The 57671-nt window shown below is 42.0% G+C and carries 46 protein-coding genes, 1 tRNA gene and 1 pseudogene; 20 read left to right on the top strand and 28 right to left on the bottom strand.

The window, feature by feature from the left end; all coding sequences use genetic code 11:
• Nucleotides 1-163: 163 nt before the first annotated feature.
• Nucleotides 164-3649 carry a transcription-repair coupling factor gene (gene mfd / locus ACM5QX_RS02985; RefSeq protein WP_414752323.1) on the bottom strand — a complete coding sequence of 1162 codons (3486 nt, stop codon included), beginning with the start codon at nucleotides 3647-3649 and terminating at the stop codon, nucleotides 164-166.
• A 320-nt stretch (nucleotides 3650-3969) separates the two neighbouring features.
• Between mfd and ACM5QX_RS02990 the strand changes: the two genes are divergently transcribed.
• Together ACM5QX_RS02990 and hemJ are read left to right on the top strand one after the other, a co-directional pair.
• On the top strand, nucleotides 3970-5298 hold the full coding sequence (locus tag ACM5QX_RS02990) for a hemolysin family protein (protein ID WP_414752324.1): 1329 nt from the start codon (nucleotides 3970-3972) through the stop codon (nucleotides 5296-5298).
• A 316-nt stretch (nucleotides 5299-5614) separates the two neighbouring features.
• Nucleotides 5615-6199: a protoporphyrinogen oxidase HemJ gene (gene hemJ / locus ACM5QX_RS02995; RefSeq protein ID WP_011319519.1), complete on the top strand. Its 585-nt coding sequence runs from the start codon at nucleotides 5615-5617 to the stop codon at nucleotides 6197-6199.
• Nucleotides 6200-6442: 243 nt separating this feature from the next.
• On the opposite strand, the gene ACM5QX_RS03000 is transcribed toward hemJ, so the two are convergent.
• From ACM5QX_RS03000 to gcvT, 5 genes are all read right to left on the bottom strand, one after another.
• On the bottom strand, nucleotides 6443-7783 hold the full coding sequence (locus tag ACM5QX_RS03000) for a TldD/PmbA family protein (RefSeq protein ID WP_414752325.1): 1341 nt from the start codon (nucleotides 7781-7783) through the stop codon (nucleotides 6443-6445).
• Nucleotides 7784-8099: 316 nt separating this feature from the next.
• Nucleotides 8100-9572 carry a TldD/PmbA family protein gene (locus tag ACM5QX_RS03005; protein WP_011319517.1) on the bottom strand — a complete coding sequence of 491 codons (1473 nt, stop codon included), beginning with the start codon at nucleotides 9570-9572 and terminating at the stop codon, nucleotides 8100-8102.
• A 508-nt stretch (nucleotides 9573-10080) separates the two neighbouring features.
• Nucleotides 10081-13005, bottom strand: a complete 2925-nt coding sequence (gcvP, locus tag ACM5QX_RS03010; RefSeq protein ID WP_414752326.1) for an aminomethyl-transferring glycine dehydrogenase — start codon at nucleotides 13003-13005, stop codon at nucleotides 10081-10083.
• A gap of 186 nt (nucleotides 13006-13191) precedes the next feature.
• Nucleotides 13192-13584, bottom strand: a complete 393-nt coding sequence (gene gcvH, locus ACM5QX_RS03015) for a glycine cleavage system protein GcvH (RefSeq protein WP_414752327.1) — start codon at nucleotides 13582-13584, stop codon at nucleotides 13192-13194.
• Between the two features lie 188 nt (nucleotides 13585-13772).
• Nucleotides 13773-14903 carry a glycine cleavage system aminomethyltransferase GcvT gene (gcvT, locus tag ACM5QX_RS03020; RefSeq protein ID WP_414752328.1) on the bottom strand — a complete coding sequence of 377 codons (1131 nt, stop codon included), beginning with the start codon at nucleotides 14901-14903 and terminating at the stop codon, nucleotides 13773-13775.
• A 167-nt stretch (nucleotides 14904-15070) separates the two neighbouring features.
• Between gcvT and ACM5QX_RS03025 the strand changes: the two genes are divergently transcribed.
• A complete protein-coding gene (locus ACM5QX_RS03025) occupies nucleotides 15071-15565 on the top strand; it encodes a pentapeptide repeat-containing protein (RefSeq protein ID WP_011319513.1) in 495 nt (164 codons plus the stop codon).
• Between the two features lie 277 nt (nucleotides 15566-15842).
• Nucleotides 15843-16637, top strand: a complete 795-nt coding sequence (locus ACM5QX_RS03030) for a DUF2993 domain-containing protein (RefSeq protein ID WP_414752329.1) — start codon at nucleotides 15843-15845, stop codon at nucleotides 16635-16637.
• 207 nt (nucleotides 16638-16844) lie between these two features.
• Here the strand turns inward: ACM5QX_RS03030 and ilvB are convergent, their stop codons facing one another.
• From ilvB to ACM5QX_RS03045, 3 genes are all read right to left on the bottom strand, one after another.
• The gene (gene ilvB, locus ACM5QX_RS03035; RefSeq protein WP_414752330.1) at nucleotides 16845-18743 is read right to left on the bottom strand and encodes a biosynthetic-type acetolactate synthase large subunit; all 1899 of its coding nucleotides are present in this window, start codon (nucleotides 18741-18743) and stop codon (nucleotides 16845-16847) included.
• A gap of 161 nt (nucleotides 18744-18904) precedes the next feature.
• A complete protein-coding gene (locus ACM5QX_RS03040; protein WP_414752331.1) occupies nucleotides 18905-20167 on the bottom strand; it encodes an MFS transporter in 1263 nt (420 codons plus the stop codon).
• Nucleotides 20168-20432: 265 nt separating this feature from the next.
• A complete protein-coding gene (locus tag ACM5QX_RS03045) occupies nucleotides 20433-21005 on the bottom strand; it encodes a hypothetical protein (RefSeq protein WP_414752332.1) in 573 nt (190 codons plus the stop codon).
• 262 nt (nucleotides 21006-21267) lie between these two features.
• Here ACM5QX_RS03045 and ACM5QX_RS03050 point away from each other — a divergent pair, with 262 nt between their 5' ends.
• Nucleotides 21268-22383, top strand: a complete 1116-nt coding sequence (locus ACM5QX_RS03050) for a ferrochelatase (protein WP_011319508.1) — start codon at nucleotides 21268-21270, stop codon at nucleotides 22381-22383.
• A 178-nt stretch (nucleotides 22384-22561) separates the two neighbouring features.
• Here the strand turns inward: ACM5QX_RS03050 and ACM5QX_RS03055 are convergent.
• The 4 genes and pseudogenes from ACM5QX_RS03055 to ACM5QX_RS03070 all read right to left on the bottom strand — a co-directional run.
• Nucleotides 22562-22711: pseudogene (locus ACM5QX_RS03055) on the bottom strand (transposase); the annotation flags it as partial.
• The gene (locus ACM5QX_RS03060) at nucleotides 22697-22873 is read right to left on the bottom strand and encodes a hypothetical protein (RefSeq protein ID WP_414752439.1); all 177 of its coding nucleotides are present in this window, start codon (nucleotides 22871-22873) and stop codon (nucleotides 22697-22699) included. The gene ACM5QX_RS03060 and the pseudogene ACM5QX_RS03055, both read right to left, overlap by 15 nt.
• 208 nt (nucleotides 22874-23081) lie before the next feature.
• Nucleotides 23082-23801 (bottom strand): TVP38/TMEM64 family protein, encoded by a 720-nt coding sequence (locus ACM5QX_RS03065; protein ID WP_414752435.1) that lies wholly within the window; start codon nucleotides 23799-23801, stop codon nucleotides 23082-23084.
• Nucleotides 23802-23902: 101 nt separating this feature from the next.
• A complete protein-coding gene (locus ACM5QX_RS03070; protein ID WP_414752333.1) occupies nucleotides 23903-24358 on the bottom strand; it encodes a response regulator in 456 nt (151 codons plus the stop codon).
• 785 nt (nucleotides 24359-25143) lie between these two features.
• Between ACM5QX_RS03070 and ACM5QX_RS03075 the strand changes: the two genes are divergently transcribed.
• From ACM5QX_RS03075 to petJ, 6 genes are all read left to right on the top strand, one after another.
• A complete protein-coding gene (locus ACM5QX_RS03075; protein ID WP_414752334.1) occupies nucleotides 25144-26346 on the top strand; it encodes an AAA family ATPase in 1203 nt (400 codons plus the stop codon).
• Between the two features lie 104 nt (nucleotides 26347-26450).
• Nucleotides 26451-27440: a threo-3-hydroxy-L-aspartate ammonia-lyase gene (locus ACM5QX_RS03080; protein ID WP_414752335.1), complete on the top strand. Its 990-nt coding sequence runs from the start codon at nucleotides 26451-26453 to the stop codon at nucleotides 27438-27440.
• A gap of 86 nt (nucleotides 27441-27526) precedes the next feature.
• Complete coding sequence (locus ACM5QX_RS03085) at nucleotides 27527-28357, top strand: carbohydrate ABC transporter permease (protein ID WP_414752336.1); 831 nt, start codon at nucleotides 27527-27529, stop codon at nucleotides 28355-28357.
• A gap of 344 nt (nucleotides 28358-28701) precedes the next feature.
• On the top strand, nucleotides 28702-29193 hold the full coding sequence (gene psbV / locus ACM5QX_RS03090; RefSeq protein ID WP_011319500.1) for a photosystem II cytochrome c-550: 492 nt from the start codon (nucleotides 28702-28704) through the stop codon (nucleotides 29191-29193).
• 494 nt (nucleotides 29194-29687) lie between these two features.
• Nucleotides 29688-30107 carry a plastocyanin gene (petE, locus tag ACM5QX_RS03095; protein ID WP_414752337.1) on the top strand — a complete coding sequence of 140 codons (420 nt, stop codon included), beginning with the start codon at nucleotides 29688-29690 and terminating at the stop codon, nucleotides 30105-30107.
• 308 nt (nucleotides 30108-30415) lie between these two features.
• The gene (gene petJ / locus ACM5QX_RS03100; protein WP_011319498.1) at nucleotides 30416-30781 is read left to right on the top strand and encodes a cytochrome c6 PetJ; all 366 of its coding nucleotides are present in this window, start codon (nucleotides 30416-30418) and stop codon (nucleotides 30779-30781) included.
• A gap of 157 nt (nucleotides 30782-30938) precedes the next feature.
• Here the strand turns inward: petJ and ACM5QX_RS03105 are convergent, their stop codons facing one another.
• Nucleotides 30939-32414, bottom strand: coding sequence for a hypothetical protein (locus tag ACM5QX_RS03105; RefSeq protein WP_414752338.1), 1476 nt, complete (start codon nucleotides 32412-32414; stop codon nucleotides 30939-30941).
• 466 nt (nucleotides 32415-32880) lie between these two features.
• On the opposite strand from ACM5QX_RS03105, the gene ACM5QX_RS03110 reads away from it, so the two are divergent.
• Nucleotides 32881-33576 (top strand): esterase/lipase family protein, encoded by a 696-nt coding sequence (locus ACM5QX_RS03110; RefSeq protein WP_414752339.1) that lies wholly within the window; start codon nucleotides 32881-32883, stop codon nucleotides 33574-33576.
• A 160-nt stretch (nucleotides 33577-33736) separates the two neighbouring features.
• Here ACM5QX_RS03110 and ACM5QX_RS03115 read toward each other — a convergent pair whose 3' ends face one another.
• Nucleotides 33737-34564: an IS982 family transposase gene (locus ACM5QX_RS03115; RefSeq protein WP_414752340.1), complete on the bottom strand. Its 828-nt coding sequence runs from the start codon at nucleotides 34562-34564 to the stop codon at nucleotides 33737-33739.
• 257 nt (nucleotides 34565-34821) lie between these two features.
• Between ACM5QX_RS03115 and ACM5QX_RS03120 the strand changes: the two genes are divergently transcribed.
• A complete protein-coding gene (locus ACM5QX_RS03120) occupies nucleotides 34822-35460 on the top strand; it encodes a cytochrome b N-terminal domain-containing protein (RefSeq protein ID WP_414752341.1) in 639 nt (212 codons plus the stop codon).
• A 3-nt stretch (nucleotides 35461-35463) separates the two neighbouring features.
• Here ACM5QX_RS03120 and ACM5QX_RS03125 read toward each other — a convergent pair whose 3' ends face one another.
• On the bottom strand, nucleotides 35464-37353 hold the full coding sequence (locus tag ACM5QX_RS03125; protein ID WP_414752342.1) for a cation:proton antiporter: 1890 nt from the start codon (nucleotides 37351-37353) through the stop codon (nucleotides 35464-35466).
• 399 nt (nucleotides 37354-37752) lie between these two features.
• Between ACM5QX_RS03125 and ACM5QX_RS03130 the strand changes: the two genes are divergently transcribed.
• A complete protein-coding gene (locus tag ACM5QX_RS03130) occupies nucleotides 37753-38583 on the top strand; it encodes a metallophosphoesterase (protein WP_414752343.1) in 831 nt (276 codons plus the stop codon).
• Between the two features lie 240 nt (nucleotides 38584-38823).
• Nucleotides 38824-39651 (top strand): metallophosphoesterase, encoded by an 828-nt coding sequence (locus ACM5QX_RS03135; protein WP_414752344.1) that lies wholly within the window; start codon nucleotides 38824-38826, stop codon nucleotides 39649-39651.
• A gap of 776 nt (nucleotides 39652-40427) precedes the next feature.
• Here ACM5QX_RS03135 and ACM5QX_RS03140 read toward each other — a convergent pair.
• Both ACM5QX_RS03140 and ACM5QX_RS03145 read right to left on the bottom strand, forming a co-directional pair.
• Complete coding sequence (locus ACM5QX_RS03140) at nucleotides 40428-41084, bottom strand: hypothetical protein (RefSeq protein ID WP_414752345.1); 657 nt, start codon at nucleotides 41082-41084, stop codon at nucleotides 40428-40430.
• A gap of 358 nt (nucleotides 41085-41442) precedes the next feature.
• A complete protein-coding gene (locus ACM5QX_RS03145) occupies nucleotides 41443-42045 on the bottom strand; it encodes a J domain-containing protein (RefSeq protein WP_414752346.1) in 603 nt (200 codons plus the stop codon).
• 152 nt (nucleotides 42046-42197) lie between these two features.
• On the opposite strand from ACM5QX_RS03145, the gene ACM5QX_RS03150 reads away from it, so the two are divergent.
• From ACM5QX_RS03150 to ACM5QX_RS03160, 3 genes are all read left to right on the top strand, one after another.
• Nucleotides 42198-43274 (top strand): tocopherol cyclase family protein, encoded by a 1077-nt coding sequence (locus ACM5QX_RS03150; RefSeq protein ID WP_414752347.1) that lies wholly within the window; start codon nucleotides 42198-42200, stop codon nucleotides 43272-43274.
• A 33-nt stretch (nucleotides 43275-43307) separates the two neighbouring features.
• Nucleotides 43308-43381 (top strand) — tRNA-Arg (locus ACM5QX_RS03155).
• A 282-nt stretch (nucleotides 43382-43663) separates the two neighbouring features.
• A complete protein-coding gene (locus tag ACM5QX_RS03160; RefSeq protein ID WP_011319488.1) occupies nucleotides 43664-44167 on the top strand; it encodes a YdcF family protein in 504 nt (167 codons plus the stop codon).
• 66 nt (nucleotides 44168-44233) lie between these two features.
• On the opposite strand, the gene ACM5QX_RS03165 is transcribed toward ACM5QX_RS03160, so the two are convergent.
• From ACM5QX_RS03165 to ACM5QX_RS03210, 10 genes are all read right to left on the bottom strand, one after another.
• Nucleotides 44234-44527, bottom strand: coding sequence for a DUF2288 domain-containing protein (locus tag ACM5QX_RS03165; protein ID WP_011319487.1), 294 nt, complete (start codon nucleotides 44525-44527; stop codon nucleotides 44234-44236).
• Nucleotides 44528-44668: 141 nt separating this feature from the next.
• Complete coding sequence (locus ACM5QX_RS03170; protein ID WP_011319486.1) at nucleotides 44669-45706, bottom strand: AI-2E family transporter; 1038 nt, start codon at nucleotides 45704-45706, stop codon at nucleotides 44669-44671.
• Nucleotides 45707-45802: 96 nt separating this feature from the next.
• The gene (locus ACM5QX_RS03175; protein ID WP_041456809.1) at nucleotides 45803-46441 is read right to left on the bottom strand and encodes a lysophospholipid acyltransferase family protein; all 639 of its coding nucleotides are present in this window, start codon (nucleotides 46439-46441) and stop codon (nucleotides 45803-45805) included.
• Nucleotides 46442-46620: 179 nt separating this feature from the next.
• Nucleotides 46621-47499, bottom strand: a complete 879-nt coding sequence (gene fabD / locus ACM5QX_RS03180) for an ACP S-malonyltransferase (RefSeq protein WP_414752348.1) — start codon at nucleotides 47497-47499, stop codon at nucleotides 46621-46623.
• A gap of 127 nt (nucleotides 47500-47626) precedes the next feature.
• Nucleotides 47627-48619, bottom strand: coding sequence for a beta-ketoacyl-ACP synthase 3 (locus ACM5QX_RS03185; RefSeq protein WP_414752349.1), 993 nt, complete (start codon nucleotides 48617-48619; stop codon nucleotides 47627-47629).
• Between the two features lie 104 nt (nucleotides 48620-48723).
• Nucleotides 48724-49752, bottom strand: a complete 1029-nt coding sequence (plsX, locus tag ACM5QX_RS03190) for a phosphate acyltransferase PlsX (protein WP_414752350.1) — start codon at nucleotides 49750-49752, stop codon at nucleotides 48724-48726.
• Nucleotides 49753-49997: 245 nt separating this feature from the next.
• A complete protein-coding gene (locus ACM5QX_RS03195) occupies nucleotides 49998-51473 on the bottom strand; it encodes a leucyl aminopeptidase (protein ID WP_414752351.1) in 1476 nt (491 codons plus the stop codon).
• A 173-nt stretch (nucleotides 51474-51646) separates the two neighbouring features.
• Complete coding sequence (locus ACM5QX_RS03200; protein WP_414752352.1) at nucleotides 51647-52693, bottom strand: hypothetical protein; 1047 nt, start codon at nucleotides 52691-52693, stop codon at nucleotides 51647-51649.
• A 145-nt stretch (nucleotides 52694-52838) separates the two neighbouring features.
• Entirely contained in the window at nucleotides 52839-53669 is an 831-nt protein-coding gene (locus ACM5QX_RS03205; protein ID WP_414752353.1) for an alpha/beta fold hydrolase, read from the bottom strand.
• A gap of 437 nt (nucleotides 53670-54106) precedes the next feature.
• On the bottom strand, nucleotides 54107-54832 hold the full coding sequence (locus ACM5QX_RS03210; protein WP_414752354.1) for a lysophospholipid acyltransferase family protein: 726 nt from the start codon (nucleotides 54830-54832) through the stop codon (nucleotides 54107-54109).
• A 380-nt stretch (nucleotides 54833-55212) separates the two neighbouring features.
• On the opposite strand from ACM5QX_RS03210, the gene metG reads away from it, so the two are divergent.
• Together metG and ACM5QX_RS03220 are read left to right on the top strand one after the other, a co-directional pair.
• Nucleotides 55213-56805 carry a methionine--tRNA ligase gene (metG, locus tag ACM5QX_RS03215; RefSeq protein ID WP_414752355.1) on the top strand — a complete coding sequence of 531 codons (1593 nt, stop codon included), beginning with the start codon at nucleotides 55213-55215 and terminating at the stop codon, nucleotides 56803-56805.
• A 175-nt stretch (nucleotides 56806-56980) separates the two neighbouring features.
• The gene (locus ACM5QX_RS03220) at nucleotides 56981-57610 is read left to right on the top strand and encodes an NYN domain-containing protein (protein WP_010994409.1); all 630 of its coding nucleotides are present in this window, start codon (nucleotides 56981-56983) and stop codon (nucleotides 57608-57610) included.
• Nucleotides 57611-57671: the final 61 nt, after the last annotated feature.

Raw genomic sequence — 57671 nt, forward strand, 5'->3', positions numbered from 1 at the left:
GGTATTTTGAATTTTGAATTGATTCATATCTGGATTCAGCAAGGCCTAAAATTTGGCGCTCTACTAGCATGAAGCTTTACTCTGAATTGACCATGATATTTTGATGAAAATCCTCTAAGAATATCAGCCGTAATTATGGAAAAGTTCCTGAAAACTGGACTGTTTAAACAATAGCTGCTTCTGCGATCGCTCCCTGCATTCTCCCTAACGCATCAATCAAACTTTGTAATTGTTGGTCGGCTTTGAGGACTGCTAAACCCCTAACGGTGACTTTACCTGGAGAATAAACAAACCGGGTTTTGAGATGTTCTGGTAAGTTCGCCGCAAGTAAATTCCATGCAGGTTCTTCCATTGGGGTTTCTAGAACAACGTGCTGTTTACTTTCTGGTTTGATGCGGCTAAAACCTAACTTTTTCGCTAGTTGTTTGAGTTCCATTACCCGCAAGAGTTGATTGGCGCTGACTGGTAAAGTACCATAGCGATCGCTCCATTCGGCTGCAATCTGGGTTAATTCGTCTTTGGACTTAGCCGCCGCTACCGCACGATATGCGCTCATTTTCTGGTCAATGTCGGTAATGTAATCGGCGGGGATAAAGGCGGTGAGGTTGAGGTCAATTTGGGTATCGTCAACTTTGGGAATTTCTTGACCGCGAATTTCTCGGATTGATTCTTCCAACATTTCCATGTATAAATCAAAACCGATCGCTTCCATTTGACCTGATTGTTCTGCACCCAGTAAGTTACCCACACCCCGGATTTCCATGTCGCGCATGGCTAGTTGATAGCCGGAACCAAGTTGAGTAAATTCTTGAATGGCTCTTAACCGTTGCCGGGCGGCATCAGATAGTTCTCGTTGCTTGGGGTAAAATAGCCAGGCGTGGGCTTGAATTCCTGCTCGTCCTACCCTTCCCCGTAACTGGTAAAGTTGGGATAAGCCAAAGCGGTGAGCGTCTTCAATTAAGATGGTGTTGACGCGGGGAATATCTAACCCAGATTCAATAATTGTGGTACATACCAAAATATCTGCGTCACCATTGCTAAAGGTGAGCATGGTTGATTCTAACTCGCTCTCATCCATTTGCCCGTGAGCGATCGCAAATCTGGCTCCGGGAACCATCTCTCGCAGATTGGCGGTAATCTCTTCAATCCCATCAACCCGTGGAACTACGTAAAATACCTGTCCACCACGGTCAAGTTCTTGACGAATGGCACTGCGGACACTCTCTGGGTTTCTGGGGGAAAGATGGGTTTTAATTGGTCGTCTGGTAGGGGGTGGTGTGGTAATCAGACTCATTTCCCGAATCCCAGATAAGGACATATACAAGGTGCGGGGAATGGGGGTGGCGGAGAGGGTCAATACGTCAACTTGGGTTTTTAAGGACTTAATTTTCTCCTTCTGGTTCACCCCAAACCGTTGTTCCTCATCTATTACCAACAGTCCTAAATCTTTGAAACTGACACTTTTACCTAAAAGTTGGTGTGTCCCAACTACAATATCTAACTCACCAGTCGCCAGTCGCTTTTGAATGTTCCGCCGTTCTTCGGCTGTGCGGAAACGATTTAATAAGCCGACGTTCACAGGGTATGGGGCAAAGCGTTCTTTGATGGTGTGGTAATGTTGCTGGGTGAGGATGGTAGTTGGTGCAAGTAAGGCGACTTGTTTACCAGAGGTCACAGCTTTGAAGATAGCGCGAATCGCCACTTCCGTTTTCCCAAAACCCACATCACCACAAACTAAGCGATCCATTGGGCGATCGCTTTCCATATCCCGTTTCACATCTTGGACGGCTTTTAGCTGGTCGGTTGTGGCTTGGTAGGGGAAAGAATCTTCCATTTCCTCTTGCCAAGGCATATCTTGGGGATAGGCAAAACCTTGTTGTTGCGATCGCGCTGCATATAATTTCAGCAAGTCCACCGCTAATTTTTTAATCGCTTTGCGGACACGGTTTTTGGTATTGTCCCAAGCTTTCCCCGTCATCTTATGCAGTTCTGGCGGTCTATCTCCCGTAGCGCGGAACCGAGATAACGCACCCACTTGATCAGCCGCAACTCTTAAAAGACCGTCAGCATACTGAACAACGATATAATCACGGGTTTCATCGTTAATTGTCAGACTTTCCAGCTTGACAAACTTACCAATTCCATGACTTCTGTGAACTACATAATCCCCTGGACGCAGCTTATTGGGGTCAACTTGCTTAGAAGCCGCCTGACGACGCTTACGGATAAAACTCGGTGTGGCGAGGGAGTGTTGACCATAAAATTCCCGGTCGGTGATGACTACTAGGCGATAGGTGGGGAGAATAAAACCTTCCAGTTCCGCCAGTCCAGAATATTTCAAAGCTATGGGGGTATGATTGATTTGCAGCTTGTCAATCGCTTGATAATCACGGGGATTGGGGATAAACTGCGCCGGACAGTCGTGTTCTTGTAGTAGAGAAACAGAACGGGAAGGTTGAGCCGAGATTAACCAAATCGAGAAATTGCGATCGCGTTCTTGTCTTAAGGTATCTGCCAGTTTAGCAAATTGGTGGGGTGTCACCGGCACAGACCGACTAGCTAAATTCACCCCGCTATTTTCTTCCGATAATTCTGATAAATATAAGGTTTTAAATCGAGTCGCATCACCCAAACATTCCTCAAAAGACCGATGAATTTTGGGTAATTCATTCACAACTGACAACTGACCACTAACAACTGACAATTGCTCATCAGCATTTTCCACCCAGCGATCGCTATGAGCATGACACTGTTCTGGCTCATCAATCGCAATTAAAGTATTTTCCGATAAATAATCCAAAACAGATGCAGGTCGCTCAAAAGCCAAACCCAAAAAGCGCCGGCTACCTTCTATGAGTGCAGAATTAATTTCTGAATCAGCATTTAGGACTTGATACTCAGCACTATCTTCCAGATCTGTAGTGATAATAGGAGTAAAGCTTGTAGGCGTAAGCACAATCTCTGTTATCTTGTCAAGTGCCGAACGCTGAGTATTGGGATCAAATTCCCGAATTTGCTCGATTTCATCACCAAACCATTCCAACCGTACCGGCAACTCCGAAGAAACTGGAAAGACATCGACAATATCCCCCCGCCGACTCCATTGACCCTCTGTTTCCACCAAAGGAACACGCTCATAGCCCAAAATGGTAATCTTCTCACTGAAGGTCTCTAAATCAAATTCCAGCCCCCGCTTCAGAGTCAGGCAAAAAGGAATAAAAGCATCTGGTGGTGGTAAATGGGGTTGTAACGCCCCAACAGTAGCCACAACGGCTATTTTATGCTGTTGACCATTGACTATTGACTGTTGACTCTTCACCAAATCAGCCAACACCTGCATCTGACCCCAAGTCATTTCCGTTTCTGGGTCAAATGGTTCATAGGGAGAGGCTTCCGAAGTGGGGTAAAAATGTACTGTTTGCCATCCCATCGCCTCCAACTGTGCGTAAGCGCGTCCAGCTTCTTCTAAAGTGGCACAAACCACAAACAAATTATTGCCAGAATTTTGTGCCAAAGCCGAAGCCACCAAGCCCTTGGGTAGACGGGGAATGCCATTTAATCGCAAATCTTGCTGGCGATTGAGCTTAGAAAGTAACTCAGTGGTGAGTGGCGATCGCGCCAAGGCACGCACAATAGAAGAAAAAGCCATAAGTTAGGAAGTCGTTGCAGAACAGAAAATAGAGAGGTAGCCTATGTCAACTATTTTAAAAGTGTTAAACACTCCTCTTAATATTTCTGTGGAAGAATAATACTCATGTTTTTTACCAAGCAGTAAGTCATAACTCTCAGACTAACCCCTATACCCCTACACCCCCATACCCCTACACTGCTTCATCGAAAATACCTCCTCTATCTCCTTGAAAAAAAACCTACTACTTTATGTATAGTTAAAGAGTTTATGAGAAAACCTTTAATACTAGATACTAAGGATTGAGCTAAGTTCGCTCTATATAGCGGCAATTCATCATCATGTCTTCCATAACTGTTGAAATTTTAATTATTTTGGTACTAATTATTGCTAACGGCATTTTTTCCATGTCCGAGATGGCGATCGTCTCGGCACGGAAGGTAAGGCTACAGCAACTTGCGAATCAAGGAGATCCCAAGGCAAGAGCTGCACTGAAATTGGCAGAATCACCGAATAATTTCCTCTCTACCGTACAAATAGGTATTTCTCTCATTGGTATCCTGACAGGTGCTTTTGGAGGAGCGACAATTGCCAGCAGACTAGCAGTTTACGTCAGGCTCGTACCATTTTTATCACCTTATAGTGAGCCAGTTTCCTTCGGTATCGTAGTTTTGATTATTACTTACTTATCGCTGATTATTGGTGAACTAGTGCCAAAGCGTCTGGCCTTAAACAGTCCTGAACGTATTGCTGCCGTTGTCGCCATTCCTATGCGTGCTTTGGCAACTTTGGCTTCTCCGGCGGTGCATTTATTGAGTGCATCTACGGACATGGTACTGCGAACTATGGGAATTACACCTTCTCTAGAACCACAAGTCACGGAAGAAGAAATTAAAATCCTGATTGAACAAGGTACGGAAGCGGGAACCTTTGAGGAAGCAGAACAAGACATGGTAGAGCGAGTTTTTCGTCTAGGCGATCGCCCTGTCAGTTCCTTTATGACACCCCGTCCTGATATCGTCTGGTTAGATTTGGAAGACACAACCGAAGAAAATCGCCAAAAAATGAGCGAAAACGGTTACTCCCGTTATCCCGTATGTCAGGGAGGACTGGATAACGTCTTAGGAATCATTCCCGTCACCGACTTACTCGCCAGAAGTCTTAGAGGCGATTCCCTAGATTTAACAGTGGGATTGCGCCAGCCTGTGTTTGTACCCGAAAGCACCCGTGGCTTAAAAGTTTTAGAGTTATTTAAGCAAACCATCACCCACATGGCGCTAGTCGTCGATGAATACGGCGTAATTCAAGGATTAGTGACTCTTAACGACATCATGAGCGAAATTGTTGGCGATGTACCTTCTGCTGATGGGGAAGAAGAACCCCAAGCTGTGCAACGAGAGGATGGTTCCTGGCTACTGGATGGAATGTTAGCCGTGGAAGACTTTTTTGAGCTGTTTGATCTGGAGGAGTGGGACTTTGAAGAACGGGGTAGCTATCAAACCCTTGGTGGTTTCGTCATTACCCATCTTGGCCGCATTCCCGCCGCCGCCGATCATTTTGAGTGGCAAGGTATGCGAATTGAGGTCATGGACATGGATGGCAACCGCGTTGACAAAGTTCTAGTCGTGCCGACGACAAATAAGGTAGCAGATACGCAAAAGGCTGATTAGGAGGCAAGGAGCAGAGAATAAAATTTACCACTCCCCACTCCCCAGGAGTGTTTGAATTTTGAATTGACTAGGACTTACCCATGAAAACGAAAGATCAAGGGTTTGGAGAAGGGTATAGGGGTATAGGGGTAAATGTTGAAAACCCTTACACCCTTACACTAGGTCTCAACAAAATCTGGGTGCGTAAGTCCTATTGACTTCTCTCCATTCCTAAGTTCTTTATCTATCCAAGATGTCGGATGGAGTTTTGCCGTAACCTGATAATGAGGGTAATTGCAATCATTCAAGAACAGATAGATAAAGGCAGGTTGCATTCATGGCATATTCCTGGTTTAAAGCATTTCATATTATTGGGATTGTGGTTTGGTTTGCTGGGTTGTTCTACTTGGTAAGGTTATTCATCTATCATGTGGAGGCTAACCAGGAACCAGAACCAGCACGGACGATACTGAAAAATCAGTATCAAATTATGGAGAAGCGCCTCTACAACATTATCACTACACCAGGAATGTTGGTGACAGTAGCAATGGCGATCGGTTTAGTGAGTACGGAACCAGAAGTCTTAAAACAGGGTTGGTTACACTTTAAGCTGCTGTGTGTTGCTTTATTGCTTGGTTATCATCATTACTGCGGTCGGTTAATGAAGAAGTTAGCCGCCGATGAATGTCGCTGGAGTAGTCAGCAGTTACGGGCGCTGAATGAAGCACCAACAGTGATGTTAGTGGTTATCGTGATGCTGGCTGTGTTTAAGAATAATCTGCCTACGGATCTCACTGCTTGGCTAATTTTTGCCTTGATTATCTTTATGGCAGTCACAATTCAGCTTTACGCTAAAAAGCGCCGATTGGATAAAGAAAAACTCACAGCCCAAATCGGACAAATTCCTCAAGAACAGAGTTAGCCTTGCCATACCAGTAGTGGCGTGACAAGCCTAAAATGTAGAAAAAAATGTAGGTTGGGTGGAGGCTTTGCGTAACCCAACACCCTGATATGTGTTGGGTTGCGCTGCACTCCACCCAACCTACGTCTAATGTCCTATTTTATTAATTTGATTCCAGCAGGGTGCGCTACTTGCGAAAAAATCTAGCTGTACCAAGAAAATATTCATACTGACGCACCCTACCAACCGTCAATTTGGCATAATTTATTCACCAGTAATTGATAATTCCTCCACCCAAATTTTCGGAGCCACACCACCAGGTGTTAAAGCCACTTCTGGTTCTACGTAAATAATTGATTTCAAAAGTTCTAAGAAATCACCAGCAACAGTTGCTGATTCAATACTTGTTTTGACACCTTTGTTAATTAACCAACCATCAAAGGGCAGAGAAAAAGATCCTTGCAAAGATTTCACACCAGCGTGCAGAGCGTGTAAATCATCGATCAAAATCACATTTTCTGCTGTTTCTAAGCTAAATTTCTCCTCAGAATTCCCAGAAGCAAACACATGATAAAAGTTAGGACTAACACTAACTTTTGCACCTATACTAGCATTACCTGTAGGTTGAGTATTCAACCTTTTTGCCGTCCCAGCACTATGAAGAAATCCTGTTAAAATCCCATTTTCTATTAGTCTAATCTTACGAGTAGGTGTACCTTCGCCATCAAAACTTTCTGCACCTATATTCGCAGGGTGCAAAGCATCATCATAAACCGATAATAAAGGCGAAGCAATTTGTTTACCTAAATCATCGGGAGTAGATAAGCTTTGTTTATCAAGAATATTTTGGGCATTAAATAAATTAGAAAAAGCCCCCAGCAAACTTAAAAAGGCTTCCGGTGAAAAAATCACCCGATACTTACCAGTTTTAATTTTATCGTAGTTGAGATGACTAATAGTTTTTTCAGCAGTTTCTTGGATACATCCATTGATATCCAAATTTTCTAAGCTACGGTTGATTCTGTAAGCACCGGCACTGCGTGGTTTTTTCCCTTCCTCTTCAGTTTTGCTGTACAGATAAACTGATGACAACGAAACAGACTCAGTTCTTAAAGCACCTTGGCTATTGAGATAAAATCGATCAATATCTCTTTGTGCCAAGCCGTTATAAGGTACACCTTTAATAGCCGGATGGGCAGCCAGCAGTTCTTTTTCAGCCACTAGCAATTTTTCTATTAGTTCCGAAACAGGAGCTTGAGGCGCTTTCTCATTTAACGTATTGGCAAGAGGAACAGTAGCCTCTGGACTAAAATCAGGAACATTTTCTTTGACACCAAAAAAACTAGCTTCATAAGCCGTTTTTAAAGCTAATTCCAATCCTTTGGGATCTACATCTGTGGTGCTAGTAATGCCTATAGTATTGTCTTCATTCCAGACACGTACGGTGACACCAGAACGATTTGAAGCCTTGACTTGTTTTGGCTCACCTTGGTCAACTTGTACACTAGTTTCATCTACACTTGAACCATAAATATCGAATTTTTGTATGCCCAGCTTTTGAGCATTATCTTGGGCATAAGTAGCGATTTCATTAATGTTCGGCATAGCCAATCTTTGATTTGAGATTTTGGATTTTGACAAGTAAATTAAATTTCGGATTTTTGGATATTATGAATTACGTTTTTCGCCTAAGAAATATATGTAGTAGCACATCAGCCTAAAAACATTGGAATTAAACAATCTAGCTAGTACCAAATAAAACTATTATTATGATTACTCAACCCAATACATTAAGCTTGCTACGCTAGTAGGGTGGGTAATGCCCACCAAAATTATTTTATAGCGGGCATTGACCTACAGATACTGGCTTTAAACTCCTACTCATTCACAACCCAAAACCCAAAATTTAAATCTAAAATTATTAACGTCCACCAACTGTGATGGAATCAACTTTGATGTGTGGTTGTCCTACAGTGGTGTAAATACTGCCACTGACGGAGCCACAGAACCCAGGCGCAAGTTCCAAATCTTGGGAACACATGGAAATTTTATTCATAATTTCCTTTGCTTCGCCGATGAGAGTTGCGCCTTTTAATGGCTTTGTGATTTTACCGTTTTCAATTAAATAGGCTTCATCAACACTAAAGTTAAATTGACCAGTAGCGCCAACACTACCGCCACCCATTTTTTTGCAGTAAATACCTTTATCTACAGAAGCGAATAATTCTTCAACTGTGTAGTCACCAGTGGCGATGTAAGTATTACGCATCCGGCTAGCCGCAGCAAAAGTATAATTTTGACGGCGGCCACTACCAGTTCTCGGATGTCCGGTGCGGGAAGAGCCTGTTCTATCTGCCAAGAAGTTTTTCAAAACACCTTTTTCAATTAGTAGGGTTCTTTGGGCTGGCATACCTTCGTCATCCATATCAATTGTCCCGAAAGCATTATCTGCTCTTCCCTCATCCCAAGCTGTGAGGCTCTCATGGGCAATTTTCTCACCTTTCTTATCAGCAAAAGGTGTGGTGTTACGTTCAATTTGCGTTGTTTCCAACAGGTGTCCACAAGCTTCATGGAAAATTACACCACCAAAGTGATTCGCCATGATGATAGGGTAAGTACCTGATTCCACATAATCTGCATAGAGCATTTTTCCCGCAGATTCCGAAATTTGCTCGGCAGCTTGTTGATAATCCCAAGTCCTCAAGAAGTTAGCATCGCTGGTATTACCTGCACGCTCACCAATGGAAGCACGGTTCGCACCATCAGCACATAGCAGGTTAAATCCTACCGATTGAGTTAGGCGAATATCACGGGCAAATGTGCCATCACTGGCTGCAACTAATACTTCTTGCCAATCCCGAAAGTAGCTAGCACGGCGTGATTGTATATGGTTGGCTTTTTGCTTCAGGTAGGCTGTACCATCAAGTAGGATTTCTCCCATTTCACGGATAGAACTGCACAGAGGTAGCCAAGCGTCTTTGCCGCGTTTGGTGGCATAGTCTCTGAGTAATTCCAGGTTAATTTCTGGGATAAAAGCGTTAGGGGCTGGTAATTGTAAGCCTAGAATAGATAGACCTTTTTCTAAGGCTGCTTTCAAGCCAGAGAAAGATAAATCGTTGGTGCTGACATAGCAATCTGCTTTGCCACGAAATACTCTGACTCCTGCACCTGTAGCTAGACTGGGCGAAATACTGGTAATTGTATCGTCTTCTGCCAAACTACTGATATAGTTGCGACGCTCTAGGAAAAGTTCAATAAAATCCGCACCGGCTGCTCTTCCTAGACCCAGGAGGGTGGCCAAGGGGGCTTCCCAGGTTTCATCGAATCGCTCTGGTGTAGAAGAATATTGCAGGTTAGGGAGTTGGTTTGAGAGAAGTAGGGTACTTGTAAGCATGAATAGCCTCGTCTGCTGGCGTTATCAGAGATTTGACTGAAAAATCCTGGTGTCAACAGTCTAACAAATCGGTGAAAGCCGCAGGTGGCATATAGGCGGTGGAGGTTTCCCTACTTTGCAATCGAGGGCTATTAGAATTGGTATATTTTGATAGTTAAAGAAACTAATCTTAGAGCTTATTTATAAAACAAAAATAAACTTTCTGTAAGGGAGCCAGTGCGTTGCAGAGGTTCCCTCCGTTGTAGCAACTGGCGTTGTGTTAGGCGCATATTTCGATATGATTTTTCACGAAAAAAATAATTAAAAATAATTTAAGTACCTTCTTCTCCAGGCTTCACTTTGCTTCTTTTGCCCTTCCCGGAACTTTTCCCCCTGGGAGACTCACGTTAAATTACTAGCCAATATATTAGGGTGGTTATCCTACCCACCCCAAAAGAACTTTATTTTTGGCTAACGTCCAAGTTAATTGAGCAACAGCTCATACCAATTCTCTTTTCCTAATTACGAATTAGTTATAAGCTTCCATCGGCAGACAAGAACAAACGAAATTTCTATCCCCAAAAGCCGCATCAATTCTTCCCACACTCGGCCAGAATTTATGCTCCCTTGTCCAAGACACGGGATAAGCCGCCTGTTCACGGGAATAAGGATGAAGCCATTCCCCAACAATCAAACTTTCAATCGTATGGGGTGCATTCTTCAAGAGATTATTGTGGATATCCATCTTACCTGCTTCAATGGCAGCAATTTCTTGGCGGATGGCAATCAAGGCATCACAGAAACGGTCTAATTCTGCTTGCGATTCGCTTTCTGTGGGTTCTACCATGATTGTGCCTGTCACGGGCCAGGAGACAGTAGGGGCATGGAAACCGTAGTCTATAAGACGCTTGGCTATATCATCAATTTCGATGTTGGCGGATTTCTTGAGGGCGCGCAAATCTAAAATACACTCATGGGCAACGAGGCCATTTTGCCCTTTGTACAACACAGGGTAGTAAGTTTCCAATCTCTTAGCGATGTAATTAGCGTTGAGAATTGCCACCTTAGTTGCTTGGGTCAATCCATCCGCCCCCATCATGGCAATATACATCCATGAAATCACCAAAATACTAGCACTTCCCCAAGGCGCAGCAGCTACAGCGCCAATATTTTGCGGGTTTTTCCCGCTCCCCAATACCGGATGTCCAGGTAAAAACGGTACAAGATGGGATGCAACGCCAATCGGCCCCATACCAGGGCCACCACCACCGTGAGGAATACAAAAGGTTTTGTGCAGGTTCAAGTGACAAACATCCGCGCCAATATCCCCTGGACGACAAATACCCACTTGGGCATTCATATTTGCCCCATCCATGTATACCTGACCGCCATGACTATGAATCACAGCACAAATTTCTTGAATTTCTGCTTCAAACACACCATGAGTTGAGGGATAAGTCACCATCAACGCCGCCAGTTCATGGCTGTGTTTTTCTGCCTTAGCTTTGAGGTCATCAATATCAATATTACCTCCGGCATCACAGGCAACAGCTACAACCTTCATCCCACACATCACCGCACTTGCTGGGTTTGTCCCGTGTGCGGAAGTCGGAATTAAACACACGTTGCGGTGTGTTTCTCCCCGACTTTCGTGATACTGACGAATTACCAAAAGTCCTGTATATTCCCCTTGAGAACCAGCATTAGGTTGGAGAGAAACCCCCGTAAATCCGGTAATTTCTGCTAACCACGCCTCAAGTTGTTGGAAGAGAATTTGATAACCCCGCGTTTGGGTTAAGGGTGCAAAGGGATGTATTCTGCCAAATTCTTCCCAAGTTACGGGAATCATCTCAGATGTAGCGTTTAACTTCATCGTGCAGGAACCCAAGGGAATCATCGATGTAGTTAGAGACAAATCTTTAGTTTCCAGCCTATGCAGATAACGCAACAACTCAGTTTCTGAGTGATAAAGGTTGAAGACGGGGTGCGTAAGATAGCTGCTGCTGCGGCGAGGGAGGTTGAGAGAAGATATTAGTTCTTCTGGGGTAAAGGGTAAGTCATCTTCACCAGCAAAGATTTGCCAGAGGTCGATGAGGTCTTCTGGTGTAGTAGTTTCATCTAAAGAAATACCTACAGCAGTCTCATCAAAAATCCGTAGGTTAATATTGCGGGCTTGGCAACCTGCAAGAATAGTTTCTAGATTGTTTGTTCCCAACTCTACCCGCAGGGTATCAAAGAAATATTCAGAACTAATTTTGTAACCCAGACGTTTTAGGCCTTCTGCCAAAGTTACGGTTAGCTGGTGAATATTCTCCGCGATTTGCTTTAGTCCTTCTGGGCCGTGATATACAGCGTACATACTCGCCATCACTGCCAGTAATACCTGTGCTGTACAAATATTACTCGTAGCTTTTTCGCGGCGGATATGTTGTTCGCGGGTTTGCAACGCCAGACGCAGGGCAGTTTTACCGTTGACATCTTTAGATACCCCCACAATTCGCCCTGGAACTTGCCGCTTGTACTCTTCTTTAGTGGCAAAATACGCCGCATGAGGCCCACCGAACCCCAAAGGAATACCGAAGCGCTGGGTGCTACCTACGGCAATATCAGCCCCAAATTCACCAGGAGGGGTAAGTAAAGTTAAGCTTAATGGATCTGCGGCTACTGTGACCAACGCACCTTGAGCATGAGATGTTTCAATAAAAGCTCGGTAGTCGTAGATTGTGCCATCACTGGCAGGATATTGTAAGACTGCACCAAAAATTGGTTTTTGGAAATCGAATGTCTGATGATCCCCGATAATAATCTCAATCCCCAAGGGTTTAGCCCGTGTTTGCAAAACATCAATGGTTTGGGGATGACAATCATGAGAGACAAAATAAGCATTGGCCTTATTTTTGCTCAGACCATAACTCATACTCATGGCTTCGGCGGCGGCTGTTGCTTCATCCAGTAGGGAAGCATTGGCAATTTCCAACCCTGTTAAATCGATAATCATGGTCTGGAAATTCAGCAGTGCTTCCAGCCGCCCTTGGGCAATCTCTGGTTGATAGGGAGTATAGGCAGTATACCAACCAGGGTTTTCTAAGATATTACGCCCAATGACTGAAGGAGTAATCGTATCGTAATATCCCATACCAATGTATGAGCGAAACACCTGATTTTTAGAGGCAATTTGTTTTAACTTTGCCAGGGCTGCATACTCAGTTTGTGCTGCTGGCAACTGTAGTTTTTTATCCAGTCTGATTGTGCTTGGTACTGTTTTCTCAATCAAGTCATCTAGGCTAGAGAATCCCAATACATCAAGCATTTGTTGAATATTTGCCGATGATGGGCCTATATGTCTTTGTATAAAATTATTTAAATTTTGTTTCCTTGCGTCTAGCTTTTGACTAGCATCCACGGTAGAGTCAGCTTCATCGCTAGACTGACGAATAGAGGCATAAGATACCACTAAATTAAACTCCAGAAGTAACTATTTAATATTTTGCAACAAATACCCCTACCTGTTAGGGGTATTTTATAAACTCTTGAATGATTCATCAATAATTTAGGACTAGGGTGTAAGGGTGTAAGGGTGTAAGGGTTTTAAATATTTATACCCCTAAACCCCTAAACCCTTATACCCCTACACCCCTAACTATTCCCCTTCTACCTCAGCACGATATTCATCTGCCGTCAAAGCATCATTTACTTCGTCGGGGTCATTTACACGTACTTTCAAGAACCATCCTTCACCGTAGGGATCATCTGCAACTGCGTCAGGAGATTCAATCAAAATTTCGTTGCGTTCTACAACTGTTCCTGTGATTGGTGCGTTCAGGTCTTCGACGGCTTTGACTGATTCAATTGTGCCGAAAGTGTCTCCTTTAGTTAGTAAATCGCCAATTTCTGGCAATTCTAGAAAAACCACATCACCCAATTGATCTACAGCAAATTCTGTAATACCGATAGTAGCGATTTCGCCATCTAACCTCACATATTCATGAGTATCCAAATATCTTAAATCTTGAGGGTATTCAAACGACGACATTTCTTTTCCTCTGAAATATTAAACAATTAGCGTCCCAAAGTAATTAAGACCATATTTAGTTAATGACCATACTGTGATTGAGTATCTTACAACACATTCAGTAGGTCAACATTGATTTTTAGATTGGGGGCTGGAGATAGGCTAAATTTTCGCTCTTCAGCCCCTTTGCTTACCCTAATCATGATTTTCTAGCCCTTCTGACTTGAACGATAAAATGGTCGCTTAACTACAACGGCTGGGTATGCTTTACCGCGAATTTCGACTTCTAGCGGTTGACCAACTTTTGCTAGTTTGCTGGGGACGTAGGCTAAAGCTATGGGATGACCCAGTGTAGGCGATAGAGTACCGCTAGTCACTTCGCCTACTACTTTACCGTCTGAGAGAACTTGGTAGCCATGACGGGCGATGTTACGTCCTTGGGTTTGCAAACCTATGAGGCGGCGTTTTACTCCTGTGGCTTTTTGTTGTTCTAAAACTGACCGACCAATAAAATCTCCTTTGGTATCCAAATGAACTAACCACCCTAACCCAGCTTCTAGAGGAGTGGTGTTGTCATTGATGTCTTGACCGTAAAGTGCCATAGCTGCTTCTAGCCTCAGGGTATCTCTTGCACCTAAGCCACAGGGAATGACACCGACATCAGATAAACTACGCCATAACTCTAGCCCTACTTCTGGGTCTAACAAAACCTCAAAGCCATCTTCTCCGGTGTAACCTGTACGGGCTATAAAACCTGCTTGACCTAGTACTGTGGCTTCTAGATGTCCAAAGGCTTTGATTGGTTGTAAATTTTGCTGCACAAAAGGCTGGAGATAGTCGATGGCTTTTGGCCCTTGGACGGCAATTAAGACTTTTGCTGGTGATATGTCTTGGAATTGCACCTGATTTTGGTCAAGGTGTGACAGTATCCATGCTTTGTCTTTACTGGTGGTGGCTGCGTTGACGATGATAAATGCCTGTTGCGTACCACTGTTGTCTTCACCTTGGTAGTAGACAATGATATCGTCAATGATTCCTCCTTGGGGGTTTAACAACACGGTGTATTGGGCTTGTCCTGGTTGCAACCTACTCAAGTCTGAAGGAACTAAACCTTGGAGTTGAGAAATCAGGTTTTTACCTTGGAGGGTAAATTTCCCCATGTGAGATATGTCAAACATCCCAGCAGCATTTCTCACTGCTTCGTGTTCGCGGGTAATCCCACTGAATTGTACTGGCATTTCCCACCCGCCAAAGCTGGTCAAACGGGCGTTGAGTTCTAGACTCAGTTGATACAAAGGGGTTCTCGCTAAGGTTTCGGCAGTATCTTTTTGATTAGCCACAGATAGTTTTGCTTATGCGATCGCACTTCAACATTTAATATCCTACGTGATGGTTTCAATTAATAGGGAGTAAGAAATTGTCTTACCCACGATTTTCTACTCTCTACTCACCATTCCCCTTTAATGTTTAATAATGGTGGAGTGTTGAGATTTATTAAGAATACGTTATGAAATATTGGCGAGTAGTGGCTAGTTTTGTTTTAGCGATGGTTTTATTTCTGTTTCCTGGGTCAGCGCAAGCTGCGAGTTCGTCTAGTATCACCCGTTCGGCTGGTGATGAACTGAAGGCAAAGGATTTCTCTGGTCAAAGTTTAATTGGTTCTGAGTTTACCAATGTAGATTTAGAGAATGCCAATTTTAGCAATGCTGACTTACGTGGTGGTGTATTTAACGGGACTGTGCTGGAGGGGGTTAATTTGCATGGTGTGGATTTTAGTAACGGTATAGCTTATCTGGCAAGGTTTAAAAATGCTGATTTAAGCGATGCTGTTTTGACTGATGCCATGATGCTACGTTCTGTTTTTGATAATGTTGATGTCAGTGGGGCAGATTTTACTAATGCGGTTTTAGATGGAACAGAGGTGAAAAAACTCTGTGTTAAAGCCAGTGGGGTGAATTCTAAGACTGGTGTTGATACCCGTGAATCTTTGGGTTGTCGCTAGGGCTGAGATTGTTTTAGTGGCTGAGTAGGAGATATTTGCTATTTTCGCGCAAAGGCGCATACCACTAAGTGGGAAAAGCACAAATGTGCAGCGTCTTTGCACTGTATGATTTGATTTGCATTTGCTGAGTAATCATGAGACTTTCACAAGTGCGTTTGCTTGCCCATTAATCAGTAAAATCAAGTCTTGGTATCAGCACAATGAATCCCCAAGGACTTGCTGAAATCTTCACATTTTGTTACAAGAGTACAAAGAACTTCTAGAGACCCACAACCAAATGTTCGGCGGACTTACTGGTTTACAAGATCCTAAAGGCACTGATTGGGGCGAGAGAATGCTCAATACAGTAGCCAGCCAAACGATTCGCCACTTGTTTTCCCAAAGCGAGTCAGTAGAAGTCTTGGTGCGCTGCTTCCCCTCTAGCAAGCTGTTGCAAGGTAGCATTGATAGCTTCAAAATGAGCGGACGCGGCTTAGTCATCCGTAGAGAGTTTGCAGTAGAGGAGATGTCTTTTGAGACGGATGCTGTGTCTATTGACTTTGGTGCTGTTTTGAGTGGTAAATTGAATCTCAAGCAGCCAACACAGGCGATCGCTCAAGTAATTTTATCGGAAACTGGAATTAATCAGGCCTTTAAAGCTGAACTAGTACAAAAGCGTCTAGTCAACTTAACTGTACCCGCCTTAACTGAATTATCTGATGGTAAACCAGTCTCTTTTACCGAAGTTCAGATACAACTATTACCCCAAAATAGCCTCAGACTGACAGCTCAGGCGGATTTAGGTAGTGGAGAACTGATTCCCATCACCATGACCCTAACGGTGGCTGTGGAAAAGCGCCGCCGTATTTCTTTTCAAGATCCCAAAGTTGAACTTGGTGGTGTTCCGGAAACACAACGAGAAATATCGCAAACTCTGAGCCTTGCACTGGCGGAAATTTTAGATAATATGGTGGATTTAGACCGTTTTGACCTGGATGGGGTGAAAATGCGCCTGAACCGATTAGAAACGGAAGGAGATAGGTTGATTTTTAGTGGCTATGCAGAAATTGAACGGATTCCTCGTACTCCTTGAGGAGGTGGGAGGGGAATCAATTCAAAATTTGGAATAATATCAGTTCAATTAATGATGGCAAAACATCATTGGGTGAATGTGAAGAAGACGCGATGAATCGCGTCTCTACAAATGGTTTATTTTTTGGTGTTCTCTGTGTTGAAAAAGAAAAACGCAGGGTACATAAAACTCTGCGTTATCAAAACCACTTATATCACTGCAAATGAATTACAACTTAGTCCCACATTCAGAACAGAAATTGTGATTGGGTAAGTTCGAGGTACCACAATGGCTGCAATAAACTGGTTCGACACTGGTTTTTTGTGGTTGCTTAGGTAAACCAATCATCTGAGCATTACTCTTACCAGGGGCTACCATTGGGTAACAGTTCTCGTCTTTTGTGACGCGGACATCCAAAATAACTGGGCCATCGTAGGCTAACATTTGAGCGATCGCATCTTTCAATTGCTCTCTTTGGGTGACTACAATACCCTTAATGCCGTAGGCTTGTGCCAATAACTCCACGTCTGGCATCCCTACTTCCATATTTGAGCAAGAGTAGCGTTCGCCGTGGAAGGCTTGCTGCCATTGGCGTACCATCCCTTGCCAGCCGTTATTTAAAATTACAGTCTTGACATTTATTCCATATTGTGAAGCAGTGCCAAGTTCTTGGAGACACATTTGGAAACTGGCATCACCGCTAATACAAATTACTTGTTCATCTGGGAAGGCTACTTTAGCGCCAATGGCGGCAGGTAAACCAAAACCCATCGTTCCCAAGCCTGCACTAGAAATCCAACGCCGGGGACCATTCTTGAGGAATTGGGCTGCCCACATTTGATGTTGACCAACATCAGTGGTGTAGAAAGCATGGGGTGCTTGACTACCAACTTCCACAATTACTTCTTGTGGGGGAATGCTGTCTGGATGTTGGGGAACTACTAGTGGGTAATCTTCTCGCCAACGGTTAATTAAGTTAAGCCATTCTTGGTTTTGGTTGGGGGTATTTTTGGCACCAGTTTGTTTACAACGACGCAACAAATCAAGTAAGACTTTCCGGACATCACCAACAATAGGTACTTCAGGAATACGGTTTTTCCCAACTTCGGCGGGGTCAATATCGATGTGAATGACTTTGGCGCGGGAAGCAAATTCATCTAATTTGCCAGTAACGCGGTCATCAAACCTAGCACCGACGCAAATCAACAAATCACAATCAGTCACAGCAAAGTTAGCGTAAGCTGTGCCGTGCATCCCCAACATCCCCAAGGATAAAGGATGGTGTTCATCAAAAGCACCGATACCCATCAAGGTGGTAGTGACGGGGATATTAAATAACTCGGCGAGTTCCTGAATTTCTGCATGAGCGCCAGATGCGATCGCTCCACCACCGACGTATAGTAAAGGACGACGGCTTTCGCGGATCAATTCAATCGCGGCGTTAATTTGGCGTGGATTCCCCTTCACTGTGGGGCGATATCCGCGTAATTTAATTGAACCTGGTTCTACAGGCACATAATCAAATTGTTCAAAAGCCACATCTTTAGGCACATCAATTAACACTGGCCCTGGACGGCCTGTGCTGGCTATGTGGAAAGCTTCTGCCACAATTCGCGCCATATCTTGGGGGTCACGCACTACATAAGAGTGCTTAACGATGGGTAGAGTAATACCGTAAATATCGGTTTCTTGGAACGCATCTGTACCGATCATTTTCCGGGGTACTTGCCCAGTGACAATCACCATTGGAATCGAATCCATATAGGCTGTAGCGATTCCTGTCACCAAATTAGTTGCCCCAGGCCCAGAAGTACCAAAGCATACACCTACTTTTCCGGTTGCACGAGCATAACCATCAGCAGCATGAGCTGCCCCTTGTTCGTGTCTCACTAGAATATGTTTAAGGCTGCCAGTTGCTTCCACCTTATACAGATCATCATAAATCGGCAGAATCGCCCCACCAGGATAACCAAATATATACTCAACACCGTGGCGCAGCAGGCTATCAAGTAGCGCGAAGCCACCAGTTACCCGTTGTGGTGTCACAACCACCGATGGCGAATTAACAGACTGAGTATGTTTCTCTGTTTGTGAGGGACTAGTCGGGGAAGGCAAGCTCACAGTCACGGTCAAACCTCAGATGATAGCTAAGTTAATGCAGGAATTCTGTAGTCAGTACTTCAATATTAATAGAAAAGTTCAATCAAATTATGAATTAAATTTCTTTCTTTAGTATGACGATGATAGATACAGAGTATGAGGGGGTAATGGTTAACGGTTAGTAGGGACTAAATTACATCTTGCAAAACTCTACGGGTATTTTTCCAAGCCCAAACACCAACAACTACTACAACTGCGCTCATTGTCATCAAAACTACCCGTAAACCCAAAGCATCGGTTAGAGGGCCGGTAATTGCTAAAGGTAATGACAAGGCTATGTTTACAGCATGATTTTGAAAACCAAACACTTTACCGTGCATTGTTGGTGGTGTTTGCTGTTGAATTAAAGTTTGCATGGGTACACCAATTAAGGCCGCACCTATACCCAAAACTGCACATAGTCCTAGAGCTAGCGCCAAATTGTGAGTGAAGGTGAACACACCTAACACCATTGCCATCATCAGAAATCCGATTAAAGGTAAGGGTTTGTGATGGAATTTATCACCCCAATGTCCTAAAATTCCTGCACCCATTACCATCCCTACGCCTGCTGCTGCTAGGAAAAAACCAAACTGTTTCTCTTTTAAACCAAATTCTTCGGCTAACCGAATGGTTAATACTGTCAATGCGGCAAATACACAATATAAGGTTGTGAGTTGCAGCATGGCATTTAAGACTAAGCGATTCTTTTTGAGGTAACGGATACTTTCGGTAAATTCAGCCCAAGGGTGAGAACTAGTCAATTGATCATTATGGGGTTTGTGTTCTGTAAATTTTATTGGCTGCATGAGCAACCCCGATAAAATATACAACCCCCCTACCACCAGTTCTTGACCGTAAGTTTCCCCCATCAAGCTTTTTGACCAACTCAAAATCGGCTCTCCTACAGCAAAACCAACTATTAAAGCTCCCATCATGGTGCTGCTGAACAAGGCATTAGCTGCCATTAAATTTTCTCGCTTTACTAACAGAGGAATTGCTGCCTGTTCCGCAGGAGCAAAAAACTGTGTTACCGAGGAAATAGCAAAAGTGAGTATGAGTAAAATCAGGAACTCTCTGGGTAAAAATGGCAAACACAAGGTCAAAAGCCCACGCACAATATCGGAGCCAACCATGATCAACTTTTTGGGCAAGCGGTCTACAAAAATGCCGCCGGCTGAACCAAACAAAATTGCTGGAATCGTGAATGCCACCATCAGAGTTGAGTACATGGAATTTTCTGGTAATCCAGAGGGCGCTGGGTACACTTCCAATAAGGCAATCATTAAGACGAAAAAAACCTTGTCTGCCAACTGGGAAATTAGTTGCCCAATCCACAGGAGCATAAAACCACGGTTTTTGAGCAGTGCGCCAAACCCATTATTAACAGCAGCAGGTTCAGTGGGAAACATGGGAAGTTCGGTTATTAACTAGGGTAGATGGGGAATAGAGAGTGGGGAGAAATCAATTCAAAATAAAGAAGTTTTGAGTAAGTAGGGAATAGTAATTAGGGTCTGGGTACTGGAAAAATCTGAGTTTTTTCGTAATTTTCTCCTTGCTTTCGTTCGGCTGACGCTCACGGCGGAAGCCTGTTCTCTACTCCCTTGCTTCTTTTCTCATCCCTTATTTTCTCATCACTCAATATTTCCCTCCTGTATACTTGGACTATTTTCCGGACTATTTTGCTTCATAGTTTCTTAACAATGAGTGTAAAAACTCGGACGCAGTTAGACGGATTTTTGAGGTAGCGTTTTCTACTGATGAATCAGAGCGCCAGCCTTGTACTGTTTGGGGCGATCGCCACATGGTTAAATGTTCAACGGGTGGTTCTGCGTAAAAATTAGTTTGCCCACTTCCTAATAACAATGAACTCCAATGAGTAAAATAATCGTGACTGAGCCGATGAATGGGAAAATTTCCCCACAGTGGCACGCCCCATCCATCTATGGCAATAAATGCTTTGACATGACCCCCCCAATTTTGCCATTGCCAAGCAGCAGCGATCGCTCCTACTACGCCAGCACTGAAGCTGATGAATATAACTGGCGATTTTAGCTTATTCCCTAAGCGATCGTGTAAAAACTGCAAAATATGAAGTGATGATAAAGTCAAAACCCCTGCAACGGGAACAACAAATATCTCTACTGGCTTTTGACTAATTGAGCTACCGGAGAATGCACCCAAGCACCCTGACACGAAGCTTTCAGTTAAATCTGAGTCATGGATTCCAGGGCAAATAATAATGCTCATTTATAAATTATAGTCATTTGTCCACAGTCAACAGTCAACATTTAACATTTCCTCCCCCCTATTCAAAGCATATAGTGTTAAATATTTTTCACTACTCAGTACCTAGTATTAAGCCCAGTATGTCTTTTGATATATTATTGTCACTTTTGTTGTTATCCCATCCAGGGGGATAGGATAATAACTTACTAGGTGGGCAAACAATATGGCTATTTTGTAGCTACAAATTTTGCTTGCCATTCTGGTATATATCGAGGAACTGATTGTGGTTGCCACACCGGAAAAACTACAAAATACACAGGAACATTTATCAACCCAAGACCGAGTAGCCGTGTTGCTCATGGGTTATGGTGAAGTTGAAAGCTACGAGGATTTTGCTAACTATAACGAACAGGCTCTCAATCTACTGACAGCAAAATTTGCACCTGTACCGACTTGGATTTATCCGCCGTTAGCAAAGTTACTGGCGTTATTTGACCGTCACGAATGGGGACATCAACACCACGATTTTATTTCCCCTCACAACGCCATCTTTGAAAAGCAGCGTGCTGGCATTGAACAAAATTTACAAGCAAAATGGGGCGATCGCATTCAAGTTTTCAAAGCTTTTAATTTCTGCGCTCCCTTTTTACCTAACCAAGTTTTGGCGGAAATCAAAAGTCAAGGTTTTGACAAAATTCTGATTTATCCCCTACTAGTTGTTGATTCCATTTTCACCAGTGGGATTGCTATTGAACAAGTTAACAATGCTCTAACTGAAACGAATGATGGTGAAAATCATTGGCTGAAAGCATTACGTTATATACCTTCCTTCTATAACGAGCCAGAATACATCCATTTAATGGCTCATCTGGTGGAGGAGAAAATTAACGCTGATTTAGCTACAGCTTATTTACCTTCTCAAATAGGTATTGTGTTGATGAATCACGGTTGTCCTCACAAAGCCAAAGGTTTCACCTCTGGAATTGTCGAAAGTCAAGCGCTGTATGATCTGGTACGGGAAGAGTTAATTTATAAGTATCCCCTTATTTCCGTGGGTTGGTTAAATCATGACACCCCCTTAATTGAGTGGACGCAACCCAACGCAGAGCAGGCAGCTAAAAACCTGATTCAATTGGGTGCAAAGGTTATCATCTTTATGCCTATTGGCTTTGCTACAGAAAACCACGAAACTTTACTAGATGTACACCACATAATTCATGATTTAGAGAAGAAATATTCTGGTGTGGATTATGTGCAGATGGCTTGTGTGAATGACAATCCAGAGTTTCTAGCAATGGCGGCTGAATGGGCTAATGCTCAGATTGCTGAGTTACAGCATGAGCAAGCAGTGGCAATCAACCCACAATTAGCTGTACATCATCATCACCATCATCACTAGAATTAGGGGTGTAAGAGTATAAGGGTGTAGGGGTGTAGTTTTCACAACCCTTGCACCCTTATTAAGTTTTGGCTCAAATTACGTTGTAATTCCCGAATGGTAATACTGGTGCTACCCTTAGAGGCTAATTGGGGAAAATAATTTTTTACTTTGTTAGAGCTGATTCGTAAAGTAAATATTAAGCAGCTAATCGCTTAACCATGAGACGAAGCAAAGAACCATAAATCATGGCTTCACTGACTTCGGAATAGACTTCATAATCTTTACTCAACCGCCGAAATCGATTCAACCATCCAAAAGTGCGCTCTACAATTCATCGCTTAGGCAATTGCTCAACAGTGTTGGCGGTTCGTGCAATAACTTCCACTCGTACCTGCTCACCACAGACTTGCTTGACAGCATTGGCAAAATTCTTACCAGAATAGCCTTGATCTACCCAGATCACTTCTAACTGGGATAATTTTTCCTTTGCTTCATCCAGTACAACCACACAACTCGATCTAGCTTAAAATCAACTTTAACTCATCCAATTTTCCTTTAGATTTTCTTTACGAATCAGATCTCAACAGGCAACCTGTGTGCAATACCGTTTCTTAATGAAGAGGTGCTTTATTCTGGACTGTAGAAATGTTGCATGGAACGTCTCTACATCATTGATTTGGCGCAACTTCATAGAGAATTGGTATAAGTCTTATAAATTACAAAACTTCATTTTCTAAAGCTTTCTGGGCAACGCGAGTAATATATACTGTCACAGCCACCGTAGCGATAAAACCCACAATCCGTATCGCCCATTGTGCTGTGGGGTTGCTGGACTGGGACTCTGTACCAATCATAGCCAGGTTCCCTGCTAAAGAACCAATATAAACATACATGATGGTTCCGGGAATCATTCCTACAGAACCGATGAAATAGTCTTTTAAGGCAACTCCGGTAATCCCAAAAGCATAATTCAACAGATTGAAAGGAAATATAGGAGATAATCGGGTTAACAAGACGATTTTTAAGCCTTCTCTACCTACAGCTTTGTCAATAGCCGCAAACTTTTTGTTATCAGCGATTTTTTTAGCAACCCAACCTCTAGCTAAATACCGTCCCGCTAAAAAAGCAGCCGTAGCGCCGAGAGTTGCACCCAGAAAAACATACACCGAACCCCAAAATACACCAAAGACAACGCCAGCACCTAAAGTGAGAATTGACCCTGGTAAAAAAGCGACTGTAGCAATAATGTACAGTATTATGAAAGCGATCGCTCCCATTGTTCCCAAACTATCAATCCATTGCAAAGCCCCAAGTAAAAACCCCTGGGGATTAGAAGGAACGGGATTAGCTGATACTGGCGTAGTATGAAAGAAAAAGGCGATCGCTACCACCAATGATGTTAAAGTAAGTGCTTTAAAAAACCAATTTTCGACCATATTACTTTTCACTGACATCACCTACTCTACTAAGTAGCTAGTTAAAGAAGTGGTGAGCCATGAGATAAGATATTCTTCCTCATACCCCCTGTCTTCTGTCCCTAATCTTGACATAGTTGATAAGCTGAATGTGGATAAAATTGACCGCACAAAATTCTGTGTATAACTGCTTCTAAGTCTTCAATCATGTATGGTTTGCAGAGATATTCATCAAAGCCTGCCTTCATAATCTTGTTTTCATCTTCCTTTGTAGCTAACGCTGTCACAGCGATTACGGGGATTTCCTGAGTCAGAGGTTCTTCTTTAAGATGACGTACAACCTCCAGCCCATTTAAACCAGGTAATAAAATATCTAACATAATTAAATCAGGCTGATACTCTTTTGCCACCAATACAGTTGCAGAACTGTCTTTTTGGCAAATGAATCTACAACCAATTGACTCAAGGGCATAACTAATCAGCAAAAGACTGTCATCGTGATCTTCAACTGCCAAAACTAAAGGCTGCTGAGAGTAGTGCTTCTTGTTATCACTTATGAATGAATTGGTTAGATACATTTCTTCTCCATGAAGATGCCATTGGGTTTTATCGTTGAATATTGTGGAAACAGACAAAATATAGCGTAAAGAATAGATTAGGCTAAATTTTGATATTGGCTTATATTTTGCTATTGCCTATTTATAATTTTCGTTGAGACCGATAACTCACAGGTGTAAGAGCTTTAGTTTTATCAGTTGAGCAGACATCTATCGATTGATTATACGCAATCCTACAGGAATATTTCTTCGTAACTTCATGATAACTTGTTATACAAAATTCGGTTTTACTGTGTCATCCTTAGTGTTATTGATTTCAGTACAACTAAAGCTACCTTTTAGGAAGGATAAATACCCAAGTAAGTGTAGCGAAAATAACGCTTTTGTCTGGTATCGTTCTGTAGCCAGTAGCAAATTCTGGAATATATACTTGCCTATTGCCTTTATGTAATATGTGTAATATAATATTACTTGTACATAATACAAGGTAACTAATATGCCATAGCTAAAAATAATAGATTATTGAGAATTAGTGAAAATTCCATAGTATAAAATGTTATTTATCCTTAGATTTTTTAATAGTTCATCTACCACATAACCAAGCAAAAAGCTTACATTAAGAGGAACAAATTTCATTCATTAATAGTAAATGTGAGTGTAAATATTCGGCGTTGTTAATCTTTAGTTATTGCCCATTTTTATGAAAAACAAGCAATGGTAGAAATAAATAATTACTAATAATGTATGTATTACGAGCAAATATCAATTTTAAACCTGTCTAACAAATGTGAATTTTCTTGGTAAATATGGAATTTGATTACTTTAGAAATAACGATAATAGTAATAATAATCAAAATAGACAAAACTTACTATCTAGTGGTTGGCGACCATTAAATCGAGACTTAGATTTAGGGTTTTTATGGCAATTAATACATAGTGACACACGAGAACTAACGCAAAAATCCTTAAGTGTAGCTAGTAATTTTGCTGAAGTTTTAGGTAGAAAGAATTTTACCTGGTGGGCTAATTTATTAAGCTTAGTATCTGAAAATACCCGCTACGAAATCGAAAAATATTGGAATTACATTACACCAGATCCTCAATCGCCAGACCATCGCTACAAAGATGTTTTGAGTACAGAAACACCCATACATCAATTTGTTAGCCGTAATAGTATTCCTATTGATTATGTTCTCAACCGACTACAAGAAATTACGGTATTGCGACTTTTAGAATTATTAGGTCGTCCTGATGTCATAACTCAATATTACTCAGAAAGAGATTTTTATTACCCTGTAGAAAAGTTTATTAATTGGGAACGTATAGATGTCATTAATACTGTTTATGCTTATTGGTCAAGGCATGATATTTGGCTACAAGTTGAAGCCTACGATCGCGGGCGGCGACAATACACTTTAATGTCCAAAAATATCTCACCATTAGTAAACAAAGCCACTCAGGATTTAGCTGTCATGCTGAGTGGTTATCAAAGCCGTGTCGGGAAAGTTCATAGCCAATTTCCTATTAGGACTTTTCCTACAGATATTCAAAGTTTCACTGATGCAGTACAACAGGCTATTCTCAATCAAAATCAGCTAGCCGTTGTAGTCCACGGAGAACCAGGAACAGGAAAAACTGCATGGACACAAGCTGTAGCTAAAGAAATTCTTGTACCTTTAGGGTATGTGATTTTTATTTTGGATCATGATGCTATTACCAACTTTGTCCCACCAACTTATTTAGAAAGAATTTGCATCATCATCAATGAAGCGGATAATTTAGCTCAAAATCGTGCTTCCGAAGTTGCTCAATATAACAACAAAACAGAGCATATTTTAAGTTTATTAGACGGGACTTTATACCAAAGTGTCATTGATGAAGCTGGGATTCATCTCAAGCAGCGTTTAGTTGTCTTAATGACTTGCAACACTACAGAAAGGTTAGATCCGGCAATGTTGCGTAAGGGAAGGGTAGATTTGATGTATGAATTTAATCAGCGATATGTTTAGAAAGTGGGTCTCCTAATTCTTGATTTTCTCTCCTGAAGGAATGATTGGCAGTTATACTCTTCCATCTGAGAATAAATAGTAAATCTCTTGAAAAACTGCCATAGATGTCACAGCTTAACTCTGTAACCATAACTGATGTGCAAGCAGCGCAGCAGCGTCTTGCTGGTATTGCCAATCGCACACCTGTGTTAACTTCCACAACTGTTAATGATCGCACTGATAATCAAGTCTTTTTCAAGTGCGAAAATTTTCAACGCACAGGTGCTTTTAAATTTAGGGGTGCTTATAATGCCTTAGCACAGCTATCACCAGCACAAAAACACAAAGGTGTGTTGACTTTTTCTTCGGGGAATCATGGTCAAGCGATCGCCTTAGCAGGTAAATTACTCGACATTCCTACAACAATTGTTATGCCTGATGATGCACCAGCAGTTAAGCAAACTGCTACCAAAAGTTACGGTGCAGAGGTAATTTTATATAATCGCCAAGAAACGAATCGGGAAGAATTGGCGCAAAATCTCGCAAGCGATCGCGGTTTAACCCTAATTCCTCCATACGATCATCCCCATGTGATAGCTGGACAAGGTACAGCCGCATTAGAACTGGTGCAAGAAGTTGGTGAACTGGATTTGCTGTTAGTTTGTTGTGGCGGTGGGGGATTAATTTCCGGTTGTGCGATCGCCGCTAAAGCCCTTTTACCTAATTTGCGCGTAATTGGTGTAGAACCAACACTCGCTGATGATGCTACTCGTTCCTTTTACACTAAAACCCTACAAACCGTCACAAATCCCCATACTATCGCTGATGGTGCGCGTACTCCTAGCCTAGGACAGATTACATTTCCCCTAGTTTTACAATACGTTGATGATATGGTGACGGTATCAGAGGAAGCCATTATTCGCACCATGTTTTTCCTCTGGGAACGACTAAAAATAGTCGTTGAACCCACAGGCGTATTAGCCGCAGCTGCTTTACTGGAAAATGTAGTCAAAGCACAAGGAAAGAGAATTGGTGTGATTATCAGTGGTGGAAATGTAGATTTAACCAAAGTTGCTAGTTATGTCAACTTAGTCACTGAATTTGGTAATGGGTGATTGGTAATTGGTCAGTTGTCATTAGTTTTTCCCTTCTAACCCCTGGCTTATCCCAGTTACAAATATTTACATTGTTATATTTACCTATGTTTCGTTCTTTACCGTTGGCTAAAGTATTACTATATGTGTTGTTAACAACCTATGCGGTTATCACCTTAATTCCTTTTCTGTGGGCGCTTTCGGCATCTTTCAAGCCCTTATCAGAAATTGTTAGTGGTACGCCAAATTTCTTACCTCAAAATTTCACCCTGGATAATTACAGACAAATTTTTCTACAAGAACCATTATTTGTACGTTGGCTGTTTAACAGCGTGGTAATTGCTGTCAGCGTCACTTTACTTAATTTACTGTTCAACTCAATGGCGGGTTATGCCTTAGCCAGACTCAGCTTTGTCGGTAAAAATTTTTGGTTCTTCTTAATTTTGGCAGTGCTAGCCGTACCAGCCCAAATTACGTTAATTCCTACATTTTTGATTTTAAAGGCGATCGGTTGGCTGAATTCTTACCAGGGCATGATTGTACCTAGTATGGTTAATGCCACCTTTATTTTTATGATGCGACAGTTTTTTATCAATTTCCCTCAAGAGCTAGAAGAAGCAGCACAATTAGACGGCTTAAACACCATAGGAATTTTCCGTTACATTATTTTACCTCTAGCGAAACCAGCACTCGCAGCACAGGCTATTTTTGTCTTCATGGGCAGTTGGAATAATTTTTTGCTCCCAGTAGTGATCTTATTTGAACCTGAAATGTTTACACTGCCCTTAGGTTTGAACACGTTTAAAGGTCAATATATCAGCTACTGGAACTACATTATGGCTGCTTCGATGGTGTTTACATTACCAGCTTTAAGTATTTATGCTTTCTTTAATCGCTACTTTATCCAAAGCGCCACTTTTACAGGTGGTAAAGGATAGACATTAGTTATGAGTCTATAGTCAAAAGTTATTCTCCAGTGTTTCCCCAGTCCCCACCTTCTCAATCCCCGATCCCCAGTCCCCAATTTTAGGCGACAAATTGCACTCCTAACATGATATTGGTATTACAGCGACTTAATCTCTATATGTCAGTTAACGAACATTATGGGTTTTGTAAACCTAGCGATTACCTACAATGGGGCGTAGCCAAATGCCTCTGGCTGGCGGATACGTCATCGCAGAGATAGCCGACTACAGTAACTCTGTAGCCAAAGTGTTGTCTCAATTGAGATTGAGTCTTGTTTTATTAGCTGTGTTGAGCGTCAAAAACTTTAAGGGGAAACATGTTTAGAAGACTTATTGGCGTTGTTGTGGCTACTGTTTTACTGACGTTTCAGTTGATTGTCGGTAGCGCAACTGCTTTGGAACTGGACGAAGCTACCCGGACAGTTCCACTAAATGCTCAGGGTGATACCGTAACTCTTAGCCTTAAACAAGTAAAAGAAGGAAAACGTCTATTTCAATACGCTTGCGCCCAATGTCACGTTGGCGGTGTTACCAAAACAAACCAGAACGTGGGACTTGAACCAGAAGCTCTGGCATTAGCTACACCCAACCGTAACAATATTGAAGGTTTGGTGGACTATATGAAGAACCCCACCACCTACGATGGGGTAGAGGAAATTTCCGAAATACACCCCAGCATCAAGAGTGCAGATATTTTCACCGCGATGCGAAATCTAACAGATAAAGACCTAGAATCTATCGCAGGTCATATTCTACTACAACCAAAAATTCTTGGCGACAAGTGGGGCGGCGGCAAAATCTACTACTAAAGCCTGTGAACTTAACTGAGTACTGAGTACTGAGTACTGGGTGCTGAGATTAATGGGAGTGGTAAGTTTTTAAACTGGCATTCCTAATTCCCAGACCATACAGGACTCAGAACACAGTACTCAGATTTTTTGCTGAGGTACTGAGTAAACAGATAATAAAATTGGGCAATCTCCGCGCCCCTCCGTGTTTAAAAACCCTAGTCTTGTACCTCACTGAACTCTTAATCGCCGTAATGCAGTTCATAAAGCATAGCAACATCACATAAATAAAAAATTAAATTTTTTCTCTGGCTGCATATACCAATGTATTTTCAGCCATAAATTTTTTAGTGCCATGTAATTATAGTGATTTCTAGCGATCGCAGAGCCTTTTTCCCTAAATTTATCGCGATCTCAAAAAAAAATTTCCCCGAAGTACGACAGATTGTCATATTTGGTGTCGATTTTATTTAAAATGAAATAAGAAAAATAAAACTACAGGTTAGGAGAACGCCATGAAATTGATTGCGGCAAGCTTGCGACGCTTAAGTTTAGCTGTGTTAACTGTTCTTTTAGTTGTTAGCAGCTTTGCTGTGTTTACCCCCTCTGCGGCGGCTGAAACATACACAGTAAAACTAGGCAGCGATAAAGGACTGTTAGTATTTGAACCAGCAAAATTAACAATCAAGCCAGGCGACACAGTTGAATTCTTAAACAACAAAGTTCCTCCCCATAACGTTGTGTTTGATGCTGCTCTCAACCCGGCTAAGAGTGCTGATTTAGCTAAGTCTTTATCTCACAAACAGTTGTTAATGAGTCCTGGCCAAAGCACCAGCACTACCTTCCCAGCAGATGCACCCGCAGGTGACTACAGCTTCTATTGCGAACCTCACCGTGGCGCTGGTATGGTCGGTAAAATCACCGTCGCCAGCTAGCAATAACGCTGACGCAAGTAGATGATTTTCTTGGCTCCCCTGCAAAACTAGCTAAGAGCCAGAACCCATAATTAATAGTGGTGGCGAGTCCTATCCAGCCAAAAGTTACAAATGCGGATTAGCGCAGTCAGGAATGGACTTGTCACCGTAAATTTTGGGTAAATTTTCCTCGAATCGTTATTCTCTGAGATTAAAAGTATATACTCACCATAGAGTCCCTAATTTCCAGAATCGATTACCCATAAGGGCATAGGTGATTTTGGTACTGCTGGCATAACTTGCTAGAGACTGATTGAGAGGAAAATGCTTTGAGAATAATTTTATTACTATTATTGCTGGCGATCGCTACATTTAAAATTACATTTATCAGTCCAGCCCTAGCAGCCGAACTACCAACCGGGGCAAAAATTTTTAATAATAACTGCGCTTCCTGCCACATTGGCGGTGGTAACATACTTATCTCTGAAAAAACACTCAAAAAAGAAGCACTATTAAAGTACCTGGAAGATTATGAGACCAACTCAATCCAGGCTATTATCCATCAGGTACAGTATGGCAAAAACGCCATGCCTGCTTTTAAAGACAAATTAAGTACTGAAGAAATTCTAGAAGTGGCTGCTTATATTTTTCAAAAAGCAGAAAAAGACTGGTCAAATCTGGAAAAAGAAGGTTAGCTGACATCTTGCACCATTTCTGAAAAACTGTAAGTCGGGCTGAGAAGCAGGCTTAATTCCTATAGCCGCGATTTTAACAGTCTGGTGCGTGATGTCAGTTAGTGGGAGTTGAGATAGTAATAATTACTCATCACTCCCCGCTTACCATTCCCCAGCCTTATCTGTCTGAAGAATTAGGCTCTTGTCTTTGCTGTTGCTGTTTTCTAGCCTCACGCAGCTTTTCTAGAAGTGTTTGACTAGATTCCACCGTTGAAGATAGCTGATTTTTGCCAGATGTCGTCTCAGGTGAAGGCTGAACAGTTGGTGTCTGAGTAGGTTGGTCTTTTTTGATTTGTACTTGTGCTGAAGGTTGAGGATTAGCTTCTCTCAGTTGGAGTTGTGGTAAAGGCTTAGGAGCGGTGATTGGCGCTGTTGTTGGTTGAGTACGATTGACTAACGGAGTCGAAGCTGGTTTGGGAATAACCACACCAGGTTTTTTATCTTCATTCACCGCAGTATTATTGCTGTTGTTTTGGATACTCAAGCTGAAAGGATAACGACTAATTTGTCTGTCTCCCTTAGGAGCATTTTTTGTAAAATATTCCCTTGCTTTTAATTGCAAGTCGGGAGAAACAGTTTTGTCTTGAAACTTGATATCTAAAACTTTGCCTTCTGTATCAACTACCAAGAAACCTAAAACAGTACCTTCAACACCTGGTTTATCTGTCGCAACTGTGCTACGAATAACTGCTTTTTCTTGGGAATTTGGATACGCTTGCTGGAGGGATTTACGTAGGTCTTCGTATGAGTTTACCTGAGCAATTAGTCCCGGTTCTGATCTTTGTTGAGGATTCTGCCAAGGTAATTCTGGTGTTTTGAGTGTAGAGCCTTGCTGCCATTGGGGAATACTTTCGTTAGCAAAAGCTAAATTATCACCCGCTTTGGGAGCTTGGACAATAGGAGCTACCTGGGGTTCTATTGGAGCCACAGTCGCTGCATCACTACCAGAATCAGCCACTGGTGGATTTGTATTACTGGGGGGATTGGGCGGTAAATTATCGGGGAGTTTTGCCGCATTTAATTCCGGTAATCTATCTACAGGTAGAGACCTAGATGTTTCTGGTATGACTTCCCTCTCATTAAAACTGGGAGGGGTTGTTGGGGTGAATTTTTCTCCAATAGCGCTAAAACCGGAGTTATCAAATCGCAAATCCCTTCTGGGTGACTGCCGCAGAGGTTGGCTTCTGGGTAAGGAGGCAATGCGATAATTATCAGGGGTTGTGTAAACCGGTGGTAGTGAAATTGGCGGGGTAATCGGTGGCGGTAAAGGAGGTAAAACAGCTGTCTGATTGTTAAAGCTAGTAATATTACCTAGTTGTGGTTGTTGCGGAAATTGTGATTGTAAAGGGAGTTGTGCTTGCAGACCAACTTGATTTGGATCTGCACTTTGTGGTAAGCGGCTTTGGTCTGCTTGACTGAGTTCTAAAACACCAACTGATTTTGGTGATGATTCATTAGATTTATTAGAATCAACTGGCATCAATGGCACAATCAACGCAATGGCGCCGTGGATGCCAAGAGAGGCTATTGCAGCTATCCCAGTTGGCTGTCCTAAGATGTCTGGTATATTTTTTAACAGGGAGACGTAAGACATAACTGTTATCGTTCACTCGGCTCGGTTGCGGTTGACTAGCAGAAAAATATTATCTTGAATGCAATAAATGCGCCCTTTTAAAAATGATAACTGCCCATGTTGGCACTAAACAGGCGAAAATAGCCACTTTGTTAATTTTTTCTTTTTTACTATGCTGTGGGTATTAGTTGTGATTTGTCATCTGGTTGCGCTTGCCAAGGAAGCTATGGAAAATATTTGATCTGCACTATCCAAAGCTTACACATAGGGTAGTTAGCTGTTGGGGCGATCGCATCCACCTAAATGAATATATCCGCAAGAAGATACCCTAGCCCCTAGTCCCTGTAAGATTTTGGCAAGCCGCGATATATTACCACCTCTGGTTATCTGGAAACTGTGGCCGAATTTGCTATTTTCCTGACCATAATTTCCGTTACTCTAAAATTTGTTGCTGCCCTATTTGAAAACCCAAAATTATCGCTCTCAGATGCCATTACCTACTGTTATTGTCCCTGGATATTTAGAAAGTGCGATCGCTTATCAGCAACTAGCCACCTCATTACAAGAATTGGGTTTTCCTACAGTTACAGTACCTCTAAGAAGGCGGGATTGGTTGCCTTTGATTGGTGGTAGGTCAGTCGCGCCGATTATACAACAACTTGACAAGACAGTCAAACAAGCTTTACAAGAACATAACGCTACTCAAGTTAACTTAATTGGTCACTCTGCCGGCGGTTGGATTTCTCGGATCTATTTGGGTGAAAAGCCTTATGCTGCAAGGGGTAAAGTGCAAACTTCTCTTTGGAATGCCCATCCCCTGGTGGCTACTCTCGTCACCCTTGGTACACCCCACATCAGCCAAGAACGCTGGACGAGGTGGAATCTAGATTTTGTTAACAACAATTACCCTGGAGCTTTTTACCAAAATGTCTGTTACGTTTGCGTGGCGGGAAAGACTGTTTTGGGCGAGAGAAGGCGAGGTGGCTGGTTAGCTTATAGCAGTTATCAGTTAACTTGCGGTACTGGTAACACTTGGGGTGATGGAATTACACCGATTGCAGCTGCTCACCTGATAGGGGCTGAAAATTTGGTGATTGAAGGTGTTAGACATTCTCCCAGAAATCCAGGGATCTGGTATGGCTCTCCAGAACCGTTGAAGGCTTGGACGCAGTATTTGGGCTAATAATGAATTGTTAATAACCCAAGTTGCGGGTAATAGAAGGCAAAAGAGGAGATGGAAAGAAAGTGTAAGCAGGGTAAATAAGGGTTGTACGAACTCCAACCACCATAAAAATGCCATGAGGAATGTTCAGTGTAGTTGAATAGAAAGTAAGATTTGCAACTTAGTCAATAAAAGCTTGTTGCAGAGTGTAAGCAAAAATAAAAGCTTGCAACTTCAGTAAAAATCCTTCATACGTTACCGCATGAATCGATTTTTGAAAACCACTTGTAATCCCGCTAAATACGGTTTCAATATAATGACGAATCGACTGTTTAATGTAATGATTCCAGGGTGCATCTTGGCGTTTAGAGTTACTTTTTCGCATAACTTGCATTGAAACTTGACTAGTTTCAATCAAGTCATCTTCCACAGTGTAATCAAGATAGGCAGAATCAGCATAAACTTGACTTCCACCTGGTAAATTCAGGGGTAAAGCACTCAATCCCCGTATATCTGTGGCGCTAGCTGGCATGAACACAAACTCAACAGGAATACCTGTTTTAGTAGTTAATAATTGTACTCTCACACCATAAAAATAACGTTTCTTGGATGCGATATAACCCCGATATTCTTCCGAGTGAATTAACTTAGCATTAAAGATGCGAATGTTATCGCATATTGGTACCGGGAATGAGTCTAAAAGATATTCCGTATGTTCACTAATTTCTTTGAGTGCTGTTCCCACTTGATGAAATAAATCGTTCATCAACATCGATACCTTGTGTAATCGCCGATTAAATCGTGATTTTTCTAACATTCCTGGTATCAAATTATGGTCTTTCATATAGCTGCAAGCCTTGCTATGATTCCCACCAAAAAACATTGCCGCTATCATTGCCGTGGTGATAATTTCTGCATCACTCATTTCACGACGAATATCCTCATCATGTCCAATCGCTTTCAATAGGTCATCTATGACAGAATAGATAGTAACTATTTCATTTAACATATTTCCCTCCTAATTTTCTGTCTGGAGGGATTTTCTTGTTTTTATACCCCTATGTCATCTTCCTTGGTATGTAACTAGCAACTTGGGTTAATAAGAAAACGTGAAACTCTTGCTGTAAATGGGTGTAGGGGTGTAAGGGTGTAGGGTTTTTGTTTAGAAAAGTAAATTATTTTTATGAGAAATACAAATATATTAATATTTCTTAAGCTAAAATTTAAGAAAATACATACTATGCAAATAACCAGGAGGGGTGAACTATGCAAAACACCCAGTTTGATAGGATTTTGCGGCGAATAGCAACGATATTATCGGTCGTGATTCTTTCCCTGTGCCTGATTTATGTATCTACAGGAATTTTATTGTCTTTTAATTACGAGCCGACAGCAGGCGGAGCCTATAGATCGTTGAGAATGATTGATACGCAAGTGGCTTATGGCTGGTTGTTCCATCGGTCTCATGATATTGCTGGTAATGCCATGATTGCGATCGCCTTAGTCCAAATAGTCATCATGTTTTTGGGACGACAATTCCGCCAGAGTTGGCTGATTGCCTGGGTGAGTGGTATTTTCTTTACCCTGAGTGCGATCGGTCTGGATTGGACGGCGATGATTTTAGATTGGACTCAAGAAGGATATTGGCGTTTTAATATCGAGTTGGGCAATATCGAAGCGATTCCCGCCGTTGGTACACTGTTGAGAGATATCCTCACAGGTGGCGGAGCTATTAGCAGCTTGACAGTCCTGCACCTGTACACGCTCCACAATTATTTTATTTCCGTTGCAGCGATAATTTTCGCTGTGGTACATTTGTCAGCTTTATTGTGGCAAGAACGGCAAATGTACGCAGAAACGAGGGAGGAAGTTATGCAACTGAAACAAGCAAGCGTAACTAGCTGAAAGTTAAAGCGCCTTTGCTAAAGGTACTTCTTCCACCTCTGGTAAAGTTTCTAAGACTAGAGGTGTGGATTGACTAGCACCGGATAAACGTTTTAATAGGTTCGGTCTGGGGTCATGTAATAGGTAGATAATGCGATCGCCTACTTCCCATTCTTGGTTTGCTGGGATAATTTGTAAGCGTTCTTCCCTTTCTACTAACAACGGTACTAACACCCCATTCCGAATTTTTTCTTGAATATGTTCTTGTTGACTAGTAAACTCCGATTCGCTCAGGGTAGTTGTGCCTAACTTCACCCGTCCATCATTGAGATATTCGTTCCAAGTCTTAATCGGCAAATCGGAAACAAAAGCTTGTTGGACTTTATTATTAGCCGAACCGTTCGCCTGAGGATCGCGGGGGAAAACAGCCAAAACGCGGGGCGGATTAAATTCCTCGGCTGCCCTTTCGGCTAAAACAAAGTTTACCTCACCATTACTAGTCATCGCCAAAAAAGTTCCCATCGATGCCAGTCCAGCTTCTTCTAATACCTCGCCATCCAGCGCACTGCTAGCAATCACCCGCAGATTTTGCGTTTCTGCTTGAGCAATACAATCTGGGTCAGTATCAATCAAAACGACATTTTCACCCCGTTCTTGGAAGAATCTGGCAATTAACAAACTCAAAGGATTACAACCAACAATCACTGCACCTGTAGCTTCTTGGGAAGTGATGCCCAAACAAGTCGCCACCCAACCAGCTGTTAATCCTTGACAAACCACCGTCATGATAATGGTGAGGAAAACTAAAGCTTTGATGGAATCACCACCATTAACCCCGCGCTGAGTGAGCAAAATCGCAAATAAGGACGCAACAGAGGCAGAGACAATTCCTCTAGGTGCAACCCAACTTAAAAATAGTTTCTGTCGCCAGTTTAAGTTACTGTTCCAAGTGCAGAACAAGATATTGACAGGGCGAACAACGAACATCAAGACCAATACAGTAAACAAGCTGCCCCAACCCAAAGCAAACACGCTGGCAATGGATAAATCAGCTGCTAACAGAATGAAGAGGACAGAAACGCTCAAAATCGTCAGTTGACCTTTGAAACTGCGTAAGGAACGTTCCTCTGGTACTGAAGAGTTAGCGAATACTGCCCCAGCAATGACAGTTGTCATTACACCCGATTCACTGCGAATCATCTGCGCTAGAGTAAATAAACTCCATAGCACCGCCAAAACCACTAGATTTTTTAACTCAGATGAAAGAAAATTGGCGCGTTTGAAAATCAAACTCATGAAATAACCACCAGCCGCACCGATGGCTGCACCAATACCCAACCGCATGAGTAACCCGATAATGGCTTTTACTGGGTCTGCATCACCGTTAACGATAGTGTCTAGCACCACAAAAGCTAAAATAGCGCCTACTGGGTCGATGAGAACTCCCTCACCTTCTAATAACGTCGCCACTTGCCTGTCTACATTGATTTGTTTGAGCAGAGGACTGATGACCGTCGGCCCTGTGACCACAATAATAGACGCGTAGAGAAAAGCTATATTCCAAGGAAATTCACCTAACCAGTGAGCTGCCATACTACCCCCAATAAGGGTGATTAGCGTCCCTAAGGTGACAAGCCGTTGCAGGCTGAGAGAAACTCTACCTAATTCGCGTAAATCTAAATTTAATCCACCTTCAAACAGAATGATTGCCGTTGCTAGGGCAACAATCACTTCCAGCCCTGTACCAAGTAATTGGGGATGTAATAACCCAACCCCATCAGTACCTAGAAAAATGCCCAACAACAGCAATATGACGATGCTGGGTACACGCAAATAAGCCGCTAGGACTTGAGCGCCGATGCCTGCAAAAACAGCGATCGCCATTTGTAGGGTGACTTCAAATGATGCTTCCATGTTTTAGATTTTGAGCGATTTCTTTCAAAATCCTTTGTAAAGAAAAGTAAATATCATCTTTACAGGTTACAACATCAGACAGTTTATACCTCGATGACTTTAGAGATTTTTTCATAGGTAGTTGCTAACACTACTCCATTTGTAGCTGATTAGCTATAAAACTGGAAGATTATTATTAGACACAGGAGAAGAAATCATAACAATTCAATGCTACTGAAAATATAACTGAGAATGTTCAGTATGTACTCAAAAGTAAGTGCTGATTAACAAATCATCACTTCCAATCCCCAGCGAATTTTGGATTTGCGATTTTAAATTTTAGATTTTTTCATCCCAAGTCGGAAATCTAAAATTACCCAGTTCCCAAGTCTCCAGTACCAATTCCCCATTCCCAATCCTATGCACCGTTTTTTATCTGGCCCGTTGAGTGTAGAACAATTGACGGTGAATATTGCAGGCTTGTCTGCATCGCTACAAGGTAAGAAGTTGGCGCATCTATCAGATTTTCATTACGATGGGTTACGTCTGTCGGAAGCAATGTTAGAAGAAGCGATCGCAGTTAGCAACCAAGTACAACCCGATTTAGTGTTACTCACCGGTGATTACGTCACTACTACCCCACAACCTATTCATCAGCTAGCCAAGAGGCTGCAACAACTCCAAAGTCATGCAGGTATCTACGCCATTCTGGGTAACCACGACCTTTATCAAAAAAATTCCCAAACAGAAATTACCCAAGCATTGACGAAAGCTGGTATTCAAGTTCTGTGGAATGAAATCACCTATCCCTTGGGAACAGAATTACCCATAGTGGGAATTGTTGATTATTACTATCGGGAATTTAATCCGGACTTGCTTTTGAAACAATTAGAACCCACCACACCGCGCATTGTTTTATGCCATAACCCAGACACCGCAGCTATGCTACAACCTTGGCGAGTAGATTTACAATTATCCGGCCATACTCACGGAGGGCAAATTGTTATTCCTGGCCTGGGGGCTGTGTTACCTTATCACAAGAAAATCGTCCGCAGAGTACCAATAAAAATACGGCGACTTTTTCCATTACTTTTCAAAGATTATTTTATAGTACGTCATCCAGAATGGTTACAAGGCTTACATCGCGTTGGCAAAAACCAGCTATATGTAAATCGTGGTTTAGGAACATATCTACCAGGACGCTTATTTTGTCCTCCAGAATTAACCGTAATTACACTAGAAGCTGAGTAATTTAGATGATAAACACCTGATTGTCTCAGATATCGGGTGTCATTTCATCGTGGCGTAAGTCAGCCACCTCTGGGAAAAGACGAAAATTGCCGCAAAAATCTAACTGTAAATTAAATATCATGCCCTGGGATACTAGTTTTTGATATTAAATGAGAGTTATTGTAAGCTTCTTTAAGTTTTAAGTTATTAGTTTTATTTTTGATAAGCTGTAGGCGCTGGTATGAGGAGTTCTAGCAAATTATGCACTGGTTTTTTACAGGACGTTTAAGCGTAGATAAAATAACGGTTAAGATTGCTAATCTTTCACCAAGTTTACAAGGTATGAAGTTAGTACAGTTGTCAGATTTTCATTATGATGGTTTGCGGCTATCAGAAGAAATGTTAGAGGAGGCGATCGCAGTTACTAACGAAGCTGAACCAGACTTAATACTATTAACTGGTGACTATGTGACCGATGATCCTACACCAATTAACCAACTCGCATTAAGACTTAAATACTTACAAAGTCGTTATGGTGTTTTTGCTGTACTAGGCAACCATGATATTCACTACAGTCACTCTCAAACCTTAATAACAAAAGCTTTAACAAGTATTGGTGTTAATGTTCTGTGGAATGAAATTGCTTATCCTTTGGGACATGAATTACCAATAGTTGGACTGGCTGACTATTGGTCAAAAGAATTTCATCCTGCATCGGTTATGAACAAACTCGATCCAACTACACCCCGGATTGTTTTATCTCATAACCCAGATACTGCGAAAATATTGGAACAATGGCGAGTTGATTTACAACTATCTGGTCATACTCATGGTGGACATATAGTTCTTCCTGGTATTGGCCCTGTTGTTTATCATTATAAAAAGCTTCTCAAAAAAGCCCCCAGAAAACTGCGGCGTTGGGTACCATTTTTACTAGGAGACTGCTCAAAAGTTGTACGCTATTGGGAATGGGCGCAGGGATTTCATCAAGTAACAAACAACCAACTATATGTTAATCGTGGACTAGGAACTTATCGTCCTGGGCGCTTATTTTGTCCGCCAGAAGTGACTGTAATTACCTTAACTTAGCCCAGAACAGACTGATCAAAAGAGTTTTGCAATCAACTTTTTCAGCTTTTACCTCTTGCTTTCCTCTATCAACTCAAATTTTTATTACTAATAAGATTAACCGCCATCAGCTAAGATAGAAAATCTCATTAGCAAATGGCGGTTTGGTAAATATACGATTGTTCAGAGAAGATAGGAAAAAACAGAATCAAACAACTCAACTAAGGTGGACATTATCCGCAATCAAACATCTCTAAAACCGTGCATCCTTGATTCCAATAGGCAGGCATTTCTGGCTGTAAGTTCAACACCTCCATAAAAAGCAATACACTCAAGGAGAAAACACTTTCAATGAGGATGCAACCAACGAGTTTAGAATTGCGAATACTTAAAACATTAGAGCGAGGAGGTACAGACCCTAAGTCTAAGATTTTTTAATGAACTTTTAACCTTTTTGTACCTTGCTCTTAATGTAGCACCATTTTTTTCTAGTGGTGTAGTTGTTTACTAAACTTCAATACCATTGATTTACTGTAATAATTTTAGAAATCTTTCTTAAAATTTCTGCCTTAGCTGAGTACTTTCCCCAGTCTTAGGGAACACCAAAAAATAAATTATCCGAAATTGATAGTTTGGTAGGGTGCGTCAGTATGAAGAATTTCTGAGTATAGTTAGGTTCTATCGCGCTGACACACACCACATTTTGGATATTTTTTTATCTGGAAGTCCCTTAGGATTATTTAGGAAAGGAATACAGCCAACGTTACTGGGTTCACCAAATACCGATAATTGAGTTGTTATTGACCAGGATTGCTGTTTTGATTAGCATCATCAGCACTAGAAGAACTGCTATTCACGCCACTTTGTGATTGGTCTCTAGCTTCGGGTGTAGTCGTTGGAGAGGAATTGGGTTGTCTATTTGTAGTAGGCGCGCTAGTTTGAGTTGGCTGAGGAGTAATAGCAGGTGCTGTCTCTCTTGCAGACGGTTGGGGTGGAATAGTTACATTAACCTGTGGCTGAGAATTTGTTGTTGAGGGTGGGACTTGTTGTTGGGGAATGACTACAGGAACTTCTCTAGTTCTTTCAATAATTGTTGTTTGTTGTGGTTGAGGAGATAGGGTAGGACTAGCGTTAACAGGTACAGGACTTTCTACTGGTGTGCTAGTTTCAACGGCTGCGTCGTTTTGATTAAAGTACCAAAATGCGCCAGCAATCAAACCCACTAAAGAGGTTAATAAAATACCAAGAATCAGCCCATTAGCGGCATTTTCATTATCACGTTCGACTTGATAGTTACGTTCAATATTACGTCCATTGACATAACCATTACGATAAGAATTATTTGGTGTTTCCGTTGTTCTTGTTACGTTAGTATGAGTATTACCATTGCTATCAGTGTAAACATCTCGGTTAACGCTTTGGTTATAAGTTTCGCGCTCATTAGGATTAGTCATAGTTTCTCGTTCCACTCCTTATTTTCATATTGGCAATATCAAGTTTTAGTAAATATCAAATAACTTACTAACCCTTGATATATTTACTGTTTAATTTGTAACTCTGTTTTAAGTATCCTCAGAATAACTTCTCAGCTTTTACTAACGGATCTACCTTGAGGTGAAAGCTCAATACATCGAAAGAATGAATATAAGCCGAATTTCGCTGGATTTTTCTACTTATTGACATAAATATTCAGTAGTTTTTCCGCGTTAGCTAATGTTTTTATGGTTGTGTGATATTGATTACTTATGTTGAAGGTGCGATAAAAATACCCCACTGTTGTTTTATGAATATTGAATTATTACTTAATACCGATTAAAGCTTTAGTAGTCTTTTGATTTTCTGGCATAATCTTGCGAGCAGAGATTTAGGCTTGGTCTTATATCTTGGTGATGATACATAAGCAGCTTTGGGAATTTTCCCTTCCAACTGTGCGGCTTTATTTAAATCGGAACTCGCTCTATATTCATAACCCAATTGAGAGCAAATGAATCCTCGGTATTTGTAGGCTGCAATGTAGCTGGGGTTGAGGCGAATTGCTTGGGTAAAATAGGCGATCGCTTCTTCATATTCTTTTTTGTCCACACTTTCCACACCCCAGTTGTAAAAAGTCTCTGCACCCCAACGATTAACCGATGCTTTCACAGGCTTTTTTGGTGGAGGCGTAGCTGAAGCTGGCTGCTCAACAGTTGGTGTTACAGATTTAACTCTGTTGTAAGCGGCGTTGATTTGTTTAATTTTTGTCTCGGCTTGCTGTTTTTGCTCGTCATCAACAAAGCGATCGGGATGCCAAATTTTAGCTAGCTTTCTATAGGCTTGCTTTACTTCTACTTGTGATGCACCAGGTTTTAAACCGAGAATTTCATAAGCATGACTGATATCAAGTTGTAAACCATCTCGCGGCTTGTCGTTAGACATCGCGCATACTAAAAAATATAACTACGTAAATCTATCTTAACTAAACTCTCAAGAGGTTTTATGAGATAGAATCTCTAAAATCGTTTGTGAATCACCACACTCCCGACTTTTTCAAAAATTCGCTAATCGAAACGTAAGTGCGATCGCCTACAATGTTCAAAACTCTGCAAACTCCCCATAGCGGATACCATTGGGACGGTAGTAGTCGCCGTTTCTTTGAAGGTTGGTATTACCGCGTGACTTTACCAGACTGCGGTCAAACCTTTGCTTTCATGTATTCCATCGAAGACCCCATTGGCGGTAAAGCCTACAGTGGTGGTGCAGCTCAAGTCCTTGGTGCTGATGATGAATATATTTGTCGGACTTTTCCCAATGTCAACCAATTTTGGGCTAGCTCAGATGTTCTGGCTTTGGGTCATTGGGGCGAAACAAACCTCAACACCAAACCTATTTATTTGTTACCAGCAGAGTTTGAACGCCATGTACAGCAAGGATACCAAGCTACAGCCACCCTCAATCAAGGCGTAATCACTGACCCTGCTACAGGTAACTATTGCCGTTGGCGTTACGAAATTCAACCGATATACGGCTGGGGAAATCAAAATAGTATCCAGCAATCGACTGCTGGATGGCTGTCCTTTTTACAGATTTTTGAACCCGGATGGCAAATTTTGATGGCTCATGGCTTGGCTACCGGCTGGATTGATTGGAATGGCAAAATCTACCAATTCCAGAATGCGCCAGCCTACGGGGAAAAAAATTGGGGTGGCGCTTTTCCGGAAAAATGGTTTTGGCTTAACTGCAACAGCTTTGATGGCGAACCTGACTTAGCTTTAACGGCTGGTGGTGGTAGACGTGGTGTACTGTGGTGGATGGAATCTGTAGCTATGATTGGGTTACATTATCAAGGCAAATTTTACGAATTCGTTCCTTGGAACTCGAAAGTAGAGTGGAATATTCAGCCTTGGGGTAGATGGCAAATGAAAGCGAAAAACTCAGATTATGAGGTTGAATTAACAGGAACTACCCATCTACCTGGTACAGACCTACGTGCGCCGACAGTCCAGGGTTTGCAATACTGCTGTCGAGACACTATGCAAGGAAAACTGAATGTAGAGTTACGACAAATCCGAGGGAAAAATCCTCTGGTCATCCTGAAAGCACACAGTTATCTTTGTGGTTTAGAAATAGGTGGTGATTCTTGGAGCAATTCTTGGCAGTCTAGTTAAAACTACTGCTATCATTGTATATGCTTCATAGTTGGGGCTGTAGCTCAGTTGGATAGAGCGAGCGCCTCCTAAGCGCTAGGTCGTGCGTTCAAGTCGCACCAGTCCCGTCACCACAAAATAGTTAAATCAAATAATTAGTCAGAAATCCTGTATGTAGGATAATGACTAATTATATGGAAACATTGTGCTAATACACATTAAATGATGAATTAGCTTGACGGTATTCCTGCCAGGGTAAATTTCGCCAAAGTCTGCTAACTTACATAGATATTTTTCTTATTTTGAGAGAAAATAACGCCCTCAACAAACAAAGTTATAGAGCCTTGAAGAATAATCTATTGTTTAGAGGTAAATCATTTTCATTTGCGGTGCTATTTTTACCGCTATTAATGTGGTTTGGATACCAAGAAGCTAAAAACGCCTACACACAACCCCAAGCCGTAATAGTTTTAGGTGGTTCGACTAGAAATCTAGAAAGAGAAAAGTTTACTGCTAGTTTTGCTCGTCAGCACCCAAATCTCCCAATTTGGATTTCTGGAGGTAGTCCACCTGTCTACACTAAACGGGTATTTAAGAAAGCTGGTATTGATACCAAGCGATTACATCTAGACTATGAAGCGGTAGACACTGTAACAAATTTTACTACATTAATTGACGAGTTACAATCTCGTGGTATTAAAAGCGTTTATTTAATTACGTCTGATTTCCATATGCGCCGCGCCTGTATCATTGGCGAAATAGTTTTAGGTAGTCGCGGAATTACCTTTAAACCAATCTCAGTTCCTTCAGAAAACTCTCCTGAACCAATTGAAAAATCTTTGCGTGATGGGGCCAGAGCTTTATTATGGGTGGCTACTGGTTATACAGGCGCGGATGAGAAACATAAGCGTTAATAATCAATAGTTTCCTTTTCTCCCACCTACCTTGTTTTATGGCCTTAGCAGTGGGAGTTACATAACCTATACTGCTATTTCCTGTATCAAAACATAGGGCTGTATTATCAGGGTGTTAAATCTTTTTTGCTGATTGATGTTCCATTCCCCCAGTTGCTCAGGAGACGGTTTACTGATTAATTGCTCATCAATCCATCGTTGAACTGAAGGTATATTATCACTAGCGATCGCTTCTCCCACATCTAACAAGTTCAAGTCTAGTGATACTAAAATCACTGCGTCTCTCTGTGCATGAGGAATTAGCCATTCCCACTCTGATTCATCTATAGTTTCTGATAACTCTGTTCTTAAATCTGACATGATTCTCTACTCTTATCCTCATATTTCGATTTTACATTAAATGGAAGATGAGAATTAAAGGGATGGCGTGGTAGAAGGAAAAATCAATAACTAATGACCTTTTTTAAATTTTGAACTGAAGCAAAGCGACTTGACTAATGACTAAACTTCAGATTTCATCTCATCAATTTCAAATAAAGATACAATAACTCCCGTGATTGGGATAGAGATAAAAACACCCAATAATCCTGCGACTCTCGCACCTACTAATAAAGCAAAAAATACTACTACCGGATTGAGATTTAGCGCTCCTTGCATAATGCGAGGAGAAATTAAATTATCTTGAATTTGCTGGAGGACTACACAAGCAACTAATACTTTTAATGCTAACCAAACATCTTGAGATAAGACAATTAAAGTAATTGTTCCCACACCTAGAGTAGCTCCAATACCGGGAATGATATCTAGTATTCCCACTATTACAGACAGTATTAAAGCAAAAGGTACTTGTAATAATAAGAAAATAATGAATGTTGAACTTGTTAAGAATAAGCACAATAATAACTGACCGCGAAAAAAACCTAGAAAACTACGCCGCATAATATTTGTAAATCTAATACGGCGTTTTTGCGGGATTATTTTGAGAGTAAAGTTCCAAAGCTTTTCACCGTCTAGCAACATGAAAAAAGCTACGACAGCAATTAAAATAAATGTCACAAAATTAGTGAGAAATTGTTGCACAATTGCCAAACTCGTAACTAGTGTTGATACAGCTTGGGTTCGCAATTGTTCTTGAATTACACTTAAATCTATTTGTAGATTGCGGTTACGTAATAAACCCTCTACTCTTTCCAAAAAAGGTAACAAAGAAGTTAAGAAAGCAGATATGCTATCAATTAATTGTTGACCCTGGGATAAAATTGCTATACCGACAGTAATCAGTAATCCTCCTAAAATCACTATGCTGATGAGGAAAATTACAACAACTGCAATGTTGTGGGGGAGAAAACGGCGTAGCCATTGTACAGGGTAGCTCAGTAAAAAAGCCAAAATAGCTGCAAACGTAAAAATGACAATTACTGTCTCAAAGTAAGCCAGAAGCTGTACGATAGCCCAACCAGCTGCAACTAACAGCAAAAAGCGGACTAGTGCCAAATTATTTAATCGATGCCACAGATTTTTGGCTTCAATACCGCTCATATACTGTGTAAAAAAAGTTGATTAATTGATTTTCAACATACAACAATAAAATAGCGATCGCTACCTACTTTCAGCAGATTTTTTCCCAGTGGATACTTAGCGCCCTAAATCGTGCATTTGATTAATGGCTGCGGCACACTTTTGTGTTATTGACTCTAACTCGTCTTTATTAGTAGAACTGGGAGTATCAATTAAATTACCAATTCTCACTGTTAGAGGCACTGCACGAGGTACAGAGGAACCTTTTTGTAAAATATTCTCCGAACCCCACAAACATACAGGTAATATCGGCGCTTTTGCTTTAGCTGCTAGTAGCGCTGCGCCTCTTTTGGGGTCACTAATACGACCATCAGGGGTGCGAGTACCTTCTAGGAACACACCAACAGCCCAGCCATTTTCCAGATATTCTAGAGCTGCGCGAATGGCATTGCGATCGGCGCTTCCTCTACTAACTGGGTAAGCACCATATAATTTAATCGCCTGGGCTAAAACAGGGATTTCAAATAATTCTTGCTTCGCCATGTATGCTACTGGACGACGCACACAATTAGAGACGATGGGCGGATCAAAGTAACTAGCATGATTACTCACAACTACTACAGGGCCTGATTGGGGGACATTTTCCACACCATAAATCCGACCCCGAAAGTAAGCGTGCAACATCGGACTAACAACTGACCACTTGAAGGCATGGTAAAGTGCCAGACTAATCAATGGTTCGCGGGTTCGGGACATAAGAACTTGGGGATTGGGGGTTGGGGATTGGGGCAGGCTTCCCTAATATAGGTTGCGGCAACGCGTAGCGTCCCGCAGGGAAGTCCGAACGGGGGCATGGTGAAAAGGGAAAAATTTTTGAGTAGCGTCTCGTAGAGAGGGAAAGCCTCTCGCCGCACTATTTCACTAATCCCCAGTATCTAATTTAGTAGTTCCGCAGCGTTGCGGATGTTTTTTAAAATTAAATTAGCAGTAGTGCGTTTAATCAAACCTGTTAGTACATTACCGGGGCCGATTTCCACAACTTTCTCAATGCCGTTGGCTGGTAAGGTTAAAGAAATTTCTCGCCAGCGTACTGAACCAGTCATTTGTTGGCTGAGGCGTTGTTTTAAAATTGTGGCATCAACTGCTGGCACTGGCTCGACATTTGATAATACGGGTACAGTAGCCTGTTGAAATTCTACAGTTTCCAGAATTTCTTGGAACTCCACAGCAGCTGTATTCATCAGGTGTGAATGAAATGCACCTGAAACTTTCAACGGGACAGCACGTTTGGCTTTGACTTGAGACATAACTGTCTGCACAGCTTCTGGAGTACCAGATATGACAACTTGCGCTGGACTATTATCGTTTGCTAGCACCACATCAGGAGTCTGGGCAATTACTGTTTCTAACTGTTCGCGGTCAAAATTCATCATAGCCGCCATCATGCCGCCTGCGGCGCTATCCATGAGTTCAGCTCGTCGCTTGACTAGTTTTAAACCAGCCGACCACTCAAAAACGCCGGCAGCGTAAAGGGCGATGTATTCTCCTAAACTATGACCAGCAACTAAATCTGGCTGGTGTCCCCGTTCTTTTGTTAGGTCTGCAAGGATACTCTCTACTACATAAAGACTGGGTTGGGTGTAGAGTGTCTGTGATAATTTTTCTTCGTTTTGGCAGATTTCGCTTACAGACCAACCTAAGATTGCTTCAGCTTGAGCAAATTTTTCTTTGGCAGTTGGTATATCTAGTAAGTCTGTTCCCATCCCCAGTGCTTGAGAACCTTGTCCGGGGAACACCCATGCGGTTTTTGTCATTTGTCAGTGGTCAGTTGTCAGTTGTCAGTTGTCAGAGACGCGATTAATCGCGTCTGTACAGTTGTCAGTTGTCAGTTGTCAGTTGTCATATCTTTTGACTCTGGACTATTGACTATTGACTAAATATCTATCTTCCCCATTGAAAAATTGCTGCACCCCATGTTAGACCGGCTCCAAAGCCGGATGTAGCAATGATATCGTTGGGTTTTATTTTGCCTTCTCGCACGGCTTCATCTAGGGCTATGGGTATGGAAGCGGCGGAGGTATTGCCGTAATTAGCAAGATTACTAATTACTTTGTGTGTAGGAATATTTAGGCGTTGAGCTACAGTATCAAGAATGCGTTGATTTGCTTGATGTAGTAGTAGCCAGTCGATTTGGTCAACAGTAATATTAGCTTCAAATAAAGCTTTATCAATGATTTCTGGGACTTTTTGAGCAGCAAAGCGGTAAACTTCTTTGCCGTTCATGGTTACGGGTTGATATGTGCCTTGAGTGATCTTGACGTTGGGGAGAATTTCTTGGGCAGTGCCTTGATAAGCTAGGTTGAGATAATGGTTTTGTGTCCCGTCACTTTTGAGGGCAAATCCTAATAAGCGATCGCTTTGGTTGGACTGCAATACAATAGCTCCAGCACCGTCACCAAATAGCACGCAAGTACGTCTGTCTTGCCAATCTACCCAACGGGAGAGGATATCAGCCCCGATCAACAGTACATTCTGATATACGCCAGTTCTGATAAATTGGGCTGCTGTGACTAGACCAAAGACGAAGCCGGAACAGGCTGCTGTTAAATCAAAGGCTACGGCTTTATTAGCTCCCAATTCAGCTTGGATTTTAGTAGCAGTACCGAACAGATCGTCAGGTGTGGAAGTTGCCAGTAAAATCAAATCTATATCGGATGCTGTAATTCCAGCCGAGGCGATCGCCTGTCTACTAGCTGCCGCCGCCAGACTGCTTAATGATTCAGTTGGTAGGGCTAAACGCCGTTGGCGGATTCCCGTTCTGGTACTTATCCACTCGTCTGATGTCTCTACCAGTTGGCTTAATTCTTCGTTGTGAAGGGAAGTTTCAGGTGCTGCTGAACCACTTCCAGTAATTGCGATGCCTAAGTTTTGCACTCCTAGTCTCCCAAGCTATCAGTTATTAGAGACGTTGTATAGAACGTCTGTAGATACTTAGTCATTAGTCATTTACTTTTGACTAATAACCCGCAGAACTGATGCTAATCGCTGGCGCTGTGTAGAATTTCATATTGGGATTGCAGTTGTTGCATCACTTGATTATCTACAGCTTCTTTTGCCATACGAATGGCATTAAATACTGAAGGCGCTTGAGAGCTACCGTGACCAATTAGACAAACACCTGATACCCCTAACAGCAAAGCACCACCGTGTTCTGCGTGATCCATGCGCTGCTTAATGCGCTTCAGGTTGGGTTTTAAAATGGCTGTACCGATTTGACCGTGTAAGCCTTGGGGCAATTCTTCCCGGAGGATTTGCAGAATTACTCCGCCGATCGCCTCCGCAAATTTGAGTAAAATATTGCCGACAAAGCCATCACACACAATCACGTCAAATTCGCCGGAAAGTACATCTCGCCCTTCGGCATTACCAATAAAATTGATGTTGGGGTTGTGCTTCAATAGTTGGTGAGTACGTAAGGCTAATTCGTTACCTTTGGTATCTTCCTCGCCAATATTCAACAAACCCACCTTGGGTGGTTCCCCTGTCCCTAAGACATATTGACTGTAAATTGACCCAATCACAGCAAACTGCTCTAAAAACTTAGGACGGCAGTCTACATTAGCTCCCACATCTAATATCAGTACAGGTTTGCCAGCTTTGATGGTGGGAAACACTGTACCAATTGCGGGGCGGTCAACTCCAGGTAATCGTCCCAAGCGGAGTAAAGCTGATGCCATAGCTGCACCAGAATGGCCAGCCGAGAATATGGCATCCGCCTGTTCTCGCTTGACTAAATCCATCGCCACATTAATAGAAGCCTTGCGCTTGCGTCTTACCGCGTTCAAAGGCTCCTCATCCATTGCGATCGCTTCCTCAGCAGGAACGATCTCCACCCTCTCCAAATTAGTTTTTGGTGGCAAGGCAGATGCAATTTGTTGGGGATCACCTACCAATAGTACTTTCACACCCAATTCCTCGCTTGCTCGCACTGCGCCAGCCACGATTTCATTGGGTGCGTGATCCCCTCCCATTGCGTCAATTGCTATCCGTACGCAAGTCGATCCCATTGCTCAAAGCTTCTAGAAACCTTACAAATTTTACCAGATGGCTTGGCTGAAAAATCTTAACTTTCTCACCACCGCATTTCTCTTGTGACAATTGCAACAAGTTTTAACGGCAAGCCCAAGATAGCACATTGTGAATAGGGGTGTAAGGGTGTAAGGGTGTGAGGGTGTGAGGGAAAAGAAATTTATTATTGCTTTCCCTACACCCCTATACCCCTAAACCCCTAAACCCCTATACCCCTAAACCCCTATTCACTCAATACCCAATCAACCAACAACCTTACGCCATAACCAGTTGCACCTGGGCCGTTGTAGCCGTTTTCTTTGTCTGCCCAAACTGGCCCGGCAATGTCTAAGTGCGCCCACGGGGTATCTTTGACAAACTGCTTGAGGAACAAAGCAGCCGTGATGGAACCACCAGGACGAGGCCCGGTGTTTTTCATGTCGGCAATGCCAGATTTTAGTCCTTCAAAATATTTTTCTTCTAATGGCATCCGCCAAATCTTTTCACCGGATTCGCTTGCGGCTTGCTCTAGTTGCCCGGCTAAGGCATCATCAGGAGTATACAACCCAGCAATGTCATCACCTAAGGCAATGACATTGGCACCGGTGAGGGTGGCTAAATCAACGATCGCATCTAATCCCAATTTGTCTGTATAGACTAGGGCATCTGCTAGGGTTAAACGCCCTTCAGCATCGGTGTTGTTTACTTCGATGGTTTTGCCATTGGATGCTGTCAGGATGTCTCCTGGGTGCATAGCCTTACCGCTAATCATGTTTTCGGTTACGGCTGAGATAAAGTGAACTTCTACATTTGGTTTGATTTGGGCAATGGCTTTGGCTGCGCCTAAGGTAGCGGCTGCACCTCCCATATCAATTTTCATGGTTTCGATACCGCTACCAGCGCCTTTAATGTTGAGTCCACCAGAATCGAAGGTTAAACCTTTACCGACAATTGCCAGTTTCCGCTTGGGTGTGCTTTCTGGTTTGTAGGTTAAGTGAATAAATTTAGGCGGTAAATCTGAGGCGAGGGCAACTCCTAAAAATGCACCCATGCCTAGTTTTTCACAATCTTCCTGCTCTAAAATTTCTATTTGTAAACCATAATCTTGGGCAATCTGTTGAGCCGTTTCTGCCATTGTAATTGGTGTGACGCTATTGGCTGGTGCTGCTACCAATTGGCGAGCCAAGATTACCCCAGAGACGATTTGATTTGCTCGGTTAATTGCTGCTTCTTGTCCGGCAAAACCTAGTAATTCTACTGTTTCGACTTGGGAACCTTTGTCGTCTGGGTCTGATTTAAAGCGATTATCTTGATAGAGCGCTAACTGCACACCTTCGGTAATTGCTTGGGCTGAGGCTGTAGGGTCATTATTCCATAAGGGAAAGCTCAGCCCGATAACTTTGCTTTTTTGTTTTTTGCCTACTTTACCTACAGCCGCCGCCGCACGTCTTAAGGTTTCTATTTTGAAGGCTTCCGTTTTGCCTAAACCCACCAAAATTATTTTCCGTACTGGGATATTAGAACTCACACGAGTAAAAACTGTGCTGTTGGCTTTGCCTGTAAATTCTTCTTCGGCAATTAGTTCTTTTAAAATACCAGCAAACTTTTCATCTAAACTCGCTAGTTCACCAGTTAACTCGACTGCATCTTCAAATAATGCGATCGCCAAAGTATCGCCTGCCCATTCTAGCAGAGGCTTATCACTCAGTTGAATTGCCATGTTGGGGTCTTGTCTATATATATATGCCTTCCTGTACCAGTATTGCTCAAAAATTTTGTTTCAGGATAGGGGGATTGGGGATTGGGGATTGGGGATTGGGAAGAGATAAAGAAGCAGACAAGCAGGGATCAAGGGAAGTATTGATCTAGAGGAAAATAACAGTTGACTGTTGACTATTGACCAATATCGAATTTCTTGGCGATCGCATTGATTATTTCTTGCTCTCGTGGTTTAGTCTGATAATCTAGTTCGGCAATTTTGCGACAACGGGCTAGTAAGGGGACGGCAAAATCACGGTTTAATTGATTCAGCAGCTGTTCTAGTGGTTGGGGTGATTTGATGTTTTGCTTGATGGCTGCTAAAGATGTGGGGCTGAGGTTGGCGGCTTGCAAGTCTGGTAGGATTTCTTCCCAAGTTTTCTCTGGATGGCTGGCTAGGATCATGTGAACTAATATCTGATCCATGATGGCTTCTTGAGCGATCGCTTTTTCTAAATATTTCTCGCTCTCGGCTTTTAAGTTTGCCAATGTCTCTGGGGAATTGATGGATGTTGCAGCGTCTAACTTGGCTTCGTAAAATCGACAAGCCGCATATCCTAAAGAATAGCTGAGTGTGGCATTGGAACTGGCAGCGATCGCCGCACCAGCAAAGGGGACATTTCTTAGTAAGGCTAATCCTGCTGCTTTCAGGAGACGATTTCCACCCAAGCCTAAACCAAAAATTGTCAAAAGTTCTCCTTTGCGAGCAGGGTCTTTTAAATCCAGTCCATAAGTAGCAGCAATCTGATAAAGCATTTCTGTCTGCAATTTCATTGTTGCGGCTAAATCCACTGCAAATAAGGCGGCGGCTACTCCAGGTAAAATGCTACTCGCTAGACCTACTCCACCGGATTTAGCTGCTTTGTCCATCATGATGCGGTGGGCAATTTGGCTTGGTGATTCCTGAGGATACTTTTGTTTGAGTTTGTTAACTGAGGCTGCGACTTTTTCTAAATCTACATTGTCACTTGCCCCAATTAGCCAATTAAGATTCAAAAATCCGGAAATTTTTCTAATCAGCCAATTATCACTGAGATGGTTGATGACGTTACCTGTTATTTGAGTACCTTGCTCAAATAAGTTTTGCGTTTGCTTAACCGTTGCTTGCCCAAGTTGAGCAACAGCATCTATTACAGATGGTTTAGTATTTTTTTCTATGTTTGCGGGTGGTTTGTCTGGCATTGCTTATCGTCATCCTTATCAGACCCTCTATTTTGGTTGTAGTCGATAATTGCAAGCCTTGACATCTATCAACCAGGACAATTCTCTGTATCTCTAGGGTTTAATATTTCCGCCACGGAGACACAGAGAGAAAACGTTATACATATCAAATTTTTTGTTGGGGAATTTTGAGATGAGAAATTTTGGGGCTTTTAATTTCTAAAAAGTTATTAACTTGGAGAATTTCATAGAGATTCACATCTTGCTCTAGCAAACAGGCGTGTCCACTGTTGGGTAGAATCACTTTCTGAGAATTAGAGATAATATTTGCTAGGCGCGTAGCTTCACTGACAGATGGTAACAGGCGATCGCTGCCACCAGCAATTAACAATGTTGCTTGAGTCAGAGAACGCAATTGCTCATCGCTGACATCAAATTCTCGCAATAAAGATAACCGCCAAAGCACAGTTTCAGGAGGAACATAACGCATAGTTTTTAGCAGTTCTTGGCGAATATTCCGAGAGATACGTTGCAAGGATGCCAAAAATGGTAATAAACCTAATGCGCCGGCATCATAAAGGCATTCGGGGACTAATTGCACCAGTTGAGACAGCCCATCTAACCAAGGACGTAGCTTAAAAGCTGAGGCGGAATTAATCAGAATTAGACGTTTAAATAAGTGGGGTGATTTAATGGCTACTTTCATCGCCAAACAACCTCCGAAAGACTCACCACACAAGTAGACTGCTCTTTGGGAACTTTTTTCTAATTCTGCATGAATTAAGTCTAGGACGTTATTAGTGAGGACCTCCCAGCTAGTGAGGTCTTGGCGAGGGATCGCCAAACAACGGACATCAAAGCCAATTTCTAACCCCGCCGTTTGCGATCGCAATAATTGACCAGTTCCATCCATTCCCGGCAAATAGACGAACAACGGATACTCAGGTCGTACTCGTCTAGGAGTTAGGAAACACGGCTTTAGTTCAACGTCTGGCATTGTAAAATTCAAATTTTATTTGCTGTTTTTATAAACTTTACCCTATGTCAAGCTTATACTTTGTATCGATAGGACAATACAAGGATAAAGCTTTATAGTCCAGTTAAAATCATAGCCTGGACTGTATAAAACTTTTTTGAAGATACTTTGATTAATTAATGATTCTCCTAGAGGTTAATCTAGGAATCAATCAATTCAAAATTCGTCTTGAAAAGTTTCCTACGGCGGGAAACCCCTCCGGGTTCACCAGTTGCCTACGGAGGGAAACCCTCCTACAGCACTGGATTCACCGCCTACAGAACTTTTCGCAAAATTCAAAATTCAAAATAAAAAAAGATTTGCTAGTAAATTAAACAACTGGCTAATTATTCTTAAACCCCTACACCCTTAAACCCTTACACCCCTACACCCTTATTTTTTTCATGAGTAAGCTCTACTTAATAACAACCTTGAGCAAGTAAAGTAGCGATTTCATCATGGCAGTGTGTAGTTAGTTCAGCCACAACATTTTTCGCCTGTTTGCCGTGATATTGGTGGTGATGTTGGGCTGTAATCCAATAAGGACGACCGACTAAGACAGCCACCCGATGATAGATTACCAGGGGATGCCAACCATATTGATTGAATAATGGTTCGGAAGGATCGAACAAACTCAATAATTTTAGGGGAAAAGCCGAAGTGTTACTCTCTTCTAAGGAAGCGATCGCTACTGGTAACACTGCTAAGTTCTGGACTTGAGAACGTAACGCTAGATGAGCAAAGCCCCTGCGAAATTCCCCTACTTCATTGGCTGGAGTATATTTCACCATCGGATCAGCACCTTCAGGAAATACTCCCACCATTTGTTTTGTTTGTAGTAGCTTTTGTGACTGCACAAAAAAGCTTTGCTGACGATGTTGATTTTCTTCTAAAGGAAAGCAACCCAATTGTCCCGTGACAATCTCCCGCAATATTGGCACTTGTCCCATATAGTGATGACAAGCAAAACGAATCGGATTCGATAAAGCCGCCATTAACGTTAGTGCATCCATAAAACTGCGGTGATTGCTCACTATTAACAAACTAGCATCTTGGGGAATGCGATCCTCGTAATAGCGGAACATTTTAGTAGAGAGTGTGTTTAAGAATATCCGAGAAATATCTAGGGGGTTATTTGCACTCATGCCTGAACAATGTATTTTTTTGGGAAAATATCGCAGTTTATCTTGATTTAATTTTTACATTTCTTCACCCATACGTTGACCGTCTTAAGGTAGAAATGTTTTATCCACAAAAGCCGCTAAATTCCGTAGTTTGGAAGATTTGTGTTCTTCATCACCATAAACGCAATGAAAGCATTCTCCAAGATTATTAGTAGTTGATTTCAGTCTTTTATCTAGGGATTAGTTGGATTTATAGATATTACAAAATAAGACTTTGGATGGTAAATTTGCTAATATTAAAGTGTTATTTCAGCAAAAGGAGCTATTATCATATAATTGCGTAAGTTTGTTGATAGAAGTTAAGATATAAAACGTTTTTATAAGTTAATTTTTTATTTTGCATGAATCTAGTGAATAAATCAGAAAAAACATTTGCACTGACAACACCTCTGTATTATGTAAACGATGTTCCTCACATTGGCAGTGCCTACACAACAATGGCCGCAGACGCAGTGGCCAGGTTTCAGAAGCTATTAGGGCGTGATGTGCTGCTGATAACTGGTACAGATGAGCATGGACAAAAAATTCAGCGTTCAGCCGAGAGTTTAGGAAAAGCACCACAAGAGTTTTGTGACGAAATTGTCCCCAGCTTTATGAGTTTGTGGCAATTGTTGAATATTCAATACGATCGCTTCAGTCGAACTACGGCTGTCCGTCACAAAGCCATTGTAGACGAATTTTTTGCACGGGTGTGGCAGGCTGGCGACATCTACCAAGGACAGCAAAAAGGCTGGTATTGCGTATCTTGTGAAGAATTTAAAGAAGAAAGGGAACTGCTAGAAGGAAATCGCTGCCCTATTCATGTTAATAAAGAAGTTGAGTGGCGAGACGAACAAAACTACTTTTTCCGTCTCTCGAAATATCAAACTCAACTAGAAGAGTTTTACCAGTCTCATCCAGATTTTATCCAGCCGGAAAGCCGTCGTAATGAAGTCCTCAACTTTGTTAGCCAAGGTTTGCAAGACTTTTCCATTTCGCGGGTAAATCTAGATTGGGGTTTTCCAGTACCCACAGATTCAAAGCATACCTTATATGTTTGGTTCGATGCTTTGCTAGCTTACGTCACAGCATTGTTAGATCCAGAAGACGAACCAACCTTAGAAAATGCCCTAGCAAAATGGTGGCCAATCAACTTGCACCTCATTGGTAAGGATATCTTACGTTTCCATGCTGTTTACTGGCCAGCAATGCTGTTATCTGCTGGCTTACCTTTACCAGATAGAGTTTTTGGACATGGCTTTTTGACTAAAGATGGTCAAAAAATGGGCAAAAGTCTAGGTAATACTATAGATCCTGTAGGACTAGTCCAGCAGTATGGTAGTGATGCAGTTCGTTATTACTTCCTTAAGGAAATCGAATTTGGCAAAGATGGCGACTTTAATGAAGTTAGATTCATCAATGTGCTGAATGCAGATTTGGCAAATGATTTAGGTAATTTGCTCAATCGCACCCTGAACATGGTGAAAAAATACTGCGCTAATTATGCGTTATCAATTACCAATGAAGATATTCCTGCGGAAAATACGTTGAAAGCATTGGGTGTAGATTTAGGAGCAAAGGTCAAACAAGCTTACGAAGTGTTAGCTTTTAATCAAGCTTGTGGGGTTGTGCTTTCACTGGTGCAAGCCAGTAATAAGTTTATCGATGATCAAGCCCCTTGGTCATTATATAAACAAGGCCGACAACAGGAAGTAGAAACAGTACTGTACACTGTTTTAGAATCTGTGAGACTTGCCGCCTATCTTCTTTCTCCAGTGATTCCCAACATAAGTAGCAGTATTTATCAGCAACTGGGCTTTGGGATCAACTTTAATGAACAAACTGATATTACTCCTTTTGCGATTCATGCACAATGGGGTTTGCTATCTAATAAACAGCAGTTGGGTCAACCCCAACCCATTTTTAAACGCATAGAACAAACAAAAAACGTTTAATTGCTTTTAATTTTTGCTTAAAGCCAATTCAGTTCAATTTCTTAATTCTTTTCCCAGAAAATCAACGGGGCTGAACTGTATCTTAGCCCCGAAAAATTATCATAAGTCGATCTAAAAAATCAAAATTGATAATTAGTATCAGAAATAACAAGGATAAAATTGAGGTATGACATCAATGTTGAATAACTTGGAAAATGATTCAATATTTACACCAGAACAGGTTTTAGAAAATCGAGGGCGGGTTGCCATTTTCATTGATGGGTCAAATCTATTCTACGCTGCTTTGCAATTAGGAATTGAAATAGATTACACGAAATTGCTATGTCGTTTGACTGGTGGTTCTCGACTGTTGCGGGCTTTTTTCTACACCGGTGTAGACAGAACTAATGAAAAGCAGCAAGGGTTTTTGTTGTGGATGCGCCGTAATGGTTACCGTGTGATTGCTAAAGATTTGGTACAGTTGCCAGACGGTTCCAAAAAAGCCAACCTAGACGTAGAAATAGCTGTAGATATGATGGCTTTAGTTGATTCTTACGATACGGCTGTACTAGTCAGTGGTGACGGGGATCTGGCTTATGCAGTCAATTCTGTTAGTTATCGTGGCGTGCGGGTAGAAGTTGTGAGCTTACGCTCTATGACTAGTGATAGCTTAATTAATGTGAGCGATCGCTATATTGATTTAGAGGCTATCAAAGAAGATATCCAGAAAACCCCTCGCCAAAGCTATCCTTATCGACCTTTATCTAGCATGGGTTTTTTAGATGATCCCAGAGATAGCGATGGACACCTAGAAATGCAGGATTAATGACATTTTCACAAGCTAGACAACAAAAAAGTATAAACTTAAACCAACGGGGGGAATCAAC

Source organism: Anabaena sp. CCY 9910 (genome assembly GCF_963920875.1).
Taxonomy (GTDB): Bacteria; Cyanobacteriota; Cyanobacteriia; order Cyanobacteriales; family Nostocaceae; genus Trichormus; species Trichormus variabilis.

Excerpts from the sequence above, each read along its gene's own strand:
- mfd (WP_414752323.1), bottom strand. The coding sequence starts at position 3,649 with ATGGCTTTTTCTTCTATTGTGCGTGCCTTGGCGCGATCGCCACTCACC.
- ACM5QX_RS02990 (WP_414752324.1), top strand. The coding sequence starts at position 3,970 with ATGTCTTCCATAACTGTTGAAATTTTAATTATTTTGGTACTAATTATT.
- hemJ (WP_011319519.1), top strand. The coding sequence starts at position 5,615 with ATGGCATATTCCTGGTTTAAAGCATTTCATATTATTGGGATTGTGGTT.
- ACM5QX_RS03000 (WP_414752325.1), bottom strand. The coding sequence starts at position 7,783 with ATGCCGAACATTAATGAAATCGCTACTTATGCCCAAGATAATGCTCAA.
- ACM5QX_RS03005 (WP_011319517.1), bottom strand. The coding sequence starts at position 9,572 with ATGCTTACAAGTACCCTACTTCTCTCAAACCAACTCCCTAACCTGCAA.
- gcvH (WP_414752327.1), bottom strand. The coding sequence starts at position 13,584 with ATGTCGTCGTTTGAATACCCTCAAGATTTAAGATATTTGGATACTCAT.
- ACM5QX_RS03025 (WP_011319513.1), top strand. The coding sequence starts at position 15,071 with ATGAAATATTGGCGAGTAGTGGCTAGTTTTGTTTTAGCGATGGTTTTA.
- ACM5QX_RS03030 (WP_414752329.1), top strand. The coding sequence starts at position 15,843 with ATGTTCGGCGGACTTACTGGTTTACAAGATCCTAAAGGCACTGATTGG.
- ACM5QX_RS03040 (WP_414752331.1), bottom strand. The coding sequence starts at position 20,167 with ATGTTTCCCACTGAACCTGCTGCTGTTAATAATGGGTTTGGCGCACTG.
- ACM5QX_RS03045 (WP_414752332.1), bottom strand. The coding sequence starts at position 21,005 with ATGAGCATTATTATTTGCCCTGGAATCCATGACTCAGATTTAACTGAA.
- ACM5QX_RS03065 (WP_414752435.1), bottom strand. The coding sequence starts at position 23,801 with ATGGTCGAAAATTGGTTTTTTAAAGCACTTACTTTAACATCATTGGTG.
- ACM5QX_RS03070 (WP_414752333.1), bottom strand. The coding sequence starts at position 24,358 with ATGTATCTAACCAATTCATTCATAAGTGATAACAAGAAGCACTACTCT.
- ACM5QX_RS03075 (WP_414752334.1), top strand. The coding sequence starts at position 25,144 with ATGGAATTTGATTACTTTAGAAATAACGATAATAGTAATAATAATCAA.
- ACM5QX_RS03080 (WP_414752335.1), top strand. The coding sequence starts at position 26,451 with ATGTCACAGCTTAACTCTGTAACCATAACTGATGTGCAAGCAGCGCAG.
- ACM5QX_RS03085 (WP_414752336.1), top strand. The coding sequence starts at position 27,527 with ATGTTTCGTTCTTTACCGTTGGCTAAAGTATTACTATATGTGTTGTTA.
- psbV (WP_011319500.1), top strand. The coding sequence starts at position 28,702 with ATGTTTAGAAGACTTATTGGCGTTGTTGTGGCTACTGTTTTACTGACG.
- petE (WP_414752337.1), top strand. The coding sequence starts at position 29,688 with ATGAAATTGATTGCGGCAAGCTTGCGACGCTTAAGTTTAGCTGTGTTA.
- ACM5QX_RS03105 (WP_414752338.1), bottom strand. The coding sequence starts at position 32,414 with ATGTCTTACGTCTCCCTGTTAAAAAATATACCAGACATCTTAGGACAG.
- ACM5QX_RS03110 (WP_414752339.1), top strand. The coding sequence starts at position 32,881 with ATGCCATTACCTACTGTTATTGTCCCTGGATATTTAGAAAGTGCGATC.
- ACM5QX_RS03115 (WP_414752340.1), bottom strand. The coding sequence starts at position 34,564 with ATGTTAAATGAAATAGTTACTATCTATTCTGTCATAGATGACCTATTG.
- ACM5QX_RS03120 (WP_414752341.1), top strand. The coding sequence starts at position 34,822 with ATGCAAAACACCCAGTTTGATAGGATTTTGCGGCGAATAGCAACGATA.
- ACM5QX_RS03125 (WP_414752342.1), bottom strand. The coding sequence starts at position 37,353 with ATGGAAGCATCATTTGAAGTCACCCTACAAATGGCGATCGCTGTTTTT.
- ACM5QX_RS03130 (WP_414752343.1), top strand. The coding sequence starts at position 37,753 with ATGCACCGTTTTTTATCTGGCCCGTTGAGTGTAGAACAATTGACGGTG.
- ACM5QX_RS03135 (WP_414752344.1), top strand. The coding sequence starts at position 38,824 with ATGCACTGGTTTTTTACAGGACGTTTAAGCGTAGATAAAATAACGGTT.
- ACM5QX_RS03140 (WP_414752345.1), bottom strand. The coding sequence starts at position 41,084 with ATGACTAATCCTAATGAGCGCGAAACTTATAACCAAAGCGTTAACCGA.
- ACM5QX_RS03145 (WP_414752346.1), bottom strand. The coding sequence starts at position 42,045 with ATGTCTAACGACAAGCCGCGAGATGGTTTACAACTTGATATCAGTCAT.
- ACM5QX_RS03150 (WP_414752347.1), top strand. The coding sequence starts at position 42,198 with ATGTTCAAAACTCTGCAAACTCCCCATAGCGGATACCATTGGGACGGT.
- ACM5QX_RS03160 (WP_011319488.1), top strand. The coding sequence starts at position 43,664 with ATGTGGTTTGGATACCAAGAAGCTAAAAACGCCTACACACAACCCCAA.
- ACM5QX_RS03165 (WP_011319487.1), bottom strand. The coding sequence starts at position 44,527 with ATGTCAGATTTAAGAACAGAGTTATCAGAAACTATAGATGAATCAGAG.
- ACM5QX_RS03170 (WP_011319486.1), bottom strand. The coding sequence starts at position 45,706 with ATGAGCGGTATTGAAGCCAAAAATCTGTGGCATCGATTAAATAATTTG.
- ACM5QX_RS03175 (WP_041456809.1), bottom strand. The coding sequence starts at position 46,441 with ATGTCCCGAACCCGCGAACCATTGATTAGTCTGGCACTTTACCATGCC.
- fabD (WP_414752348.1), bottom strand. The coding sequence starts at position 47,499 with ATGACAAAAACCGCATGGGTGTTCCCCGGACAAGGTTCTCAAGCACTG.
- plsX (WP_414752350.1), bottom strand. The coding sequence starts at position 49,752 with ATGGGATCGACTTGCGTACGGATAGCAATTGACGCAATGGGAGGGGAT.
- ACM5QX_RS03195 (WP_414752351.1), bottom strand. The coding sequence starts at position 51,473 with ATGGCAATTCAACTGAGTGATAAGCCTCTGCTAGAATGGGCAGGCGAT.
- ACM5QX_RS03200 (WP_414752352.1), bottom strand. The coding sequence starts at position 52,693 with ATGCCAGACAAACCACCCGCAAACATAGAAAAAAATACTAAACCATCT.
- ACM5QX_RS03205 (WP_414752353.1), bottom strand. The coding sequence starts at position 53,669 with ATGCCAGACGTTGAACTAAAGCCGTGTTTCCTAACTCCTAGACGAGTA.
- ACM5QX_RS03210 (WP_414752354.1), bottom strand. The coding sequence starts at position 54,832 with ATGAGTGCAAATAACCCCCTAGATATTTCTCGGATATTCTTAAACACA.
- metG (WP_414752355.1), top strand. The coding sequence starts at position 55,213 with ATGAATCTAGTGAATAAATCAGAAAAAACATTTGCACTGACAACACCT.
- ACM5QX_RS03220 (WP_010994409.1), top strand. The coding sequence starts at position 56,981 with ATGTTGAATAACTTGGAAAATGATTCAATATTTACACCAGAACAGGTT.